The organism is uncultured Aliivibrio sp. (assembly GCF_946479765.1).
Lineage (GTDB): Bacteria > Pseudomonadota > Gammaproteobacteria > Enterobacterales > Vibrionaceae > Aliivibrio.
Map to the genome: position 1 here is coordinate 1 of NZ_CAMLHO010000008.1, position 57,671 is coordinate 57,671.

50 protein-coding genes and 1 other RNA gene (1 of these 51 running past the window's edge) are annotated in these 57,671 nt (G+C 39.3%); 36 read left to right on the forward strand and 15 right to left on the reverse strand.

Features of this window, described 5'->3' with window-relative positions:
* Positions 1-163 precede the first annotated feature (163 nt).
* From Q1K78_RS04985 to gltB, 3 genes are all read right to left on the reverse strand, one after another.
* Entirely contained in the window at positions 164-595 is a 432-nt protein-coding gene (locus Q1K78_RS04985) for a DUF1499 domain-containing protein (protein ID WP_300175193.1), read from the reverse strand.
* Between the two features lie 111 nt (positions 596-706).
* Positions 707-2,179, reverse strand: a complete 1,473-nt coding sequence (locus Q1K78_RS04990; protein WP_300175050.1) for a glutamate synthase subunit beta — start codon at positions 2,177-2,179, stop codon at positions 707-709.
* Positions 2,179-6,726 carry a glutamate synthase large subunit gene (gene gltB / locus Q1K78_RS04995; RefSeq protein WP_300175195.1) on the reverse strand — a complete coding sequence of 1,516 codons (4,548 nt, stop codon included), beginning with the start codon at positions 6,724-6,726 and terminating at the stop codon, positions 2,179-2,181. The genes Q1K78_RS04990 and gltB overlap by 1 nt, the downstream gene beginning before the upstream one ends.
* 567 nt (positions 6,727-7,293) lie before the next feature.
* On the opposite strand from gltB, the gene Q1K78_RS05000 reads away from it, so the two are divergent.
* From Q1K78_RS05000 to Q1K78_RS05010, 3 genes are read left to right on the forward strand one after another with little or no spacing between them, the layout of a single operon-like run.
* The gene (locus Q1K78_RS05000) at positions 7,294-8,235 is read left to right on the forward strand and encodes a TIGR01212 family radical SAM protein (protein ID WP_300175052.1); all 942 of its coding nucleotides are present in this window, start codon (positions 7,294-7,296) and stop codon (positions 8,233-8,235) included.
* A 54-nt stretch (positions 8,236-8,289) separates the two neighbouring features.
* Positions 8,290-10,659, forward strand: coding sequence for an aerobic respiration two-component sensor histidine kinase ArcB (gene arcB / locus Q1K78_RS05005; RefSeq protein WP_300175054.1), 2,370 nt, complete (start codon positions 8,290-8,292; stop codon positions 10,657-10,659).
* Between the two features lie 8 nt (positions 10,660-10,667).
* A complete protein-coding gene (locus Q1K78_RS05010) occupies positions 10,668-11,114 on the forward strand; it encodes a hypothetical protein (protein WP_300175056.1) in 447 nt (148 codons plus the stop codon).
* A 98-nt stretch (positions 11,115-11,212) separates the two neighbouring features.
* On the opposite strand, the gene arcA is transcribed toward Q1K78_RS05010, so the two are convergent.
* A complete protein-coding gene (gene arcA, locus Q1K78_RS05015) occupies positions 11,213-11,932 on the reverse strand; it encodes a two-component system response regulator ArcA (protein ID WP_300175058.1) in 720 nt (239 codons plus the stop codon).
* A 447-nt stretch (positions 11,933-12,379) separates the two neighbouring features.
* On the opposite strand from arcA, the gene Q1K78_RS05020 reads away from it, so the two are divergent.
* The 4 genes from Q1K78_RS05020 to thrC all read left to right on the forward strand — a co-directional run bounded on the left by Q1K78_RS05020 (position 12,380) and on the right by thrC (position 17,958).
* Positions 12,380-12,856 carry a putative 4-hydroxy-4-methyl-2-oxoglutarate aldolase gene (locus Q1K78_RS05020; RefSeq protein ID WP_300175060.1) on the forward strand — a complete coding sequence of 159 codons (477 nt, stop codon included), beginning with the start codon at positions 12,380-12,382 and terminating at the stop codon, positions 12,854-12,856.
* A 403-nt stretch (positions 12,857-13,259) separates the two neighbouring features.
* Positions 13,260-15,719, forward strand: coding sequence for a bifunctional aspartate kinase/homoserine dehydrogenase I (gene thrA, locus Q1K78_RS05025; RefSeq protein ID WP_300175062.1), 2,460 nt, complete (start codon positions 13,260-13,262; stop codon positions 15,717-15,719).
* 2 nt (positions 15,720-15,721) lie between these two features.
* Positions 15,722-16,678, forward strand: coding sequence for a homoserine kinase (gene thrB / locus Q1K78_RS05030; RefSeq protein WP_300175064.1), 957 nt, complete (start codon positions 15,722-15,724; stop codon positions 16,676-16,678).
* Positions 16,675-17,958 carry a threonine synthase gene (gene thrC / locus Q1K78_RS05035; protein WP_300175066.1) on the forward strand — a complete coding sequence of 428 codons (1,284 nt, stop codon included), beginning with the start codon at positions 16,675-16,677 and terminating at the stop codon, positions 17,956-17,958. The genes thrB and thrC overlap by 4 nt, the downstream gene beginning before the upstream one ends.
* A gap of 138 nt (positions 17,959-18,096) precedes the next feature.
* Here the strand turns inward: thrC and grcA are convergent, their stop codons facing one another.
* Positions 18,097-18,474 carry an autonomous glycyl radical cofactor GrcA gene (gene grcA / locus Q1K78_RS05040; protein ID WP_300175068.1) on the reverse strand — a complete coding sequence of 126 codons (378 nt, stop codon included), beginning with the start codon at positions 18,472-18,474 and terminating at the stop codon, positions 18,097-18,099.
* 362 nt (positions 18,475-18,836) lie between these two features.
* On the opposite strand from grcA, the gene nfo reads away from it, so the two are divergent.
* From nfo to Q1K78_RS05055, 3 genes are all read left to right on the forward strand, one after another.
* Complete coding sequence (gene nfo, locus Q1K78_RS05045) at positions 18,837-19,685, forward strand: deoxyribonuclease IV (RefSeq protein ID WP_300175070.1); 849 nt, start codon at positions 18,837-18,839, stop codon at positions 19,683-19,685.
* The gene (gene ung / locus Q1K78_RS05050) at positions 19,685-20,353 is read left to right on the forward strand and encodes a uracil-DNA glycosylase (RefSeq protein WP_300175072.1); all 669 of its coding nucleotides are present in this window, start codon (positions 19,685-19,687) and stop codon (positions 20,351-20,353) included. The genes nfo and ung overlap by 1 nt, the downstream gene beginning before the upstream one ends.
* 107 nt (positions 20,354-20,460) lie before the next feature.
* Positions 20,461-20,988 (forward strand): hemerythrin domain-containing protein, encoded by a 528-nt coding sequence (locus Q1K78_RS05055; protein WP_300175074.1) that lies wholly within the window; start codon positions 20,461-20,463, stop codon positions 20,986-20,988.
* A 76-nt stretch (positions 20,989-21,064) separates the two neighbouring features.
* On the opposite strand, the gene Q1K78_RS05060 is transcribed toward Q1K78_RS05055, so the two are convergent.
* Positions 21,065-21,241, reverse strand: coding sequence for a DUF3545 family protein (locus tag Q1K78_RS05060; RefSeq protein WP_300175075.1), 177 nt, complete (start codon positions 21,239-21,241; stop codon positions 21,065-21,067).
* A 738-nt stretch (positions 21,242-21,979) separates the two neighbouring features.
* Between Q1K78_RS05060 and Q1K78_RS05065 the strand changes: the two genes are divergently transcribed.
* From Q1K78_RS05065 to Q1K78_RS05080, 4 genes are all read left to right on the forward strand, one after another.
* Positions 21,980-23,422, forward strand: coding sequence for a sodium:alanine symporter family protein (locus tag Q1K78_RS05065; protein WP_300175077.1), 1,443 nt, complete (start codon positions 21,980-21,982; stop codon positions 23,420-23,422).
* A 117-nt stretch (positions 23,423-23,539) separates the two neighbouring features.
* Positions 23,540-24,319 (forward strand): peroxide stress protein YaaA, encoded by a 780-nt coding sequence (yaaA, locus tag Q1K78_RS05070; RefSeq protein WP_300175079.1) that lies wholly within the window; start codon positions 23,540-23,542, stop codon positions 24,317-24,319.
* A gap of 256 nt (positions 24,320-24,575) precedes the next feature.
* Positions 24,576-25,436: a small-conductance mechanosensitive channel MscS gene (mscS, locus tag Q1K78_RS05075; protein ID WP_300175081.1), complete on the forward strand. Its 861-nt coding sequence runs from the start codon at positions 24,576-24,578 to the stop codon at positions 25,434-25,436.
* Between the two features lie 142 nt (positions 25,437-25,578).
* Positions 25,579-26,274, forward strand: coding sequence for an oxidative stress defense protein (locus Q1K78_RS05080; RefSeq protein ID WP_300175082.1), 696 nt, complete (start codon positions 25,579-25,581; stop codon positions 26,272-26,274).
* A gap of 90 nt (positions 26,275-26,364) precedes the next feature.
* Here Q1K78_RS05080 and serA read toward each other — a convergent pair whose 3' ends face one another.
* The 5 genes from serA to zapA form a co-directional block, all read right to left on the reverse strand.
* On the reverse strand, positions 26,365-27,594 hold the full coding sequence (gene serA, locus Q1K78_RS05085; protein ID WP_300175084.1) for a phosphoglycerate dehydrogenase: 1,230 nt from the start codon (positions 27,592-27,594) through the stop codon (positions 26,365-26,367).
* A gap of 201 nt (positions 27,595-27,795) precedes the next feature.
* Positions 27,796-28,452, reverse strand: coding sequence for a ribose-5-phosphate isomerase RpiA (gene rpiA / locus Q1K78_RS05090; RefSeq protein WP_300175086.1), 657 nt, complete (start codon positions 28,450-28,452; stop codon positions 27,796-27,798).
* 175 nt (positions 28,453-28,627) lie between these two features.
* Positions 28,628-29,209 (reverse strand): 5-formyltetrahydrofolate cyclo-ligase, encoded by a 582-nt coding sequence (locus Q1K78_RS05095; protein ID WP_300175088.1) that lies wholly within the window; start codon positions 29,207-29,209, stop codon positions 28,628-28,630.
* Between the two features lies 1 nt (position 29,210).
* Positions 29,211-29,391: non-coding RNA, 6S RNA (gene ssrS, locus Q1K78_RS05100), on the reverse strand.
* A 32-nt stretch (positions 29,392-29,423) separates the two neighbouring features.
* Entirely contained in the window at positions 29,424-29,750 is a 327-nt protein-coding gene (gene zapA / locus Q1K78_RS05105) for a cell division protein ZapA (RefSeq protein ID WP_300175090.1), read from the reverse strand.
* 251 nt (positions 29,751-30,001) lie between these two features.
* Here zapA and Q1K78_RS05110 point away from each other — a divergent pair, with 251 nt between their 5' ends.
* Genes Q1K78_RS05110 through Q1K78_RS05120 form a run of 3 tightly spaced genes read left to right on the forward strand, consistent with a single transcriptional unit; the run spans position 30,002 to position 32,991 of the window.
* A complete protein-coding gene (locus Q1K78_RS05110) occupies positions 30,002-30,571 on the forward strand; it encodes a YecA family protein (RefSeq protein ID WP_300175092.1) in 570 nt (189 codons plus the stop codon).
* A gap of 12 nt (positions 30,572-30,583) precedes the next feature.
* Entirely contained in the window at positions 30,584-31,771 is a 1,188-nt protein-coding gene (ubiH, locus tag Q1K78_RS05115) for a 2-octaprenyl-6-methoxyphenyl hydroxylase (protein ID WP_300175094.1), read from the forward strand.
* A 2-nt stretch (positions 31,772-31,773) separates the two neighbouring features.
* Positions 31,774-32,991: an FAD-dependent 2-octaprenylphenol hydroxylase gene (locus Q1K78_RS05120; RefSeq protein ID WP_300175096.1), complete on the forward strand. Its 1,218-nt coding sequence runs from the start codon at positions 31,774-31,776 to the stop codon at positions 32,989-32,991.
* 66 nt (positions 32,992-33,057) lie between these two features.
* Here the strand turns inward: Q1K78_RS05120 and Q1K78_RS05125 are convergent, their stop codons facing one another.
* Positions 33,058-33,261, reverse strand: a complete 204-nt coding sequence (locus tag Q1K78_RS05125) for a DUF1107 domain-containing protein (RefSeq protein WP_300175098.1) — start codon at positions 33,259-33,261, stop codon at positions 33,058-33,060.
* Positions 33,262-33,809: 548 nt separating this feature from the next.
* Positions 33,810-34,766 carry a tRNA-modifying protein YgfZ gene (gene ygfZ / locus Q1K78_RS05130; protein ID WP_300175100.1) on the reverse strand — a complete coding sequence of 319 codons (957 nt, stop codon included), beginning with the start codon at positions 34,764-34,766 and terminating at the stop codon, positions 33,810-33,812.
* 179 nt (positions 34,767-34,945) lie between these two features.
* Between ygfZ and Q1K78_RS05135 the strand changes: the two genes are divergently transcribed.
* Together Q1K78_RS05135 and Q1K78_RS05140 are read left to right on the forward strand one after the other, a co-directional pair.
* Positions 34,946-35,206 (forward strand): succinate dehydrogenase assembly factor 2, encoded by a 261-nt coding sequence (locus Q1K78_RS05135; RefSeq protein ID WP_300175102.1) that lies wholly within the window; start codon positions 34,946-34,948, stop codon positions 35,204-35,206.
* Positions 35,178-35,567 carry a protein YgfX gene (locus Q1K78_RS05140; protein ID WP_366899515.1) on the forward strand — a complete coding sequence of 130 codons (390 nt, stop codon included), beginning with the start codon at positions 35,178-35,180 and terminating at the stop codon, positions 35,565-35,567. The genes Q1K78_RS05135 and Q1K78_RS05140 overlap by 29 nt, the downstream gene beginning before the upstream one ends.
* 10 nt (positions 35,568-35,577) lie before the next feature.
* Here the strand turns inward: Q1K78_RS05140 and nadB are convergent, their stop codons facing one another.
* Positions 35,578-37,197, reverse strand: coding sequence for an L-aspartate oxidase (gene nadB, locus Q1K78_RS05145; RefSeq protein ID WP_300175105.1), 1,620 nt, complete (start codon positions 37,195-37,197; stop codon positions 35,578-35,580).
* 318 nt (positions 37,198-37,515) lie between these two features.
* Here nadB and rpoE point away from each other — a divergent pair, with 318 nt between their 5' ends.
* The 11 genes from rpoE to acpS all read left to right on the forward strand — a co-directional run bounded on the left by rpoE (position 37,516) and on the right by acpS (position 46,762).
* Positions 37,516-38,094 (forward strand): RNA polymerase sigma factor RpoE, encoded by a 579-nt coding sequence (gene rpoE, locus Q1K78_RS05150; protein ID WP_300175108.1) that lies wholly within the window; start codon positions 37,516-37,518, stop codon positions 38,092-38,094.
* 30 nt (positions 38,095-38,124) lie between these two features.
* Positions 38,125-38,742, forward strand: a complete 618-nt coding sequence (locus tag Q1K78_RS05155) for an RseA family anti-sigma factor (protein WP_300175110.1) — start codon at positions 38,125-38,127, stop codon at positions 38,740-38,742.
* Entirely contained in the window at positions 38,742-39,719 is a 978-nt protein-coding gene (rseB, locus tag Q1K78_RS05160; protein WP_300175112.1) for a sigma-E factor regulatory protein RseB, read from the forward strand. The genes Q1K78_RS05155 and rseB overlap by 1 nt, the downstream gene beginning before the upstream one ends.
* A 5-nt stretch (positions 39,720-39,724) precedes the next feature.
* The gene (locus tag Q1K78_RS05165) at positions 39,725-40,210 is read left to right on the forward strand and encodes a SoxR reducing system RseC family protein (RefSeq protein WP_300175114.1); all 486 of its coding nucleotides are present in this window, start codon (positions 39,725-39,727) and stop codon (positions 40,208-40,210) included.
* 89 nt (positions 40,211-40,299) lie between these two features.
* Entirely contained in the window at positions 40,300-42,093 is a 1,794-nt protein-coding gene (gene lepA / locus Q1K78_RS05170; RefSeq protein ID WP_300175116.1) for a translation elongation factor 4, read from the forward strand.
* Between the two features lie 120 nt (positions 42,094-42,213).
* On the forward strand, positions 42,214-43,116 hold the full coding sequence (lepB, locus tag Q1K78_RS05175; protein WP_300175118.1) for a signal peptidase I: 903 nt from the start codon (positions 42,214-42,216) through the stop codon (positions 43,114-43,116).
* A gap of 10 nt (positions 43,117-43,126) precedes the next feature.
* Complete coding sequence (rnc, locus tag Q1K78_RS05180) at positions 43,127-43,798, forward strand: ribonuclease III (RefSeq protein WP_300175120.1); 672 nt, start codon at positions 43,127-43,129, stop codon at positions 43,796-43,798.
* On the forward strand, positions 43,798-44,763 hold the full coding sequence (era, locus tag Q1K78_RS05185; RefSeq protein WP_300175122.1) for a GTPase Era: 966 nt from the start codon (positions 43,798-43,800) through the stop codon (positions 44,761-44,763). Before rnc ends, era begins: the two co-directional genes overlap by 1 nt.
* Positions 44,764-44,937: 174 nt before the next feature.
* Complete coding sequence (gene recO, locus Q1K78_RS05190; RefSeq protein WP_300175124.1) at positions 44,938-45,654, forward strand: DNA repair protein RecO; 717 nt, start codon at positions 44,938-44,940, stop codon at positions 45,652-45,654.
* Entirely contained in the window at positions 45,651-46,382 is a 732-nt protein-coding gene (pdxJ, locus tag Q1K78_RS05195; protein WP_300175126.1) for a pyridoxine 5'-phosphate synthase, read from the forward strand. Before recO ends, pdxJ begins: the two co-directional genes overlap by 4 nt.
* Positions 46,382-46,762: a holo-ACP synthase gene (gene acpS / locus Q1K78_RS05200; RefSeq protein WP_300175128.1), complete on the forward strand. Its 381-nt coding sequence runs from the start codon at positions 46,382-46,384 to the stop codon at positions 46,760-46,762. The genes pdxJ and acpS overlap by 1 nt, the downstream gene beginning before the upstream one ends.
* Before the next feature lie 44 nt (positions 46,763-46,806).
* Here acpS and barA read toward each other — a convergent pair whose 3' ends face one another.
* Positions 46,807-49,599, reverse strand: a complete 2,793-nt coding sequence (gene barA, locus Q1K78_RS05205) for a two-component sensor histidine kinase BarA (protein WP_300175130.1) — start codon at positions 49,597-49,599, stop codon at positions 46,807-46,809.
* Positions 49,600-49,773: 174 nt separating this feature from the next.
* On the opposite strand from barA, the gene rlmD reads away from it, so the two are divergent.
* The 6 genes from rlmD to eno form a co-directional block, all read left to right on the forward strand.
* Complete coding sequence (rlmD, locus tag Q1K78_RS05210) at positions 49,774-51,090, forward strand: 23S rRNA (uracil(1939)-C(5))-methyltransferase RlmD (protein WP_300175132.1); 1,317 nt, start codon at positions 49,774-49,776, stop codon at positions 51,088-51,090.
* Between the two features lie 65 nt (positions 51,091-51,155).
* On the forward strand, positions 51,156-53,393 hold the full coding sequence (relA, locus tag Q1K78_RS05215) for a GTP diphosphokinase (RefSeq protein WP_300175134.1): 2,238 nt from the start codon (positions 51,156-51,158) through the stop codon (positions 53,391-53,393).
* A 203-nt stretch (positions 53,394-53,596) separates the two neighbouring features.
* Positions 53,597-54,730 carry a flagellin gene (locus Q1K78_RS05220; protein ID WP_300175136.1) on the forward strand — a complete coding sequence of 378 codons (1,134 nt, stop codon included), beginning with the start codon at positions 53,597-53,599 and terminating at the stop codon, positions 54,728-54,730.
* A 97-nt stretch (positions 54,731-54,827) separates the two neighbouring features.
* On the forward strand, positions 54,828-55,649 hold the full coding sequence (mazG, locus tag Q1K78_RS05225; protein WP_300175138.1) for a nucleoside triphosphate pyrophosphohydrolase: 822 nt from the start codon (positions 54,828-54,830) through the stop codon (positions 55,647-55,649).
* Between the two features lie 130 nt (positions 55,650-55,779).
* Positions 55,780-57,420: a CTP synthase gene (locus Q1K78_RS05230; RefSeq protein WP_300175140.1), complete on the forward strand. Its 1,641-nt coding sequence runs from the start codon at positions 55,780-55,782 to the stop codon at positions 57,418-57,420.
* A gap of 76 nt (positions 57,421-57,496) precedes the next feature.
* On the forward strand, positions 57,497-57,671 hold the 5' portion of the coding sequence (gene eno / locus Q1K78_RS05235; RefSeq protein ID WP_300175142.1) for a phosphopyruvate hydratase. The gene runs 1,124 nt beyond the window's last position; 175 of the gene's 1,299 nt are visible here — the first part of the coding sequence; its start codon is at positions 57,497-57,499; its stop codon lies off the right edge, out of view.

The window sequence follows — 57,671 nt, forward strand, 5'->3', positions numbered from 1 at the left end:
GTCGCTTTCAAGGTTGATAGAAAGTCCCGTTAACGTAGCCACTATTTTAAAAAGCTCTAATCGAAAGATTAGGGCTTTTTTACATCTGTAGAAAATGAATGATGCAGAATAGACACTGCGAAGTAGCAGTTCAGTTGGTTAGACTTCTATTGAAGATCTTTTTCTACTGAGAAATTAAGCCCTGTTCTAATAGCATTGCTCTTAATTGTTCTACACGTTTTTTATTTACGCCAAAATCAGAGTGTCCTGTTCGGGACTCAGAACGAACAATTAGATTGTTTCCCTCTATTCTAAGTTCTAAGTCATCAACAAAGCGAAATACAGTACTTGTTGATTCAATTCTGGCGTAGTTTCCGCTAATAACCGCTATTTTGGCACCTTTAAGCTGCTCTGCTATTTGAGCGATAGACTCTATTTTTGTATTAGAACTGTTAAGAGTGAAAGGAGCTGCTTTGAAATCAGTTCTGGTTTCTAATGTAGATATACAATTAGGTTTATCTGCACACATCATTTTTGATTTATCAGACATCTTATCGATTCCTTTACTGCAGGCGGTAAGTGTTAGTAATACTGAAAGTATGGATATTATTTTTATCATAAGTAAGTACATTTTTTGAATAGGCGTTATCAGTATAGAATAAAAAAGGCCAACATCGAAATGTTGGCCAAAGGTTTGGAAGGAAATCTGAATTAATTTATTTTAAAACTATGATGCAGATAACATCAATGAATCCGCTTTTGCTTCTAGATTCGAATTACCCATAAGGTAAGCATCAACTTCTCGAGAGCATTCACGACCTTCATTAATACAACGTACAATTAATGATTGGCCAGTACGCATATCACCGGCGGCAAAAACACCTTTTTGGTTGGTTGCATAGCCATCAGTCGCTACGTTACCACGGTCATCAAGTTTAATGTCTAATTGTGCTAATACACCGCTTGGTTCTGGATGTAAGAAGCCCATTGCTAAGAATGCTTGGTCACATGGGATAATACGTTCACTGCCAGCTACTTCATCAAAACCTGGGCGTTCACCAGGTTTAGCATCTTGCCAAACGATATCAGCAATGCGAAGGCCTTTCACATTACCTTCGTCATCAGAGATAAACTCTTTGGTTAAGATATTCCAATGACGCTCACAGCCTTCTTCGTGAGAAGTCGTTGTTTTCATGATCATTGGATACTGAGGCCAAGGCATATTTACAGGGCGTTTTTCTGGTGGGATCGGCATTATCTCAACTTGAGTTATGCTTGCTGCACCATGACGATTTGATGTACCTACACAGTCAGAACCTGTATCTCCACCGCCGATAACTACAATGTGTTTGTCTTTAGCGTGGATCTCTTTGGTTTTAAGATCCATATCATTGGCACGGCGGTTATTTTGACCTAAAAACTCCATCGCAAAGTGAACTCCGTTCAGCTCACGACCAGGAATTGGTAGATCTCTTGGAATAGTAGAACCACCTGTTAGTAAAACAACATCAAAGTCTTGGCGTAATTGCTGTGCATTAATATCGATACCAATATGCGCGTTAACTTCAAACTTAATTCCCGCATCGGCCATTAAGTTGATTTTGCGGTCAATGATATCCATCCCTAATTTGAAATCAGGGATACCAAAGCGCAGTAGGCCTCCGACTTTCTCATCTCGTTCATAAACAGTAACAGAGTGACCTGCACTATTTAATTGCTCAGCCGCAGCTAAACCAGCAGGACCTGAGCCAATGATAGCGACAGTTTTACCTGTGCGAGAACGAGGTTTTTTAGGTTGGGCGTACCCTTCACGGTACGCGGTTTCTACAATAGTTTTTTCGATATTACAGATAGTGATTGGGTCTTGGTTAATACCAAGAACACAGGCACTTTCACATGGCGCAGGACAAACACGACCAGTGAATTCTGGGAAGTTGTTGGTCGAGCTTAAGATCTTCCATGCCTCTTCCCAGCTATCTCGATATACCGCATCATTAAACTCAGGAATGATGTTACCAATTGGGCAGCCGTTATGACAAAACGGGACACCACAATCCATACAACGAGAAGCTTGTGTGCCAATCTTGTCGGCAAACTCATTATTCAATACAAATTCTTTATTATCTTGAATTCGAACTGTTGGGTCGAGTTTCTTCGGTAGCTCACGACCATGCTCTAAAAATCCAGTAGGCTTACCCATTATACTGCCTCCACTTCTTCCGTTTGAACTTGTTGTGCTTCAGTCTTACGCTTTTGAAGTACTGCTTTGTAATCACGTGGCATTACTTTAGCCAGAGAGGCTAAGTTTACTTCAAAATTATCTAAGAAAGACTGAGCAACTTCACTTCCTGTGAACTCAACATGTTTTGTTAGCATATCTAATAGAAGATCTTTATCTTCTTGCTCGATAGGATCTAGGTCAACCAACTCAGGGTTTAGCTTAGTTTCAAAATCCCCCGCTTTATCCCAAACGTATGCAACACCGCCGCTCATGCCTGCGGCAAAGTTACGACCTGTAGAACCAAGAATTAGTGCAACACCACCAGTCATGTATTCACAACCGTGGTCACCAACGCCTTCAACGACAACTCGTGCGCCTGAGTTACGCACACAGAAACGCTCACCAGCCATACCACGAATATAAGATTCACCTGATGTAGCACCGTAGAAGCATACGTTACCAACAATAATGTTATCTTCTGCAATGATGGTTGATTTTGCATTTGGATAAAGTACTAGCGTACCGCCAGATAAGCCTTTACCCCAGTAATCATTGGCATCGCCTTCGACTTCAAATTTTACGCCTTTCGCTAAGAAAGCACCTAAACTTTGTCCTGCTGAACCATTGAATTTAACATTCATTGGTTGTGGCAAGCCTTGGTCTTTATAAACTTTAGATATCTCATTTGACAGCATTGTACCCACACTTCGGTCAGTATTAATTATGTCAAACTCAGCACTAACAGCATCACCGTTCTCAAGTGCAGGGATAGCAACTTGGATTAGTTTTCTATCTAAAACATCTTCAAGATTGTGCTGTTGTTGTTTCTGATTGTAGATACCATCTTCCGTGCGAGGTTGCTCAACGTGCAGTACTGGTGATAAATCTAAGTTTTTGTATTTCCAGTGGCCGATATCGTCACGTACTTTCAGTTTATGAGATTGACCTACCATCTCATTGATAGTTCGGAAACCAAGTTCAGCCATCACTTCACGTAAACCTTCAGCCATATATTGGAAGAAAGTCACTACATCTTCTACACGACCATCGAAACGCTCACGTAGTGTTTTGTTTTGTGTTGCGATACCAACAGGGCAGGTGTTTTTATGACACTTACGCATCATGATACAACCTTCAACAACGAGTGCTGCTGTTGCTACTCCCCATTCTTCTGCACCAAGAAGTGTTGCTACTGCAAGATCTCGAGGTGTTTTCATTTGGCCATCAGACTGAACAACGATACGGTTACGCAACCCATTTTTCAGTAGTGTTTGGTGTGTCTCAGCCAAACCTAACTCCCACGGAAGACCTGTGTGGCGAATAGAAGACATTGGAGATGCACCAGTACCGCCATCGAAGCCTGCGATAAGAACCACATCTGCTTTTGCTTTTGCAACACCAGAGGCGATAGTACCAACACCAGCTTCAGATACTAACTTAACGTTAACACGGCCTTTACGGTTGGCATTTTTCAGATCGTAAATAAGTTGAGCTAAATCTTCGATTGAATAAATATCGTGATGTGGCGGTGGTGAAATTAGGCCAACTCCTGGAGTTGAGTGACGTGTTGCACCAATCCAGTCATCAACCTTGTCTCCTGGTAGTTGACCACCTTCACCAGGTTTCGCGCCTTGAGCCATCTTAATTTGCAGTTCATCAGCGTTAGTTAGGTAGTAAGAGGTAACTCCAAATCGACCAGAAGCCACTTGTTTAATTGCTGAACGTTCCCAGTCACCATTATCTTTTTTCTCAAAACGAATCGGGTCTTCACCACCTTCACCTGAGTTAGATTTAGCACCGATACGGTTCATTGCAACAGCAAGTGTTGAGTGAGCTTCGTGCGAGATTGAACCAAACGACATTGCACCAGTGGCAAAACGTTTTAAGATTTTCTCAATAGGTTCTACTTCATCTAAAGGAATAGATCCTGCCGGATTTTTAATGAAGTCTAATTGGCTACGCAGTGTTGCTGCATTATCACCTTGATCATCAACGGCTTTTGTATATTTCTTAAACTGAACGTAATCTTTATTACGTGTTGATTCTTGAAGCAGCGAAATTGTTTCAGGGTTAAATAGGTGTTTTTCACCACGTTGTTTCCACTGATACACACCGCCTACATCAAGAACCTGCATTGGGATCTCGCGAGTTGGGTAGCCAACTCGGTGACGGATTAGAACTTCTTTTGCGATATCATCAATCGTTAGACCTTGGATACGAGAAACGGTACCGGTGAAGTATTTATCAACCACTGATTTACTGATACCAAGCGCTTCAAAGATTTGAGCACCATGGTATGACTGCAGTGTTGAAATGCCCATCTTAGAGAAAATCTTAAGTAGGCCGCCATTAACCCCTTTACGGTAGTTATCAAACAATTCTTTTGGGTGAACTGTTGGGTCTAGCTTTTTAACTCGTTGCAGTTCAACAATTGTTTCAATTACTAGGTATGGGTTAACCGCATTTGCGCCGTAACCAACCAGTGTAGCAAAATGATGCGTTTCACGAGCATCACCCGTCTCTATAACGATGTCACACTTAGCACGTAACCCTTTACGAATTAAGTGATGATGAACGGCGCCAACTGCCAACATTGCAGGAATTGCAGCGTGGTTAGAGTTAACTGCTCGGTCAGTCAGTAGAATGATTGAGTAGCCATCATTCACCGCATCTTCTGCGTACTGACAGATACGTTTAAGTGCGCGTTCAAGCTTGCCTGAATCTTCACTTGCTTGGAAAACGATATCTAGAGTTTTAGCTTGTAGGTGTTCGTTATCAATCGCACGCAGTTTTTCTAACTCTGAGTTAGATAATACAGGCGACTCAAGTTCTACCTTTTGGCAATGCTCAGGGGTTTCAGTAAGTAAGTTTTGGTCTTTACCTAAATAAGTATTAAGCGACATAACCATACGCTCACGGATCGGGTCGATCGGTGGGTTAGTTACTTGTGCAAACAGTTGCTTAAAGTAATTAGATAAATGCTGAGATTGATGTGAAAGAATCGCTAGTGGCCAATCGGCACCCATTGCTGTCAATGGTTCATAAGCTGTTTTAGCTAATGGCAGGATAATTTCATTCACTTCTTCCGAGGTAACACCAAAGGCTTGCTGGCGATTCAGTAGGCGCTCAGGAGAAGGTTGACTGAATTGGTTTGTCGCTTCAGGCAGTTTGTTTAAATTTAATAGATTCTCTTCAACCCATTTTTCGTAAGGTTGTGAGTTAGCAATACCGTCTTTTACTTCTTCATCAGAAATAATACGACCTTGCTCTAGATCAGCAACAAAGATACGGCCTGGTTGCAGGCGACCACGGAATTCAACATTTTCAGGAGCAATGTCAACCACTCCAGATTCCGACGCCATGACAAGGAAGTCATCTTTTGTCACGGTATAACGAGATGGACGAAGACCATTACGGTCAAGGGTTGCTCCTACTTGAACACCATCAGTGAAACAAATAGAGGCAGGTCCATCCCAAGGTTCCATTACGTTGGCATGGTATTGATAGAATGCACGACGCGTAGGATCCATGTTCTTATTTTCTTGCCACGCTTCAGGGATCATCATCATTAATGCGTGAGGCAAACTACGGCCAGAAAGAACAAGCAGCTCTAACGCCATATCAAAGTTTGATGAATCTGAGCTGCCTTCCTGACAAATAGGAAGTAGCATATCCATTTCTTGCTGGCTAAATAGATCGGATTCGATGATCGCTTCACGAGCTTTCATCCAATTCAAGTTACCACGAACGGTATTGATCTCACCATTGTGTGCAATGTAACGGAATGGTTGAGCAAGACGCCAGCGTGGGAAGGTATTTGTTGAGAAGCGAGAGTGAACTAGCGCTAATGCAGTGACCATGGTTGGGTTCTGCAAATCTAAGAAGTACTGAGGAACTTGTTCTGTTGTTAACTGGCCTTTGTACACTAAGGTTTTATACGATAATGAGTTAATGTAAAAGTCATCACCAATATTAGAAATACTTTCTAAACAAACACGCACCGTATAATTACGTAGAACATAAAGCTTACGTTCAAGCTCTTCTGGGGTCATTGATGGGCCACCAGAAATGAAGATATGCTCAAACTGAGGCTCAGTGCTTAGAGGATCATCTCCCAGCATTGAATTATCAACAGGGAGTAAACGATAACCAAGAATTTCTAAATCAAGGCGTTGAGCATTACGCTCTAAAATATCGCGACATTGTTGACGTTTATGTTCGTCTTTAGGGAACAGTACAACACCTACACCGTATTTTTCAAAAGAAGGCAGTTTAATACCAAGATTAACAGCTTCTTCTAATAAAAATTCATGAGGTTTTTGTAAAAGAATACCTGCGCCGTCACCACTGCATGGATCACAGCCTTGACCACCACGGTGTTCCATACGCGCAAGCATATCGAGTGCTTGAGTTACCACATCATGAGATTTACGGTTCTTGAGGTGAGCGACAAAACCGATACCACATGCATCATGCTCCAGTTCCGGAGTATACATGCCCTGTGCATTCTGCTCTCTATCTACCATAGATACATCCTTCCAGTATTTTGCAGACACAACTTCTCTACGTAAGTTTCTGTCTAGTCCTTTGCTAATTTTCAAATCGAACTTGCTGTGAGTTAGTCTCAAGAGGTAGCAAGTTTGAATCCATTCTGGTGTTTGCTAGCATCACTTATTATGACGTGCAAACGAACCCATCCATTGTGATATCAATCAAATACAGTGTAATCCGTTGTATTTGTGGTTTGAGGATAGATATCACTATCGAAACGCCTCAACATTCGTGTTGATGGCAAATTAATCTATTTAACGATGTAACTATCCTACATTTTTGTCATATTAAATACCAACTAAAGTTGCACGTAATCTTCACTTTTTTTACTCAAAATGAATAAGTATTTATAATAAATGGGCTTTATTGCTATTAAATTGCCACTTTATGCGCCTTTTATTGATATAAATTAGAGTTAATACTGGTTTATTTAGATATTATTTACGGTCTTTTTTTACAAACGAGTTAGCAACTTTCATAAATAGAAGTGAGACTTCTTTTTGTTTATGAACTAAGTCTTTGATTTATTATTGGTTACCGCAATGCAACTTCATGAACTAGCAAATACATTTGGCCAAGATTTACAACGCAGATATGGAGAGAAAGTACATAAACTGACACTTCATGGTGGTTTTAGCTGCCCTAATAGAGATGGGACGATTGGTAAAGGAGGGTGTACATTTTGTAATGTAGCTTCTTTTTCTGATGAGACTGAACAATTCAAATCAATTCATGATCAATTAACCGATAGAGCAGGTGAAGTTCAGCGAGCTAAAAAATATCTTGCTTATTTTCAGGCATACACCAATACCTTTGCTGAAGTGCAAGTGCTAAAAAACATGTATGAAGAAGCGCTTAAATCCGCAAACATCGTTGGGTTGTGTGTTGGTACTCGCCCTGATTGTGTTCCTGATGCAGTATTAGACTTATTGAAAGGCTATGTTGATAATGGTTATGAAGTTTGGTTAGAGCTTGGATTACAAACGGCAAATGATAAAACTTTAAAGCGTATAAATAGAGGCCATGATTATGCTTGTTATGATGGTATTACTCGCAAAGCGAGAGCGCTTGGTATTAAGGTGTGTACGCATTTAATTATTGGTTTACCTGGCGATACCAGAGACGATAACCGAATGACGTTAGCTAAAGTATTAGAGACAGGGACGGATGGGCTTAAATTGCATCCATTGCATATTGTCGAAGGCAGTACCATGGCCAAAGCGTGGCGAGCAGGGAAAATTGAAGCGCCAGAGATGAATGAGTATATTGAGGTTGCCTGTGAGCTCATTCGTTTAACACCGCCAGAGGTGGTTTATCATCGAGTTTCTGCTACAGCAAGAAGACCAACTCTGCTATCACCGTTATGGTGCGAGCCACGTTGGTTAGGGTTAACGAATGTCGGAATGGCATTGAATGAGACTGGAGCTCAAGGCTCGTTGATTAACAAACCTTTCAAATATACCCAACCAGTATTGAAAAAATAACTCAAATCGACTTAACCCTGATATTATTTATCCGAATACTATCAGGGTGTGTTTATGAAGCAGTTAAAAATTCTCGCGCAATTTTATGTCGATCTCATGATGAGACTTGGCATCGTTCGTTTTAGCCTATTACTTGCTATTGCCTTAGTGGCCTTGGCCGTTATCGTCCAAGTTGGCGTCACACTTGTTTTAAGCGGTGAGGTGAATGATTTAGATATCGTCCGTTCCGTTTTCTTTGGTTTATTGATCACGCCTTGGGCTGTTTTTTTCTTATCTGTTGTGGTCGAACACTTAGAAGATTCTCGTCAGAGACTGTCAAAGCTAGTCAGTAAGATGGAAGAAATGCGCGCGCGTGACTTAGATTTAAATAAAAAATTACAAGGTAATGTAAAAAATCTTAATCAAGAAATTGAAGAGCGTGAAAAAGCCGAAGATGCTCGACAAGAAGCGATGGAAGATCTTGAAAACGAAGTATTCCAGCGTGAAAAAGCACAATTAGAATTAGCAGAACAAACCGCACTTCTCCGTTCTTACCTAGATACCTCACCAGATATTATTTATTACCGTAATGACTTAGGCCTTTTTTCTGGCTGTAATAAGGCAATGGAAGAACTGACCGGTAAAAAAGAAAAAGAGTTGATCGGCTTATCACCTAAGGATGTGTATAACGCAGAAGTTGCGGCGAAAGTTATTGATACCGATAGACAGGTATTGAGAGAAGATCAGGCCTTAACTTATGAGCAATGGCTTGACTATCCTGATGGGCGAAAAGCGTGTTTTGAATTGAGTAAGATCCCATTTTACAGTAAGTCGGGTCGTCATCTCGGGTTGGTTGGTTTTGGACGAAATATTACCGAGCGTAAAGAGTATGAAGAGGCGTTACAAAAAGCCAGTCGTGATAAAACCACTTTTATTTCAACCATTAGTCATGAATTAAGAACCCCGTTAAATGGTATTGTTGGTTTAAGTCGGATGTTGCTCGATACCCGCCTTGATGATGAGCAGCATAATTACATGAGAACCATCAATGTCAGTGCGATCACTCTTGGTAATATATTTAACGATATTATCGATATGGATAAGTTTGATCGACGTAAACTAGAGCTTCTCCCAAAACCACTTGATTTTATTAGTTTTGTTACTGAGATGGAAAATATTTCAGGTCTCATGGCTGAGCAAAAAGGGCTGCGTTTCGATCTTGAAAGATTAACTGATTTACCAGCAAACATTGTTGTTGATAGTACTCGATTACGACAAGTACTTTGGAATCTCATTGGCAATGCGACTAAATTTACCAAAGAAGGCGGTGTTGTTATGTCAGTAAGTGCTGATATTTTTCAAGACAATGCTGAAATTACTTTTGAGGTTGAAGATACAGGTATTGGTATCCCAGAGTCCGAATTAGAAAATGTATTTGCGATGTATTATCAAGTCAAACAGGGCAAGGATAACCTGCATGCAGTAGGTACAGGGATTGGACTTGCTGTATCGAAAGAGTTGATTAATTTGATGGATGGAGACATCACAGTAACCAGTGACCTTGGATTTGGAAGTACCTTTATCGTAACTATTAATGTGCCTTTAATAGATCATGCTGAAGAAGAAGAAGCGATGCCTGACGCGAAAAGTGCGAAATCATTGCGTATATTCATGCTTGAAGATATAGAGTTGAATGTTACTGTCGCTCGTTCATTGCTTGAAAGCCTTGGTCATACCGTAGATGTTGCTATGTGTGGTGAGGATGCTATTAAGCAATTTGATCCAACTAAATACGATTTAGCCTTACTGGATATTCAGTTACCAGACATGACGGGCTTTGATGTTGCACAAACTTTGAGAGAAAAATTTGATGAGTTACCACCATTAGTGGCGTTGACGGCAAATTTATTAAAAGAGAAAGATGAATATTTTGAAAAAGGCATGGATGAAGCGATCAGTAAACCACTCAGTGTGAAAGCCTTGACTGAAGTACTTGATCTTTTCTCAATGTCAGATAAGAAAATCGCACAGAAAAAATTAATACCAATAGCGATAACAAAGACGACAGAGCAACTAGAGAATGAACAGTTGATGGATCGTTTGTTAGATATAGAAATGCTAGAGTCTTACATTGATATTGTCGGAACCAAACCGATTTATAGCAGTATTGAAATGTTTGAAAATAGCATGAAAGAATACATCCAAATTTTAGATACCAATATGACAGCAAGAGATCAAGACGGTATCGTGTTTGAAACGCACAAAATGAAAGGGGCTGCTGGCTCTATTGGTTTAAAACATATTCAGCAAGTAGCTCAAAAAGCACAATCTCCGGACTTACCTGCGTGGTGGGAAAATATAGATGATTGGGTTGAAGAAATTAAAAATGAATATGAAAATGATATATTGATATTAAAAAGCTGGTTAGAACAACAAGCTAAATAAGGGATACTATGAAAAGGGCACTATTTGCATCAGTAATGATGATCGCATTATCAGGCTGTCAAATGACATCTCAATCTCAAGCAGATTGGAGTCAGGATAACCAAATAGAAATGATGAATGCTAAAATCCAACTTAACTCAGCCGTTTGGGTAGACCAAATGCCTACCATTGGCGATGAAAAGGACGAGAGTAAAGTTAATTTCGCACTGACATTAACGTCGAAGCAAGTTATTGCACCTGAGTTAATAATTAATACCGTAGTTCTTCGCCAAGGAGAACAATCATGGGAAGTTGCGGAAGATGAATTTGAAGTGCGTGTGCATGATAACCATACATGGGAAGTGGCGGGGCAGTCTTTTTATAATATAGATCCCAGCCAGCCAGTAGATATTGCGATTGAAACGAATAATGAATGGGTCATCGAGATCGATGTTCAGATCGATACCGTTTATTAATACGATATTTAGGTTGTTATAGCAGTTAATCGTTAAGCATAAAAAATGCCCAGCTAGTGATAGCTGGGCATTTTTATTGATGAGTTAAAGAAGAAGTCTTATAGCTCTTCTAAATCACCACAGAAGCGGTAACCTTCACCGTGAATCGTAGCAATGATCTCAGGAGTATCAGTTACTGATTCAAAATGCTTGCGGATACGACGAATCGTCACATCAACAGTACGGTCATGTGGTTTAAGCTCACGACCTGTCATTTTCTTAAGAAGATCAGCACGAGTCTGGATCTTGCCTGGGTTTTCACAGAAGTGAAGTAAAGCACGGAACTCTGAGCGAGGAAGCTTGTAGCTTTCACCGCTTGGACTAACAAGAGAACGGCTATTAATTTCAACTGTCCAACCATTGAATGCATAACGCTCAACTGTTTTTTTATCTTCAACAGTTGTGCTTTGATTCATTGAGCGAGTTAATAAGTTACGTGCACGAATAGTAAGTTCGCGAGGATTAAATGGTTTAGTGATGTAATCATCAGCACCTATCTCTAAGCCTAAAATCTTATCAACTTCGTTGTCTCTACCTGTTAGGAACATAAGAGCCATATCACCACGTTCGCGAAGTTCACGAGCAAGGAGAAGGCCATTTTTACCTGGAAGGTTGATATCCATAATCACAAGATTAAGTTGCTGCTCAGAAAGTACTGAGTGCATTTCTTCGCCGTCACTCGCTTCAAAAACATTGTAGCCTTCTGCTTCAAAAATGCTTTTAAGTGTATTACGAGTTACGTGTTCATCTTCAACGATTAGGATCTGAGGGTTTTGCATGGGCGGTACCTAACTAACTGATTAAAGTCAAAAGTAGAATTAAGAATGTTAATTCTATAATAAAAAATTTACAAATAGGAAATAGATTCTTCAATAGTAGACTAAAATGTCAATTGAAGAATAGATACCTAAACGGTACGCCATCCTTGGTGGTTGTTATTAAATATATACTTAATAACATTACAAAGCTCTAATTTTGTGAGCGACTAGCTAAAACTCCATTAGAAGGGGGGATTTTAATTCATTAACACCATTCTAACAATAAGCGATTTTTATTTCCATACATTTTATTGATTTAGGTCAATAGCAATCGATATCAATACAGTGTAGTTATAAACAGAGGAACATGGTTATGTTAAATTTGTAATCATCTGCGTGTAATATCGATACTCACCTTAACAAATGTTGTTATTGTTTAATCAGTTTTACAAACAAGGAGAAAATAAAATGGATTTATTACCGGATATATGTGACCAGTTTGAAGATAAAGTGCAGCTCATTGATGTTGAGTTTAAAAATTATGGTGGAAAAGCGTGCTTTTATGGTGAAATTGTAACGGTACGTTGTTATCAAGATAATTCTTTAGTAAGAGACGTTCTACAAAATAACGGTAAAGGTAAAGTGCTATTTATCGATGGAAATGGTTCTTGTCAAAAAGCGTTGCTTGGTGATCAAGTTGCGACACTCGCTGTTGAAAACCAATGGGAAGGTGTAGTGGTTTACGGGGCAGTGAGAGATGTGGGTGCTATAAAAACAATGCCACTTGGATTAAAGGCATTGGGTGCATCTCCATTTAAAACCGAAAAAAGAGGCGCAGGGGAGCAACAGGTATCCGTAACTATCAACACTCAGATTATTTCGCCTGGGGATTATATCTATGCTGATCTTAATGGTGTGTTAATGAGTAAAGAGTTATTGATTTAACTTTAATCAATTTAAATATTACAAATACTCATTTAATAGAGATTATTCAATAGGTTGTTACGACATTACCTTCATTTGTTAAGTAAATGAATGATTTTTTCATTGACTTACAAGAGCGAAGTAAGGTAGTTATGGTATATCAAAATCGTTTATTTTAGAGTTTTATTATATGTTCACTATTAGCTCAATGATTATTACCACAATAATTACCCGCACCATGGTTGCTAGGGTGGGCTAATACGCATAAGTATTTTAAAGAAGCCCGGACTGATTATCAGAGCGGGCTTTTTTTTGCAATTTTGTTACTAGTTCTAACTGTATTCTTTCATTATTTACCGAAAAGGTTATTATGCTAGAAGCAGTAAGGATACTGCAGTAACACTCGTTTTTAGGGAGGATAGCAATGCGAGTATTAAAGTTTGGTGGTTCATCATTAGCAGATTCAGAGCGTTTTTTACGTGCCGCCGATATCATAGCCAATAATGCACAGCAGCAAGAAGTTTCTGTGGTTTTATCGGCGCCTGGAAAAGTCACTAATAAATTGGTTTCCGTTGTTGATAATGTATTGACTAATGGAGAGGCTGAGTTACAGATTGCAGAGCTTGAATCTGTTTTTGTTCAGTTATTTAGTGGTATTTCTACATCACTTCCACAAGTTGATCTTAAAACGCTTGAAAATAAGCTAAAAGATTCACTTTCTCAACTTCGCCAATATGTGCACGGTATTAGTTTACTGGGTATGTGTCCTGATAATGTTTACGCAAAAATTATCAGTAAAGGTGAACGTATATCTGTTATGACAATGAAAGCGGTACTTGAGGCGAAAGGCCAACCTGCTAACCTCATTGATCCGGTTCAATATTTATTTGCTCGTGGTGACTTCTTGGAGGGCGCTGTTGATGTTGATATATCTACGCTTAATTTTAGAAACGAACCGCTACCTACAGGTCATGTAAATATCATGCCAGGCTTTACTGCCGGTAATGAGAAAGGCGAGTTGGTTACTTTAGGTCGTAATGGTTCTGATTATTCAGCAGCAGTATTAGCGGCGTGTCTTCGTGCTGAGTGTTGTGAGATCTGGACTGATGTTGATGGTGTTTACAATTGTGATCCACGTTTAGTTGATGATGCTCGTTTATTAAAATCGTTAAGTTATCAAGAAGCAATGGAGCTTTCTTATTTTGGCGCTTCTGTTCTCCATCCTAAGACTATTGCTCCAATCGCACAATTTCATATTCCTTGCCTAATTAAAAATAGTTTCAATCCACAAGGTCCAGGTACCTTAATTGGACAAGATACCGGTGAAGATAACCTTGCGATCAAAGGGATTACGACACTAAATAACCTGACTATGGTTAATGTAAGTGGCCCTGGAATGAAAGGCATGGTCGGGATGGCAAGTCGCGTATTTGGTGCGATGTCGACTTCGGGAATTTCTATTGTATTAATTACTCAATCCTCGTCAGAGTACAGTATTAGTTTCTGTATTGAAGCGGATGATAAATCACAAGCAGAGCAAGTTTTAAGAGAAGCATTTGAGCTTGAATTGAAAGATGGGTTATTAGAACCCGTTGAATTTACCGATGATGTGGCGATTGTTACGTTAGTGGGCGATGGCATGCGTACATCGAAAGGGGTGGCCTCTCAATTTTTTACCTCTTTAGCTGAAGTAAATGTGAATATTATTGCTATCGCACAAGGGTCTTCAGAACGCGCAATTTCAGCAGTTATACCTGAAGAAAAAATATCTGAATCAATCAAAGCGTGTCATGAAAATCTATTTAATAGTAAGCACTTCCTAGATGTGTTTGTTATTGGTGTTGGTGGTGTTGGTGGCGAGTTAGTTGATCAAATTCAACGTCAACAGCCGAAATTAGCTGCAAAAGGCATTGAGATCCGTGTTTGTGGTTTAGCAAACAGTCGTGGATTATTGCTAGATAGCAAAGGAATTCCATTAGAGCACTGGCGTGATCATATGAATAATACGAGTGAAGAATTTAGTCTTGCTCGCCTTATTGCGTTAGTACAGCGTAATCACATTATTAACCCTGTGATTATTGATTGTACTTCAGATCACGGTATTGCTGCTCAATACGTTGATTTCTTATCTGCGGGCTTTCATGTCATTACCCCGAATAAGAAAGCCAATACTGACTCAATGGCGTATTACCACCAGTTACGTAATGCGGCACGTGGTACTCGTCGTAAGTTTATGTATGAAACAACCGTAGGTGCAGGTTTACCTGTTATTGAAAACTTACAAAACCTGATCGCTGCGGGTGATGAACTAGAGAGATTTAACGGTATTTTATCAGGTTCACTTTCTTATATTTTTGGTAAGTTAGATGAAGGTATGTCATTAAGTGAAGCAACAAATGTAGCTAAACAAAATGGTTTTACAGAACCAGATCCTAGAGATGATCTTTCAGGTATGGATGTTGCGCGTAAATTGCTGATCCTTGCTCGTGAATCGGGTCTTGAAATTGAACTGGACGATGTAGAAGTAGAACAAGCATTACCTCCGGGTTTTGATGCTTCTGGTACGATTGAGGAGTTCATGGCTCGTCTTCCTGAAGCTGATGCCTATTTTGCACAAGAGTCAGCAAAAGCGGCAGAGGAAGGTAAAGTACTACGTTATGTTGGTGAGATCCTAGAAGGTAAATGTAAGGTTCGTATTGTAGCGGTTGATGGCGATGACCCTATGTTTAAGATTAAAGATGGTGAAAATGCTTTAGCATTCTATAGCCGATACTACCAACCAATACCATTAGTATTACGTGGTTACGGTGCTGGTGCTGAAGTTACAGCCGCTGGAGTGTTTTCTGATTTAATGCGTACCCTCGGCTGGAAATTAGGAGTATAAAAATGAGTGTTGTTGTTTATGCTCCAGCATCAATTGGTAATGTAAGTGTTGGCTTTGATGTTTTAGGCGCGGCAGTTTCTCCGATTGATGGCACATTATTGGGTGATCGTGTTTTAGTTGAATCAGGTTCAGAAGCATTCACTTTAATTACTGTAGGGAGTTTTGTAGATAAGCTGCCGGAAAACCCAGAAGACAATATCGTTTACGATTGTTGGCGAGTTTTTGCAAGGGAGCTTGCAAGAAAGGGTATTGAGCTAAAAAACATCCATATGGTGTTAGAAAAAAATATGCCGATAGGATCTGGATTAGGCTCTAGTGCATGCTCAATTGTTGCTGCTTTAGATGCATTAAATCTGTTTCATGATAAGCCACTTAACGAAATGGAAGTCTTAGCCTTAATGGGTGAGATGGAAGGTCAGATCTCTGGTGGTATTCATTATGATAATGTCGCTCCTTGTTATCTTGGTGGCTTACAGTTAATGGTCGAAGAATTGGGTATTATTAGCCAAGAAGTTCCTTGTTTTGATGAGTGGTATTGGGTCATGGCATACCCCGGCATCAAGGTATCAACCGCTGAAGCTCGTGAGATTTTACCGTCTCAATACCGTCGACAAGATGTTATCGCGCACGGTCGTAACTTGGCTGGCTTTATCCATGCTTGTTATTCAAAACAACCTGAACTTGCGGCTAAAATGATCAAAGACGTGGTGGCTGAACCCTATCGCGAACGTCTGTTACCTAATTTTGCTCAAGCGCGTGAATATGCAGCTTCAGCTGGTGCACTAACAACGGGTATTTCAGGTTCAGGCCCAACGTTGTTTAGCATCTGTAAAGATAAAGACGTAGCAGAAAGAGTGTCTCGCTGGCTACAAGAAAACTATGTTCAAAATGATGAAGGATTTGTCCATGTTTGTCGCTTAGATAAACAAGGATCACAAGTAACAGGAAGTAAACTATGAAGTTGTATAACATAAAAGAAAATGATGAGCAGGTCTCTTTTGGTCAAGCCGTGCGCCAAGGGTTAGGTCGTAATCAAGGATTATTTTTCCCATCAGAATTACCAAAGTTTGATGATGTTGATGCGCTTTTAGCCGACGATTTTATTACACGTAGTACGAAAATATTATCTGCATTTATTGGTGATGAACTACCAGCAGACACCGTAAGAAGCATGGTTGAAAATGCATTTCAATTCCCAGCGCCTATTCATGCAGTAAAAGATGGCGTGTATGCATTAGAGTTGTTTCATGGACCAACACTGGCATTTAAGGATTTTGGTGGCCGTTTTATGGCGCAATCTTTAGCAGCGGTAACCGAAGGTAATGAGCAAATTACTATTTTAACAGCAACATCAGGTGATACTGGTGCGGCAGTGGCTCATGCATTCTATGGTATGGCTAATATTAAAGTCGTTATTCTTTATCCAAAAGGAAAGATCAGCCCACTTCAAGAAAAGCTATTTTGTACATTGGGTCAGAATATCCACACCGTTGCTGTCGATGGTGACTTTGATGACTGTCAGGCGCTAGTTAAGCAATCTTTTGATGATGCTGAACTACGCAAAGACGTCGGCTTAAATTCTGCAAATTCAATAAATATCAGCCGGTTAATGGCGCAAATCTGTTACTACTTTGAAGCGGTATCTCAGCTACCAAAAGAAAAACGTAATGATGTTGTTATCTCAGTACCAAGCGGTAATTTTGGTAACTTAACTGCAGGTTTACTAGCTAAATCGCTTGGCTTGCCTGTGAAACGCTTTATTGCAGCAACTAATGTGAATGATACGGTTCCGCGTTACCTTGAAACGGGTAAGTGGGAGCCTAAAACGACGATTCCAACTATCTCAAATGCAATGGATGTGAGCCAACCAAATAACTGGCCACGTATTGAGGAATTGTGTCAGCGTTTAGGTTGGGGTTTAGAGACTCTAGGTAAGGGGGCTGTAACTGATGAGCAAAGTGCAGAAACCCTAAAAGCAATGAATGCTGAAGGCTATTTGTGTGAACCACATGGTGCGATTGCTTACCGTATTCTTGAAGAGCAGTTAAATGAAGGTGAAACAGGGCTTTTCTTATGTACCGCTCATCCTGCTAAATTTAAAGAAGTGGTTGATGAAATTTTAGGTAGTGATCTTGAGCTTCCTGCGCCATTAGCAAAACATAATGCAATGGAACTATTATCTGAAGATCTTGCGAATGATTTTGATGCATTAAGAGCAGTATTACGCAAGGTTCAATAATCGTACTTAAATTATAGAATAGTAAGCCCCCTGATTTAATGTTAAGTCAGGGGGCTTTTTCATGCAGGGTATAGACATAAAAAAACGGCACTCATGAGCAATGAGTGCCGTTCTTTTTGAATTAAATTAACTCTAAAATTACATAGTTTCAGTGAAAGTACGTGCGATAACGTCTTTTTGTTGTTCAGTTGTTAGAGAGTTAAAACGCACAGCATAACCAGAAACACGGATAGTTAGTTGTGGGTAGTTCTCTGGGTGCTTAACCGCATCTTCTAAAGTATCACGTTGTAAAACGTTAACATTTAGATGTTGGCCACCTTCAATTTTTGGTGCTTTTTCAATAGCAACGTCACGGCTTTCGTATTCGCCTAACTCGTTTGCAGCAATTACTTGGTCAGCTTCAAAGCCTGAAGTTGCAACAACACAACGCGCTTCATTTTTCTCGCTATCTAGTAGCCAGATTGAGTTAAGAAGATCGTCATTTGCAGTTTTAGTAATTTGGATTCCTGTGATCATTTTACTTTCTCCTAGTCCACTTTGTGGTTATTTTGTAAAAAACTTATGGGTCATATTATATACATGATACCCTTACTTTGTATATTGATATAAGTCAAAAAACAACAAAAAGTGACAATTAATTCACCTGGAAAAGATTGTTCTAAATCAACAAAGCACCATATAGCTAGCTTGTAGCACGAAAAATACAGCCTACCACTTTATTGTTACGCTTATATTTTGTAGTAATATTACTACAAAATAACATTTTTATGTGTTTTGGGAAAAATGATATTTATACTTAAGAAATAAGAGAACTACTGACAAATAAAGCATTTACCGCAATAATAGCACCATGTTAATTTTGAAAGGAAAGTACAGAGATGAAATATATCGGAGCACATGTTTCAGCTGCTGGTGGTGTTGATCAAGCACCTAAACGAGCGTATCAAATAGGTGCCAACGCATTTGCATTATTTACCAAAAACCAGCGTCAATGGGCAGCAAAACCGTTAACAACAAAAGTCATCTCTGATTTTAAAGCAAACTGTAAACGCTTTGGCTTTTCTAGTGATCAAATTTTACCTCATGATTCTTACTTAATTAATTTAGGTGCACCAGAAGCTGAGAAGTTAGAAAAATCTCGCGCAGCCTTTATTGATGAAATGGAACGTTGTAATCAGCTTGGTTTAACCTTATTAAATTTCCACCCTGGAAGTCATTTAAAAAAGATCTCAGAAGATGAATGTTTGGCGCTGATTGCTGAGTCGATTAACTTAGCACATCAAGCTGTTCCTAACGTAGTTGCTGTTATTGAGAATACAGCGGGACAAGGAACAAATTTGGGGTGGAAGTTTGAGCACCTTGCTCAGATTATTGATCAAGTTGAAGATAAGAATCGTGTTGGTATTTGTATTGATACGTGTCACACCTTTGCCGCTGGCTATGATTTAAGATCAAAAGAAGCATGTGAACATACCTTTGCAGAGTTTGAACGTATTGTTGGTTTCCAATATTTACGCGGTATGCATATTAATGATGCAAAAATTGAGTTGGGTAGCAGGGTCGATCGCCATCAATCACTAGGAGAGGGAACGATTGGCTGGGATTGCTTTGAGTTCATTATGCAAGACGACAGATTTAATCGTATTCCTCTCGTCTTAGAGACGATTGATCCTGAGATTTGGAAAGATGAAATAGCTCAGTTAAGAACATTAAGCGAGAAGCAGTAATGACAGTGACCTGGAATTCGATATTATCGGCTGAAAAAGAGAAAGCTTACTATCAATCGATGATTACTCATATTGAGAATGAAAGATCGTTAGGCAAGGCTATTTTTCCTAAAGAAAAGGATATTTTTACCGCGTTTGATTTAACTGCATTCGATGATGTGAAAGTCGTGATTCTGGGTCAAGATCCTTACCACGGAGCAGGGCAAGCGCATGGTCTGTCTTTTTCTGTGTTACCGGGAGTAAAAATCCCCCCTTCTTTACGTAATATGTATAAAGAACTCGCTGATGATATAGATAGCTTTATTATGCCTGAACATGGTTATCTAGATAGTTGGGCTAAGCAAGGGGTTCTACTGTTAAATACGGTTCTGACTGTGGAGGAAGGAAAAGCACACTCTCACGCTAAGTTTGGTTGGGAGCTTTTCACTGATGCAATTATTCAACATATTAATGATCATAATGATGGCGCTATTTTCTTATTGTGGGGGGCTCATGCTCAAAAGAAAGGGGCTAACATTAATGAAGGTCGCCATTCTATTTTGAAAGCGCCGCACCCTTCACCGCTTTCTGCTCATCGTGGTTTTTTTGGTTGTAAGCACTTTTCTCAAGTAAACGAGCTACTTAAATTAAAAAATGTATCAGAGATCAATTGGAATCCAGTTGCATAAATTTGTTGTGTGAAATTTGAACTAAATCCTGTGTTCTCATCTCAGTGATATACACTTAACTAAGTCATCTTAACTATTTACTTACTAGGTACTGAAGGGAGGAAAGGATGCTGATAGAAAGTATATATAAAGAACATGGTTATATTAATCGTGTTATTCAACTATTGGATAGTAAGCTTTCTCGATTGGAAGATGAAAAAACAGTCAACTATAATGTGATCCGAGAAAGTGTGAATTATTTATCTTCTGTAGCAGAAAAAGTCCATCACCCTAAAGAAGATATGATTTATCAATATTATATTGAACATTATGGGAAGCATGAAGGGCTAACTAATTTACTGCAAGAGCATCACACATTATCTGATGATACAGAGAAGTTTTCTGTTACCATTGAGATGATTTTGAATGATGCTATTGTTCCAAAAGATATATTTAAATCTTATTTGAAGGCCTTTACTCATCGAATTCGGATGCATCTTGAATTAGAAGAAAAGGAGATTTTACCTTTTTTAAAAGCTCATTTGACCGTTGATGATTGGAAAGAACTTGAACGATACTGGAGTGAAGAAGAAGACCCTGTGTTTGGAGTGCAAGTGGACAAGCGTTATCTCGAGTTAGCTGAAAAAGTAAGATAATTAATCTATATATTGTTATCACATAAAAGGAGAGCATAGAGCTCTCCTTTTTATATCTAGCGTAAATTGGAAGGTTCTATTTAAAGAAAGAGGAATCGATGTCTCCTTTGAATGATGGATCCAGTTCTTTTAATTCATGTAATAGCTGTCGACGATCTTGAATCTCTTCAATTTCACGCCATAAGCGCTTTGCTTGTTTTTTCTTTGTTGTCGTTTTTGTAGCCAATAAATCATTTAGTGTGTACCCATCCATAAGCACCTCGTTTTATAAATTAGTTAATTATTACAAAGAGTAAAAGTATTTATTTAGCATGTTATTAATTAGCATAGAGTGAAAGATATGACCTTGAACTGTTTCTCATTTGTTTGTTTTTTATGAGTTACGTGTGAGGCAGTGATCACTAAAATGAAGTTAATCTATAATAAATTTACTTAGTTGATGTGTGTTTATAATTTATAACAAAATAAGCGTCACTTTGTTTGTTTGTTTTTTGTTAATGGTAAGTTTTGCTTTTATCGCAATTTATTTTTGCGATGGTATGTTTTTATTGCATTAATAGCGTTTAACTAAAGAAAAACAAATCAAGAAAATAGAGCAGATATCTTACTGTTTTCTATCATTTTGGTGGTGTTTTTTAGCGGCATAAATAAAGTAAATTAATATTTTTATATTGACTCAATTGTCAGTAGGATGTTTTTTTATGTTGTTTAAATGACGTTTAAGTTTCGGCGGGTAGAGGCAATGTCATTATCTCTACATTTGTTTTTTATTGATTTTTTAGTAAATACTGAGCATCATTCAGCTCGATAATCTTCAAGGTGAGTAAGTATTTACATTTACTGCTAATAAATGAATAGAGTTGCACTATAAAGGGTTAACTCTTCATTACGCCTAAATAATTGAAAATAAAAATAAAAAATAAAGATTAGTAGGAACACTTAATTTATAGGTGTATGCAATCATTACTATTGATGTAATTGAGAGGGAAATGTGACAAGTCTAATTAACTTATTGAATGATCTATTATGGGGTTCAGTACTCGTATATCTATTAGTCGCTATTGGTATCTATTTTACTGTTCGATTAGGGTTTATTCAATTCCGCCATTTTGGCCATATGTTTTCTGTATTGAAGAACAGTAGAAAATCAGATCCGTCAGGGATCTCATCATTTCAAGCATTATGTACAAGTCTCGCAGCCCGTGTCGGTACTGGTAATATGGCGGGTGTAGCCGTTGCTTTAACCGCTGGTGGGCCAGGGGCTATTTTTTGGATGTGGTTAATCGCCATGTTAGGGATGGCAACGTCGTTTGCTGAAAGTACATTAGCCCAATTATATAAAACCAGAGATGATGAAGGTAATTATCGTGGTGGTCCTGCCTATTATATGGAGAAGGGGTTGGGCATGCGCTGGATGGGCGTATTGTTCTCTGTCTTTTTGATCATCGCTTTTGGTTTGGTATTTAACGCCGTCCAAGCGAATTCTATTGTTGGTGCAATGCAAACCGCTTTTGGGTGGGAGCCTCTTTATGTAGGTACTGCTATTGTGATTATTTCAGCGATAGTTATTTTTGGTGGATTTAGAACCATCGCACGTACCGCTGAAATCATAGTACCAGTGATGGCATTAGCTTATTTAGCGATTGCATTATTCATCATGGTAACTAATATTGAAAAATTACCGGGCGTGATTACACTGATTTTTAAAAGTGCATTTGGCCTTCAAGAGGCCGCTGCGGGTGGTTTAGGTTACGCAATTGCACAAGCGATGATGAATGGTATTAAGCGTGGTTTATTCTCTAATGAAGCAGGTATGGGGTCAGCTCCTAATGCTGCGGCATCAGCAACGCCATATCCGCCACATCCAGCATCACAAGGTTATGTACAAATGCTTGGTGTTTTTATGGATACCATTGTCATTTGTTCGGCAACGGTTGCCATCATTTTGATGTCTGGTGAGTACGTACCTCATGGTGAAGTCACAGGCATTGAATTAACCCAACTGGCGTTAACAAGCCAAGTGGGTGATTGGGGGGGTATTTTTGTTGCCGTCGCTATTTTCTTCTTTGCTTTTACGTCTATTATTGCAAATTATTCTTATGCAGAAACAAACCTTATCTTCTTAGAGCATAATCATAAAGCGGGTATTGGCATTTTCCGTATTGTTGTATTAGGTATGGTAATGTTTGGTGCATTATCTTCGTTACCAACGGTATGGGCTCTTGCTGATGTATCTATGGGGTTAATGGCGATAGTTAATTTAATTGCGATTACTTTATTATCAGGAACCGTTGTTAAGCTTGCGAAAGACTACAATAAGCAACTTAGTGAGGGGAAAGTACCTACATTTGATAGTAAAGATTATCCAGAGTTGCATTCTCAACTTGAAGAAGGTATTTGGGATAACAATAACAATAACAATAAAAATAATTAGTAACCATTGTTTTTATCCATTAAATAAATAGATAGGGCCACGCATGCTAGCGTGGCTTTTTTTTATCCAAATAGTTACTATCTTGGTATATAAAAAATATACAGGAATATCTTGCTCATGCTTATTGTTGTTTCTCCAGCTAAAACTCTTGATTATGAAACGCCAGTACCAACAGAAGTGTTTACTCAATCTGATTTTATTTCAGATTCCGCAGAATTAATTGAGGTATGCAAAACCCTAACACCTCTTGATATTTCTAAATTAATGAAAGTCAGTGATAAGATCGCCAGTTTAAATGCAGTGCGCTTTGAAGAGTGGTCAACGACGTTTACTCATGAAAATGCACGTCAGGCTCTTTATGCCTTTAAAGGGGATGTTTACACCGGTTTAGATGCAAATAGTTTAACTGACAGTGATATCGATTATGCACAAACTCATTTGCGTATGTTGTCAGGTTTATATGGTCTCTTAAAACCATTAGATCTAATGCAGCCTTATCGTTTGGAAATGGGAACAAAACTAGCGAATAAGCGCGGGACAAATTTATATCAGTTTTGGGGAAGTACAATTACGCAAAAATTGAATCAGGTTATTGCCGAGCAAGGCGACGATGTGTTGATTAATCTTGCGTCTAATGAGTATTTTAAAGCGGTGAAACCAAAAGAACTTGCAGCTAACATTATTACGCCAGTTTTCAAAGATTGTAAAAATGGACAGTACAAAATTATTAGCTTCTATGCAAAAAAAGCTCGCGGCTTAATGGCTCGCTATATTATTGAAAACCGTATTTCAAGCGTAGCGGCGTTAAAGGAATTTTCTGTAGGCGGTTATTACTTCGTTGCAGCGGAGTCATCAAATGATGAACTTGTGTTTAAAAGGGAAGATCAGACAAAATAACGGGTGATAAGAATACGCAATGTTAGCTAAATGATAGTAAAATGTATAAAAGATAACTAAATCCAGTTATATTATGTAGGTTATTGTAATTAAGGTTATTTTTTCTTTCTTATTGAAGAGAAAACAAATAAATAAGCGTGTTTTAAAAAGGATTTTACATCAAACTGACGCTCATAGTGTTAGAATTGGTATAAGTCGTCAAAATAATGGCAATCATCTCAATTTATACTGAGAATAACTATAAAGGACAAATCAAATGGCAGAACAAGGCGCTGTAACTGATTTCGCTACTAGTGGAGTAGCAAATTTAGAACATTGGTTAACGGATAATTCAGAGCTATTTATCACTTATGGTGTAAATATTATTTCAGCATTAGCAATCCTTTTTATCGGTAACATTATCGTTAAGAAAATCGCTGGTGGTGTAGGTAAAGCTCTTGAGAAAAAGAAAATGGATAAAGCGGTTGTCGACTTTGTTCATACTCTAGTTCGTTACCTTCTATTTATTATCGTATTAATTGCAGCTTTAGGTAAAGTAGGTGTTCAAACCGCTTCTGTTGTTGCTGTTATCGGTGCCGCTGGTTTAGCGGTAGGTCTTGCTCTTCAAGGTTCTCTATCAAACTTTGCTGCGGGTGTGTTGATTGTTGCATTCCGTCCATTCAAATCTGGCGATTACGTTGAGATTGGTGGTGTTGCGGGTTCTGTCGAGTCAATTCAAATTTTCCAAACTATTTTAACAACACCAGATAATAAAATGGTTGTAGTACCAAATGGTGGTGTTATTGGTAGCCCAATCACAAACTATTCTCGCCATGCAACTCGTCGCGTCGACCATGTAATTGGTGTTTCTTACAGTGCTGATCTGAAGAAAACAAAAGAAGTGATTACAAAAGTTCTTGAATCTGATGAGCGTGTTTTAAAGACACCAGCACCAACGGTTGGCGTTGTTGCTCTTGCTGATTCATCAGTTAACTTTGTTGTTCGCCCTTGGTGTAAAACAGAGCAATACTGGGATGTTTATTTTGATACGCTTCAAGCGATTAAAGAAGGTTTAGATAAGGAAGGTATCGAAATCCCATTCCCACAAATGGATGTACATTTAAATAAAGCAGATTAGCTTTTATTTAAATCAAAATATGAAATGCTACCTTCGGGTGGCATTTTTTTTACCTGGCTTTTTCTTGGCAAAGATCTAGGTAAAAGGAATTATTTAGGATTACTATAGTCATAACGATATGATGTTATTTGAGATGTTTAAAATGAAAAAAATTATAACTGCACTGTGTTTATCTGCTAGCTTTTCTCCTGCGGCTTTTGCATCATCACCTGACTTTCCTCATATTGAAGTATCAGGGAAAGGTGAGATTCTTGTTGTTCCTGATATGGCTCAGTTTTCTGTCGATGTTGTTGAAAATAAAGCAACGGCAGCAAAAGCAAAGCAAGCGGCAGATAAGGCGGTTACAGGTTTTCTTGCTCGTTTAGAAGTTCAAGGTGTTAAGCGTGAAAATATTAACAGTGGCAATATTCGTTTAACGCCTGAGTACCGTTATCCTAAAGGAAAGAAACCAGAACTGGTTGGCTACAAAGCGATCCGAAATATTACCGTAACAGTGATGGATTTAAATAAACTAAACGGTTATTTAGATAAAGCGTTGGGTGATGGGATTAATCGTATTAATCAAATTGAACTGAAAACAAGTAAAGAAAAAGAATACATTGAAGCGGCGCGCTTAGAAGCGATTAAAGATGCCAATGAGAAAGCAAACTCATTAGCAAAAGGGTTTGGTACCGCGGTTAAAGGGGTTTGGAAAGTCTCTTATCACAATAACTATAGTCAACCTGTATTAATGAAGAGCATGAGAATGGATGCCGCATCTGGTGCGTCAGAAAGCTACCAAGATACTCAAATGGTTATTAGTGATTCAGTTTCTGTTGTGTACCGTCTTAAAAATTAATCTATTTAATGGATAGAATATAAAAATGGGTTACCTAAAAAGGTAACTCATTTTTTATTGTTTAAACTATCTAGTTAAAGCGTATTTATGTTAATGAAGGATACGAGCTCGGATTGTTCCTTCAATTGCTTTAAGTTGAGTTAACGCTTCTTCTGATCTAGCTGTTTCAACATCAATTACCACATAGCCCATTTCTGCTGATGTTTGCAGGTATTGAGCGGCAATGTTAATGCCTTCATCAGCAAAAATACTGTTAATTTTAGTTAGGATACCAGGACGATTTTCATGAATATGCAGGAGACGAGAAGTATCAGTATGTAATGGAAGAGAGACTTCTGGGAAGTTAACTGATGATAATGTTGACCCATTATCTGAGTATTTAGTTAACTTGCCTGCAACTTCAACACCAATATTTTCTTGGGCTTCTTGAGTTGAACCACCCACATGTGGTGTCAGAATTACATTATCAAATTTTTGTAATGGAGACTCGAATGGTTCCGCATTTGTTTTTGGTTCGGTAGGGAATACATCGATAGCTGCGCCACCTAGATGCCCTGATTCAAGTGCATCACATAAGTCTGGAATTTTAACGACAGTGCCACGAGCAGCATTAATAAAGATGGCACCAGGCTTCATTCGAGAAAACTCTTCAGCGCCCATCATATCTTTTGTACCCGCTGTTTCTGGAACATGAAGAGAAATAACATCACATTTATTCAGTAATTCACTCATGGTTTGAATTTGAGTGGCGTTACCTAATGAAAGCTTATTTTCGATATCATAGTAGTAAACACGCATGCCTAGGTTTTCAGCTAAGATCCCTAGTTGTGTTCCGATATGTCCGTAACCTACGATACCCAAACGTTTGCCTCTGGCCTCAAAAGAAGCGTCTGCACTTTTTTTCCAGATACCGCGATGAGCTTGAGCATTTTTCTCTGGGATGCCGCGAAGCAACAATAGAATTTGCCCTAACACCAATTCAGCTACACTACGGGTATTAGAAAATGGTGCGTTAAATACTGGAATGCCGCGTTTTGCTGCTGCAGTTAAATTAACTTGGTTAGTTCCAATACAGAAACAGCCCACAGCAACTAGCTTATTTGCAGCGTCGAACACTTCTTTGGTAAGTTGAGTTCGCGATCGCAAGCCAATAAAGTGAACATCTTTCACTGCTTCAAGTAACTCCTCTTCCGACAATGAACCTTTGTGATATTCAATGTTGGTGTAACCGTCAGCTTGAAATACTTCAACGCAAGATGGGTGCAATCCTTCTAAAAGAAGAATTTTAATTTTTTCTTTTTCCAGAGATATTTTTGCCATGTCGTTCTTATCCTTAAAAACAAAATCAATAATGATTAGGGTAGTGATTATTTATTGATGATTATAAAGTATCAAAAAATAACCAGTTTGGGTAAGAAAATTACGAAATAGTTAATAAAAAACGGTACTAATGAGTACCGTTTGTAATCGAATGACATTTTTATCTCTCAATCTAAGAGATAAGAAAGAAAATTTGTTGTATTAATCGAATTTTTTTACGCCGTCAGGAGAACCAACTAACAGTACGTCTGCGCCACGATGTGCAAATAAACCGACAGTGACTACGCCAGCAAGGCTATTGATTTTATCTTCTAATTCTTTAGCGTTAGTGATCTGCATATTGTGTACGTCTAAGATCATATTGCCATTATCTGTGACTGTGCCTTCACGGTACGCAGGGTCACCACCAAGTTTAACTAACTCACGAGCAACGTAAGAGCGAGCCATTGGGATAACTTCTACAGGCAGAGGGAATTGACCTAGCACGTCGACTTGTTTCGTATTATCAACAATACAAATGAATTTTTCAGAAATAGCAGCAACGATTTTTTCACGAGTAAGAGCAGCTCCGCCACCTTTAATCATCTCGTTTTTACCGTTGATTTCATCTGCGCCATCAACATAAACATCAAGACTGAAAACATCATTACACTCGAAGACTGGAATGCCTAATTCTTTCAGCTTTTCAGTTGATGCTACAGAGCTTGATACTGCACCTTTAATTTCTTTTTTCATGGTCGCAAGTGCGTCGATGAAATGATTTACTGTTGATCCTGTACCTACACCAACAATGCTGCCAGCTTTTACGTATTCTAACGCTGCCCAACCAGCTGCTTTTTTCATCTCGTCTTGAGTCATGACATTCTCCTAATGAAATAATAGAGTTCAAATAAAACGGCGTAATTATAACGTACAGATATTTCTTCGTCAGAAAAAAGAAGTCAATAAACGAGAATAATCCCAATTAATGCAAACGTTTTCGTTTTTAGGTAATAACGGCGAAGAGTCTATTCATATTGTTGCTAAAAAAACGTTACCAATGCCATATTTTTTTTGGCGTAATTATACGAGGCAGAGGAACATCCCAAGATTCAATTGGAAGTTGGTCAACTTGCTGGCACGAATGAGAAATTCCGATAGGTATTGGGCCCGTTTGAGATTGGTGCCAATTAACCAAGGTGCGGTCGTAATATCCGCCACCCATACCTAATCGATTACCTGTATGATCAAAAGCGACAAGAGGGGTAATAATAATATCAAGTGCATTAACGGGAACCACTTGAGTTTTATCTAACTTGGGTTCAGGGATTTGATATTTATTTAATAGAAGCGTGGTCGTAGGATGGTACTGAAGAAAAAGTAAATGTCCCTTACTAAAAGGATGAATAACAGGTAAAGAGACAGATTTACCTTGTTGCCAAAGCCACTCAATTAGTAATGAAGTATCTATTTCACCATCAACAGAAAGGTAGATTGCGATGGATTGTGCTTTTTGAATATAAGGGTCATTCGCGCACTGTAAGACAAGGTCTTTGGCGGCTTGTGTTTGTTCGTGAGGGGATAACGCGTTGCGATCTAGGCGAATTGATTGTCGAATCTGTCGACGAGATGTCATGGAATACCCCAAAGTGCCGTAGTGGTCGTAGCCCTTGAACCCTCGGTTCAAGGCGGATCAGCAAAATTTACCGTAGGCTTCTCAGTACGAGCCGAGCTTGCTCAATAGTAAATAAATACTAACCCTAATTTGTGCTTATCGGCTCAGGGACATAGATCCGCCTACAAACACTCCAGGGTAAAATTGATTCTTTTGCTATCCTTAGCGACAGTTCCTATTCTGCCGTACTTTCTTCTGTTTGGCTAGGCTTTACGGTAGAAATTGCCGCTTCTAATGCGCTAGCAAGCAGTCCCATTCGATCATAAACAGCAGAAGAGTGATTACTTGCTTCTTTTTTCGCCATGTGTAGTTCGTAGCAGATATTTAACGATGTAATTGTTAATAATTGCTCAGTATTGGTTACCTTAGTTCGTTCAGATAATTCATTTACTCGATTATCTAAATCTTTTGCAGCTTCTTTCAAGGCTGCTTCTTGACCAGCAGGGCAGTTAACCTTGATGGCTCGTCCTAAGATTTGAACTTGCACGGCTTGGCTTGACATCAATACATTACTCATCGTTAAACTAGAAGAATACACCGATAAAAAAACAGATCAGTGATAAGTGAATGAAACTATAAGAAATGCGCTAATAAGATTCAAGTATTTCCCTTCTCTTTGTTGATGGTGGTTAACTATATTCTTAATAAAACAACAATATGATGAAAAGATACTCAATTGAGAGAGATAGTGAGTTTTCTGGTTATCCTCAAAGTGGTAGCATGTCATCATTATCAATAAATATAGAGATCCCCATGATCGTAATTAAAATGCCAACCTTTCTGACGGTAGAGTCAGCCTTAAAAGACAGTAGACTCGCTGTGACGCCATCTGAATTGCATGGTTTACTTGTGGGAATGATAAGTGGCGGATTACCACTAGATAATAAAACGTGGAAACCACTTATGTTTGATTACACCAATGATGGTATGGGGTGGCCAGACAATGCGCTGAAAATAGGCAGTGAGATTTTTCAGTGTACCGTTGAGGAGTTAAGTACGGATAGCTTTGCGCTAGAGGTGCTCATCCCAGATGAAACAGAAACATTAATGAATCGAGCTGATGGATTAAGTGAGTGGGTTAACCACTTTATTTCAGGGCTAGGGTTAGTTGAATTAAAATTAGATCAAGCGTCTGAGTCTTTGAAAGAAGCATTGCTAGATTTAGAAGAAATTGCTCGTTTAGGTATTGATGAAGACGATGAATTAGAAGAGCAAGCAAATTTATTTGAGCAAGTGATTGAACATGTTCGTATTTGTGTACTGACGATTCATGCTGAATTAGGTCAAAAAGTGCATAACGACGCGTCTAAAGCAGTGCATTAATTTAGGTAACATATGACACATTATGATGTAGTGATCGTGGGTGGTGCCATGTCTGGGGCGACCTTAGCACTGGCGCTAGAAGAAATGAATCAAGGCACTTTATCTATTGCTGTAATAGAGGCAATGGAGCCGGATTTGGAGCAGCATCCAGGTTATGATTCTAGAAGTATTGCGCTATCAAATGGGACATCCCAATTATTACAAGACATTGATCTTTGGTCTGATATTGAATCATTTTCAACGTCTATTAATCATATTCATGTGTCAGACCGACATCATATGGGGTTAACTGAATTAACCTCTAAAGAACTCAATGTTGATGCGTTAGGTTATGTCGTTGAGTTGGCTGATGTTGGTCACTTTTATTATAAAAAATTAGTGAACTCTCACCATATTGACCTTCTTTGTCCTGCATCTATTGTTGATATTAAGCGTGAGCTTTCGTTATCAATAGTAACGTTATCGACAGGAAGCGTGATTTCAACGTCTCTTATTGTTGCTGCTGATGGCGCTGAATCAAAGACTTGTAAGTGTATGAATATTGAAAGTGAGAATGATGACTTTCAACAAGTGGCCATTATTGCCAATGTAACCACGGCTATTCATCCCCAAGGTAAAGCGTTTGAACGTTTTACCGATAATGGTCCATTGGCTTTGCTTCCTATGTCAAAAGGGAGAAGTTCCTTGGTATGGTGCGTTAGTCCTGAAGAGTCACAACAGATACTAGCCTATAATGATGAGGCTTTTTTAGATCATCTACAGCACGCTTTTGGTTGGCGTTTAGGTCAATTCATTAAAACAGGGAAACGGGCGCATTATCCATTATGGTTGCGTCGTCAAAAACAGCACATATCACACCGTTTTGTTGCCATTGGTAATGCCGCTCAAACTCTTCACCCGATTGCAGGCCAAGGGTTTAACCTTGGTATTAGAGATGTATTCTCATTAGCTGATGGCATAACCCAAGCAAATCAATTAAATCGTGATATCGGTGAATATTGTGTACTTTCTGATTATCAGAAACGACGCCAGACAGACCAACAAAAAACAATCAAAATGACGGCAGGATTAGTCTCTATTTTTGCAAACAGTGCGTTTCCAATGGTGATTGGACGAAATATAAGTTTGTGTGCTGTTGATACTTTCCGTTCTTTTTTAAAGCCCCTGACATTACGAGCAATGGGCAGAGTGAATAGATAATTATGATGCAAAGTGTAGATATTGCGATTATTGGTGGTGGCATGGTTGGTTTAACTGTTGCTGCAGCATTAGAAAATAGCGGATTAAGAATCGCGGTTATTGAGAACCAACTGCCTGATAGTGAATTGTCTGATTTACCTGATGTGCGAGTGTCAGCCATTAGCCGAGCAAGTGAAAACATCTTAGATCACGTTGGAGCATGGCAAGGGATACTGTCCCGTAGAGCAGCGCCGTATACGTCAATGAAAGTGTGGGAACAAGATAGCTTTGCTCATATTGATTTTGAAGCAGAACAAATAGCACAGCGCAATCTAGGCCATATTGTTGAAAACCGAGTTATTCAGTTATCTCTACTTGATAAAGTATCTAAGCAAGAGAATGTAACGTTATTGGCACCAGAGCGATGCAGTAATATCATGTTTGGTGAAAGTGAAGCATGGCTAAATTTAGAATCAGGAAAAGCAATTACAGCCAAATTGGTTGTTGGTGCTGATGGTGCTAACTCTTGGTTGCGTAATCAATTAGACATTCCATTAACGCATTGGGATTATGGGCATAGCGCATTAGTTGCTAACATTCGAACCGTAGATAATCATAATGAGACGGCTCGTCAAGTCTTTAGGCCTGAAGGTCCCTTAGCGTTTCTTCCTTTAGGGGAAAGTAACTTGAGTTCAATTGTTTGGTCGTTGGATCCTCTTCAAGCTGAAAATTTAGCATCAATGACTGAAGACGAGTTCAATAAGCAGCTAACGGTCGCTTTTGATAATCAACTAGGTTTGTGTCAAGTGGAAGGTAAGCGTCAAGCGTTTCCTTTAAAAATGCGTTATGCCAAAGACTTTGTTAAAGAGCGCGTTGTATTGGTTGGAGATGCGGCTCATACGATTCATCCTCTAGCAGGGCAAGGAGTGAATTTAGGCCTGGCAGATGCTGCAGCATTAGCTGAAACGATTATAGATCTACATCAAGAGGGCAAAGACATTGGCTTAAAAACCAATTTACGCCCTTTTGAGCGCTGGAGAAAAGCAGAAGCGGCTCAAATGATTGCTTCAATGCAGGGCTTTAAAGAGCTATTTTCTGGAACTAACCCGATTAAAAAGCTAGTCAGAGGGATTGGTATGTCTTTGACTAATGAGCTAACACCGATGAAAGACGAGTGCTTAAAACGAGCATTAGGCTTGTCTGGTCGGTTACCAAATATGGCGAAGAAAGAGTCTATCTAGGGTGAATTAAATAGAAAAGGTAGCGAAAGCTACCTTTTTTGTATCGATTTTACATATTACTCAGGTTTAATAGGACAGTCGTAAGCGAGCCACTTCCAAGTTAACCTCTCTTATCATTCTATACTGTTCACGTTCAGCTTGAGAAGGAACCATTAACTTTCCTTCTTCAAATCTAAACTCACCAATACCATGAATATGAATCTTCCCGTTAAACAGTCGACTAATATGTTTAGCAATCATACCAGGGGCATAGTGCTTAAAAAATCGCATCACATTATCCTTTAGTGATTAATACTACAAAAGTGTTTCCTTTATAGTTATCGTGCTGCACTTTGAATCGTAATCAGCACGATAGCTATCTACTTTGATAAGAATTATAAAACATAAAATGTGATAGTAGTGTGACAATAATGGGATAGAGTGATCAATGTGCTATTTTTAGTGTTTTTATCTTCTTCAATTTGATATCTATTTGAAATTTACCTAGTAAAAAAGAATAGATAATGACTGGTATCGAATGCTTTGGGATAAAAAAAAGCCCGAAATAAATTCGGGCAAACAGTCACAGATGCATTTCCAATATATATAGGTACATTGGAATAAATTGTTTGGAGTTAAACAATTTATGCGTTCTTTTGTAACAAAAGAACACAGTAACGATAGCTAAATAACAATTAAATTGCTACTTATTCATAAATATTAAATAACAATTCACGTGTAATTCTTCCATTGTGCGCATAAGGTCAAGATTAAAAATGCAATGATGTAAATTAATCCCATTTTCGACACAATAAAATGAACATCTGTCTATGTATATTTTATTCGTCATCTAGTGAATAAGGCTGTGACATTTTTCCCCAGGTAGAATCTTGAAGTCTAAATTTCGTGTCTTCATCCAGGTCATTAGGGAGAATCGCTAATGCTAAAGTGTGGCCATCTTCATAACGGAAAGAAGAAACAATAACACCACCTTTACGCCAGTTGTCGCCGACACTGCGTTCTATAGCATCACCCGCCGCAGGTACTTGCACTGATTGACCAGATACGAGATACATTGCACGCTTATTTATGCCTCGATATTTCGCTCTTGCTACCGTTTCTTGACCTGTATAACAGCCTTTCTTAAAGCTAATGCCATCAATAGCTTGTAGATTCATTGCTTGAGGAATGTGCTCATTAATTAACGCGTTATCAAGTTGAGGGAAACCGTGTTGAATATTATATAAATCCCACAGTGATTCATCACATAAAGTCACTTGAGTTAAAGAGTTAACCAGAGCGTCTTTATGCTCAGGAGTCGTTACCAGTAACCATTGCGATTGGCTAATTTTTGCAAAGGTACCAAACTCAGAATTTCTGACATTATCTTGAGAATCGGTATTGGTATCGATCCATGTTTGAGCGTCTTCACCAGTAAAACCAAGCAATACGTCATCGCTAATAGCGATTTCAACTTTAGAGAATACAGCGTATTTTTTAATTTCAGTTAATTCGTTTTCTACGGCACTTTTACGTTGGAATAGCGCATAACCTTCATTGTGATTAAATAGTTGGAAAACACTCCATAGCTTGCCTTTTGCGTCACAATGACCACCAAAGGTGATTTCATTTTTAGTTAAAGCGACCACATCACAAGTAACTTGGCCATGTAAGTAGGATTTTTTATCGTTACCTACCATGGTAATTAATGCCCAATTATCCAATTCAGAAATTGCAAAACTTGGTAAGGTATCGTCTTTTTTTAGTGATAATGTAGGAAAAATAGTACTCATCATGACATTCTTATTCAGTTAGATTATTTCTTTATAGTAAATGCCTAGATTTTAAATGTCAGCAAAAAGAAACAAGTAGTTTTATGTCTCATCTTCTTCATCTTGTGACTTTAGATCATGGTTGTCATAGAAATAGACTGATAGACTCCAGTTAGTTATTTCTATTTAAGCTAGAGGACCGTATGTACAGTGTTGAAGAAAAAGCACGAGTAAAGTGGGCTTGCCGTCGTGGGATGCTAGAATTAGATGTGGTCGTAATGCCATTTTTTGACGAATGTTTTGAAGAGCTAACAGAAGCTGAGCAACAGAATTTTGTGTCATTACTAGAATGTGATGATCCAGATTTATTCACGTGGATCATGGGGCATGGGCGTAGTGATAATCTTGGGCATGCCGCTATAATAGATAAGATCGTTGAGCATAACCTCAGTAAACTCCGTTAAGGTAACGCTTCATTTTTCATATATCGCCTATCTTACTCTATATAGTAGTTACTTCTACTTAGGATGGGCGGTAATGATAATGGGCATAGTGCCATTTCCGCTTATTCCTCTTCTTTTTTATTTAATTCATAAACATATTACGTCGATTTATTATCAGCTATTAGAGTTACAAGGTGATTATACCTTTGTCGCGAAAACATCTGATGATCATCGCGATTGGGTTGTTACGCGTGTATTCTGGGTAAGTAAAAGCGTGAGCATCATTTATGCTAATAATGACTATACAGAGCAGTATTTTTATTTATTTAAAGATGCGATGAGTGAAGAGGAACAGCACCAATTAGCGGTGCTGTTCAGATAAGATCAATAAATTAATTAATGTTTTTAGGTACTAGGATCGTTGGTCCTGACTCTTCAAGTGCTTCTGGATAATCAAGCGTATAATGTAAACCACAGCTTTCTTTACGCTCCATTGCACAGCGAACCATGAGTTCAGATACATCGAGTAAGTTACGTAGCTCAATTAAATTGTTCGACACACGGAAATTACTATAGTAATCATGCGTCTCTTGTTTCAATAATTGAATACGACGAAGTGCTCGTTCTAGACGCTTATCAGTACGAACAATCCCCATGTAATCCCACATAAACAGACGTAATTCATGCCAGTTATGCTGGATCACCACTTCCTCATCAGAGCATTCAACTTGGCTTTCATCCCAAGCGGGTAATGACGGTGGAAGCTCTCGATTATTCATATCTTTAATGATGTTTTCAGAAGCCGACCATGCATAAACAACGCACTCTAATAATGAGTTAGAAGCCAAACGGTTTGCCCCATGAAGGCCAGTGTAGCTCACTTCACCAATAGCAAATAAACCATCGATGTCAGTTTGACCTTGTTTATCGACCATTACGCCACCGCAAGTATAGTGAGCCGCAGGAACAATTGGGATTGGCTCTTCGGTCATATCGATACCAAATGACAACAGTTTTTCATTAATGGTTGGGAAATGGTGGAGAATGAAATCTTTAGGTTTGTGACTGATGTCCAAATACATGCAGTCAGCACCTAAACGCTTCATTTCAAAATCGATAGCGCGAGCAACTACATCACGAGGTGCTAATTCACCACGTTGGTCAAAATCAGGCATAAAACGAGTGCCATCAGGTCGGCGTAAATAGGCGCCTTCACCACGAAGAGCTTCGGACATTAAGAAATTACGAGCATCAGGGTGGAATAAACACGTAGGGTGAAATTGGTTGAACTCAAGATTTGCAACCCGACAACCTGCACGCCACGCCATAGCGATACCGTCACCAGAGGAAACATCTGGGTTTGATGTATATTGATACACTTTAGAGGCGCCACCTGTCGCTAATACGACAAATTTTGCACGAACGGTTTCAACGTGCTCCGCATCACGGTTCCAAATATAAGCACCAACTACTTTGTCTGCTTCGCCGCCAATTTTATCTTCGGTGATTAAATCCAACGCATTGTGTCGCTCAAAGATAGATATATTAGGATGGTTTACTACGTTATCTTGTAATGAGTTTTGCACCGCTCTGCCTGTGGCATCTGCCGCGTGCAGAATACGACGATGGCTATGGCCACCCTCACGAGTTAAATGAAATTTTGGATCTGAAACGTCGGTTTCTTTTTCATCATCGTGATCAAAAGGAACACCGCCATCAATTAACCATTGAACGCAATGTTTGGCATTCTCCGCAATAAAAGTAACAACATCTTTATCACAAATATGTGCGCCTGCAACAAGGGTATCGTCGACATGTGACTCTACCGTATCACTTTCATCAAATACGGCGGCAATGCCACCTTGAGCGTAGTAGGTAGAGCCTTCATTACGAGGGCCTTTACTTAAAACGATCACCTTTCCATGTGGTGCGACTCTAAGTGCAAGTGAAAGACCAGCAGCACCACTGCCTATGACTAAAACGTCGCAAGTGTGTTCATTGGTTATGTTCATACTATTCATCATTATCCTGTGATTATCCGAGCATTTTACCAGAATCTATGAGATTGCGTCATATTTTGAGGTGGAATCTTAAATATCAAGAATAAAAAATAGAGCGTGAGAAGTTAACGTTGTGTAAAAAAGATCGTTAAATCAATCATTGAACTATTAAATTGATAAAAAAATGTAATAATAAAGGAACTTTCTAAAGATTAGAAACTCATACATAGTGCTCAAGTTAATCGTGGTATAGCGGATATATTGTCAGCTATTTGCGTAATCTAAACTTTATGCGCATCTAAGAAGAATAACGTGGGAGTACCCGCTCCAATGAGTGAGCAGTTAACAGATCAAGTTTTAATTGAGCGTGTTCAGCGTGGTGACAAGCAAGCCTTTAACCATTTGGTTATTAAGTACCAAAACAAAGTATGTAGTCTTGTTGCTCGTTATGTAAAAAACAGTGGCGATGTGCCAGATGTTGCACAAGAAGCATTTATTAAAGCGTATCGAGCGTTGCCTACTTTTCGTGGGGACAGTGCATTCTATACTTGGTTGTATCGAATAGCGGTCAATACAGCTAAAAATTACCTTGTAGCTCAAGGCCGCCGGCCACCAGCCTCTGATGTTGATGCTGAAGAAGCTGAATATTATGAAGGTGCGAGTGCGCTAAAAGAAATCACTAACCCAGAAAATTTATCATTGACTGAAGAGTTACGACAAATCGTATTTTCGACAATTGATGGTTTACCTGAAGATTTAAAAACAGCAATCACGTTACGAGAGCTAGAAGGCTTAAGTTATGAAGATATTGCTGTTGTAATGGAGTGTCCGGTTGGTACGGTTCGTTCTCGTATTTTCCGAGCTCGTGAAGTTGTTGAGAAAAAGATCCAACCGCTAATGCAGCGTTAATTAATTTCCAACGGTCAAACGGTGAAGACAATGACTTATAAAGAACAAATTTCGGCGTTTACTGATAATGAAGAAATGGACAATGCGTTCATCGAATCGTTATCGCAGCCTGAAAATGCAGAAACCTGGAAAAGTTACCATTTAATTGGTGACATCATGAGAGGTGAAGCACCAGAAACAAAAGAGTGGGACATTGCTGCTAACGTTGCATTCGCGCTTGAAGATGAGCCTGCTCATCAAGTAAATGAGACGGTGACTGAATTTATACGGTCACAGCCAACGGCAAAGGAAGCAAAGAAAACGCTACCAAGTTGGTTGACACAATTTAGCCAAGTGGCGATGGCGGCGTGTTTCTCTTTGGTTGTCATTGTTGGTGTTCAGCAATATAACGGTGCTGATTCAGGTATTATTCCTGCTAGTGGTGACATTCAGGTACTTGATACTATTCCCTTTAGTGGAACGGCAGAGCCTGTGAGCTTAACTCGAGATTCTTTAGTTAAGAAAACCTCAACTGAAGCTGATGTCATGGAGCAACGTAAACGCATTAATGCGATGCTGCAAGATTATGAATTGCAACTTCGGTTAAATGCTCACGATGGTTCTATTGACCGTGGTTTATTAGAGCAAAATACAACATTGGAAGAATAATGAAACGTATCCTGATCAGCTTTATTGTCTTGGTCAGCTTCTTTCCAAGAATAGCCTCAGCAGAAGATACCCCCTCTGCTGAGGCTTTGTTGCATCAAATGGGAGAGGCGAGTCACAAGCTAAACTATGAACTTTCCTATATTTTAGTTAAGAAAAATAGCATTGAACCGTTTATGTATCGTCATTCCCACACGGATAAAATGACGTTATCCCATCTTGTTTATTTAAGTGGTTCGATGCGAGAAGTCATCCGTCGAAATGACGAGATTTCATATTTAGAGCAAGGTAGCAAACCTTTTTCAATCCAATCTGAATCTATTGTTGCTCCGGTGATCCCTCTTTTGCATAAAGACCTTGTTCCTCTGAAAGCCTATTATGATTTTGTTTCTGTGGGCAGAGGAAGAGAGGCGGGTTCACCAGCTCAGGTAGTGCGAATTGTCGCTAAAGATGGAAATCGTTATTCATACATAGTGTGGATTGACGAGCGCAGTAAACTCCCATTACGAACTGATCTCGTTAGTCGAGATGGTGACATAATTGAACAGTATCGAGTAGTTTCTTATACCGTTAGTGAGCAAATTTCAGGGTATATGAGTAAGCGTTTAGGAGAGATCGAGTTACCTAAAGTCTTGCCTTTATCATCGTCTTTACAAGAAAAAGCAACGTGGAGCGTTAACTGGCTTCCTAATGGATTTAAAGATATTAACTTTAATCGTTATCGTTTAGCGATGAACCAACGCGCGGTTGAAAGCCAGATGTATTCTGATGGTTTATTTAATTTTTCAGTTTATATTTCTGAAGCGGATAAATTAAGCCAAAAAGAGCAATCGGTCCGTCAAGGTCAACGCTCTCTCTACAGTTACATACAAGGTGACTATGAGATCAGTGTCGTTGGTGACATTCCACCAATTACGGCAAAACGTATTGCAGATTCTGTTGTTTTTCGCACTTCTGTAGTAAACAGTGAGGGTAAGTAATTCTTATGATGACAGCACTTGCAACAGTACTTGATATTCAAGACGATATTGTTGTCGTTGGTTGCCAACAAAAAAGCAGCTGTAACCATTGCTCGTCTAAAGACTCATGTGGAACCGGTATTGTATCTAAAGTACTTCCTGGAAAAGTTCATCACTGGGCTTTCCATACGGATAAGAAACTAACGGTAGGCCAAATGGTTGAAATAGGGCTACCAGAAAAGAATTTACTGCAATCTGCTGCCATTGTTTATTTGGTTCCTTTGCTTTTTCTTTTGTTTGGTGCATTAATCTCTGACTGGTTAATCTCCCCATTAATTGGCATTGGTGAAGTGACAACCATTACCATTGCTGCGCTTTCTGCATGGGGAGGTTATTTTATTGCGAAACGCCTTTCTCATCGTATTGAACAGAACACAGAACAACAAGTTAGCCTAGTCCGAGTCCTTGGTGAACCGATTTCTGACACTATCTCAGTAAATGCCGCAGGATAAGATAGCGACTTGCTAGGAAATTGGGTAGAATCCCATTACTTGATCTCACGATCCAATCCCATTAACTAATTGAGTTTGTCACGTCATTCATGAAGCATATTCGTAATTTTTCTATTATTGCCCATATCGATCACGGTAAATCAACACTATCTGACCGCCTTATCCAAATTTGTGGTGGCCTGTCAGACCGTGAAATGGCAGCACAAGTTCTTGATTCAATGGATCTAGAACGTGAACGTGGTATCACTATTAAAGCCCAGAGTGTGACTCTAAACTACACGGCGAACGATGGTGAAACTTATCAACTAAATTTCATCGATACACCAGGACATGTTGATTTCTCATACGAAGTATCACGTTCACTTGCTGCTTGTGAAGGCGCATTATTGGTGGTTGATGCGGGTCAGGGTGTAGAAGCTCAAACTCTAGCAAACTGTTATACCGCTCTTGAAATGGATTTAGAAGTGGTTCCAATCTTGAATAAGATTGATTTACCAGCGGCTGATCCAGATCGTGTAGCAGAAGAAATTGAAGACATCGTTGGTATTGAAGCGATGGAGGCGACACGCTGCTCTGCAAAGACTGGTTTAGGTGTTGATGCCGTTCTTGAAACGATTGTAAAATGTATTCCAGCACCAGAAGGCAATCCAGAAGGTCCAACTCAAGCGTTGATCATTGACTCATGGTTTGATAACTATTTAGGTGTTGTTTCTTTGGTTCGAGTTAAGCATGGCTCACTAAAGAAAAATGACAAAATTAAAGTAATGAGCACTGGCCAATCATGGAATGTTGACCGCATTGGTATCTTCACACCAAAACAAGTGGATACTGATGGATTAAACACCGGTGAAGTAGGCTGGGTTGTTTGTGGTATTAAAGATATTTTAGGCGCACCAGTGGGTGATACATTAACTCACGCTAAAGGTGGCTGTGAAGAGCGCTTACCTGGTTTCAAAAAAGTGAAACCACAGGTATATGCTGGTTTATTCCCTATTTCATCGGATGATTATGAAAATTTCCGTGATGCACTGGGTAAATTAAGCTTAAATGATGCGTCTCTTTTCTATGAACCAGAAAGTTCTTCAGCGCTTGGTTTTGGTTTCCGTTGTGGCTTCCTTGGTATGCTACATATGGAAATCATTCAGGAGCGTTTAGAGCGTGAATACGATCTTGATCTGATTACAACAGCACCAACGGTAGTTTACGAAGTTGTGTTGAATAATGGCGATTTACTGTACGTAGATAGCCCTGCAAAATTGCCAGCAGTGAACGATTTAGACGAAATTCGTGAACCAATTGCTCGTTGTAATATCTTAGTGCCTGCGGATTATTTAGGTAATGTAATTAGCCTATGTATTGAAAAACGTGGTACTCAAGTCGATATGATTTATCATGGAAATCAAGTGGCATTAACTTATGACATTCCAATGTCTGAAGTAGTGTTAGATTTCTTTGACCGTTTAAAGTCCACATCTCGTGGTTATGCATCATTAGATTACAACTTCCAACGTTATGAACTTTCTAATATGGTTCGTGTTGACGTATTGATTAATGGTGAAAGAGTTGATGCTCTTGCTATCATTACTCACCATGATAATGCACAAGGTCGTGGTCGCTTACTTGTTGAGAAGATGAAAGAATTCATCCCTCGTCAAATGTTTGATATTGCAATTCAAGCGGCAATTGGTGGGCACATTATTGCGCGTTCAACCGTTAAGCAGTTACGTAAAAACGTAATCGCAAAATGTTACGGTGGCGATATTAGCCGTAAGAAAAAACTGTTGAAGAAGCAAAAAGACGGTAAGAAACGCATGAAGCAGATTGGTAATGTTGAATTACCTCAAGAAGCTTTCCTTGCGATTCTTCATGTAGGTAAAGATTAATTTATAACTTCTGATTTATCAGAACGACGTAAATGACGCTTTATTACAGCTCAAAGAAAGCGATGATCAATGGTCTTCGCTTTCTTTGTTATGCAACACTTAATAACTTAAGGGAATGTAATGGCTAACACTTTTTCACTGATTTTAGTTTTAGTAACACTGTTTACTGGTGTTATTTGGACTATTGATAAATTCGTCTTGGCACCAAAGCGCAAACAAAAAATTGCAGCTGCGCGTGATCAAGTGAATGGACAAGTTGATGAAGCAACACTTGAAAAAGTCGCTCCTCAACCGGCATGGATAGAACAGTCTGTTTCTATTTTTCCAGTGATTGGCCTTGTTTTAGTGTTGCGCTCATTTATTTATGAGCCGTTCCAGATCCCATCCGGTTCGATGATGCCGACGCTTTTAGTCGGTGATTTTATCTTGGTTGAAAAATTCTCTTATGGAATTAAAGACCCTGTTTGGCGCTCACAACTTGTAGACGTAGGTAAACCTGAACGTGGTGATATTGTTGTTTTTAAATACCCACCACAACCAAATATCGACTATATTAAACGTGTAGTTGGTGAACCTGGTGATACCGTTACCTATAGCTCTGCTAAGCAAATTTGTGTTAAACAAAAAGGTGAGAGCAAGTGTAATATCATCCCGTTAACGAACATGAAAGACAGTGAATTTATGCCAGATCGCACTAACTTAGTTCAATATACTGAGCAGTTAGCAAGCGATACTACGCATGATATTTTGGTTAACCCTATGAGGTCTGATCGTGTGTCGATGTATCAACCACGACCAGGCTATAATGAATGGGTTGTTCCAGAAGGTAACTACTTTGTGATGGGCGATAATCGTGACAACAGTGCTGACAGTCGTTATTGGGGTTTTGTTCCAGAAGCGAATCTTGTTGGCAAAGCGGTCGGGATCTGGATCAGCTTTGAATTTGAACGTGGTAGCGATAGTGTGCTGCCTTCCTTTATTCCTACTGGTGTGCGTTTTAACCGCATCGGTGGCATAGACTGATTGAAAGATTATGAATTCTTCATTACAACGCTTAGAAAAGAAAATTGGCTATCAATTTAACGATGAAAACTTTTTAAAATTAGCACTGACTCACCGTAGTGCTAATGGTACTCATAATGAGCGCTTAGAGTTTTTAGGTGATTCAATTTTGAGTTTTGTTGTTGCAGATGAGTTATATCACCGCTTCCCTAAAGTGGATGAAGGTGATATGAGCCGTATGCGAGCAACTCTTGTTCGTGGTCATACATTGGCTGAATTAGGTCGTGAATTCCAACTGGGTGATTACCTATTCTTAGGTCCTGGTGAATTGAAAAGTGGTGGTTTCCGCCGTGATTCAATTTTAGCCGATGCGGTTGAAGCGATTATTGGTGGTATTTATCTTGATAGTGATACCGAAGTGATTCGTCGAATTATTTTAGCATGGTACAAAACACGCTTAGATTCGATTGAACCAGGTATCTCTCAAAAAGATCCAAAAACACGTCTTCAAGAATACCTACAAGGTCGTCGTAAGCCGTTACCAACGTACACTGTGACAAAAATTAAAGGTGAAGCTCACAACCAAGAGTTCACTATTGAATGTATCGTAGCAGGCTTGGATAAGCCTGTTATCGGCAAAGGAAGTAGCCGCCGCAAGGCAGAACAGTCGGCTGCTGACATAGCATTAGGACAAGTAAACTAATGTCAGATGACAAAGAATTCGATCTAGATGCGTACTTCTCATCAGAAGCTAAAACAGAATCTAGCGACAATCAGCACTGTGGCTTTATTGCTATCGTTGGTCGTCCAAACGTAGGTAAATCAACACTTCTAAACCAAATATTGGGGCAGAAGATTTCGATTACATCTCGTAAACCTCAAACGACTCGTCACCGCATTATGGGTGTTGATACGGAAGGGGATTATCAAGCGATTTATATTGATACGCCAGGTCTTCATATTGAAGAAAAGCGTGCGATTAACCGTTTAATGAACCGTGCAGCAAGCTCATCATTAAGTGATGTTAACTTGGTTTTATTCTTGGTAGATGGTACTCACTGGACACCAGACGATGAAATGGTATTGAATAAGCTGAGAAAAGCTGGATTCCCTACGGTTTTATTAGTAAACAAAGTAGATAACGTTAAAGATAAAAATGACGTTATGGCTCATCTTCAAACAATGACTGAAAAAATGGACTTTGTTGATGTTGTGCCAATTTCAGCGAAATCAGGGTCTAATGTTGATATTGTTCAAAAACTAGTTCGTGAACATTTACCAAAAGCGGTGCATCACTTTCCTGAAGAATACGTAACTGACCGTTCGCAACGTTTTATGGCATCAGAAATTATTCGTGAAAAGCTTATGCGCTTTACGGGTGAAGAACTGCCGTATTCAGTAACCGTTGAGATCGAGCGTTTTGATTACAACCCAAAAATGGATGGTTTTCATATTAACGGCCTAATTCTTGTTGAGCGTCTTGGTCAAAAGAAAATGGTTGTTGGTAAGAACGGTGAAAAGATCAAAGTAATTGGTCGTGAAGCACGTATTGATATGGAAGGCTTGTTTGACCGCAAAGTGTATTTAGAGCTTTGGGTTAAAGTTAAATCTGGTTGGGCTGATGATGAGCGAGCACTTCGTTCTCTAGGTTACATCGACGATTTGTAATTTCTAGAAACTAGAAACGATAAAAGCTAGAGCTGGATCCCGAATAACTGAAGTGAATACCTTTAAGTTGTTTGGGATTTTTTTGTTATAGCATAAGGCATCTTTTATAGTCTCTAGAAGCGAAGCTTTATCGTTAGCGAAGTGTATAGTTCATCTTATTTATAGGTAAAAAACGTGGAAGAAGGCTTACAACGCTGTTTTGTCCTGCACCGTAGACCGTATAGTGAAAGCAGTCTAATCTTAGATGTGTTTAGCGAAGAATATGGTCGTTTATCTATTATATCCAAAGGCGCACGAAGTAAGCGATCCAATCTAAAAGGTGTATTGCAAGCGTTTACTCCATTACTAATGAAGTGGTCAGGAAAAGGGTCCATGCGAACACTGCGTCAGGCTGAAAGCATCAGTTTGGCTATCCCGCTCACTGGCATAAACTTATATTCAGCCATGTACATTAACGAATTAGTGGTGCGCGTGATTGAACAAGAAACGCCTTATCCCGCACTCTTTCTCGATTATCTCACCGTATTAACTGAACTTGCTCAGACTAAAAATCCAGAACCTGCCTTGCGTCGTTTTGAATTGGCCTTATTGTCTTCATTAGGTTATGGCGTCGATTTTTTACATTGTTCTGGGAGTGGTGAAGTTGTTTCTCCAGAAATGACCTATCGCTACCGTGAGCAACAAGGTTTTATGGCATCCATTCGTCATGACCCGTTAATGAGCTTCAAAGGTGATGAACTTATCGCTATCAGTGAGCGTCGATTTATAACACCAGAGCAATTAAAAGCGGCAAAACGCTTTACACGTATAGCCTTAAAGCCGTATCTTGGCGGTAAGCCCCTAAAAAGTAGGGAACTGTTTCTTCCAAGAACAAGGAGTATTCTAAAATGAGTTCAATTTTACTTGGTGTCAATATCGATCACGTAGCCACTCTTCGTAATGCAAGAGGGACTAAATACCCAGATCCAGTGCACGCTGCTGAAATTGCAGAGCGTGCAGGCGCTGCCGGTATTACGATTCATCTACGTGAAGACCGTCGTCATATAAAAGATCGTGATGTGCGAATTTTACGTGAAACGCTGCAAACACGAATGAATTTAGAAATGGCAGTGACGGATGAAATGATCGCTATTGCATTAGAAACACAACCTGAGTTTGTTTGTCTTGTGCCAGAAAAGCGTGAAGAGTTAACCACTGAAGGTGGTCTGAATGTTGTTGGTCAACTTGAGAAAGTAAAAACAGCAACTCAAACGCTATCAAAAGCAGGAATTAAAGTGTCTCTGTTTATTGATGCCGATAAAGATCAGATCGATGCTGCTGTTGAGTGCGGAGCTCCATTTATTGAACTTCATACTGGTGCGTATGCGGATGCCGAGACAGAAGAAGCGCAACAAGGCGAATTGAAAAAAATTGCGGCAGGTGCAAGTTATGCTGTATCTAAAGGTTTAATTGTTAATGCTGGTCACGGTTTGACATATCATAACGTTGAAGCGATTGCTGCTCTACCAGAAATCTATGAATTAAACATCGGTCACTCTATTATGGGGCGAGCAGTGTTTGATGGTTTAGAAAAAGCGGTTTCGGATATGCACCGTATTATGCTTGGTGCTCGTAAGTAATGGCAATTATAGGTATTGGGACTGATATCGCTGAAATAGAAAGGGTAGAAAAAGCCCTTTCTCGTTCAGGAGATACGTTCGCTGAGCGCATCTTGAGCGTATCTGAATTTGAAAAATATCAAACCTTAAAGCAAAAAGGACGTTTTTTAGCTAAACGTTTTGCAGCAAAAGAAGCTGCCTCTAAAGCGCTTGGCACCGGCATCGCTCATGGTGTTACCTTCCATGATTTTACTATTTCTAATGATGAAAATGGTAAACCCTTCTTAATACTATCAGGTAAGGCGCTTGAGCTTTCTATGGCCCGTGATATCGTACATACACACCTTACTATCTCTGATGAGCGGCATTATGCGGTAGCCACCGTTATCTTTGAGTCTTAGTTATATGTCGTATCTAAGTTTGTGTTTATTTATACGCTAATTGATTAGTTTATTATTCGTTGTGCCGCTTTGGTCACTTTTTTCATTTCATCTTGAAGTTCAAACAGTTCAGGTTCGATATCCTCTATCGATTGATCTTGTCGTAATGCAGTTTCGAGTAAATTACACAGTTGTTTTAATCGTGGAACACCACAATACGAGCTACTGCCATGCAGTTTATGTATGTGCAGGCAAAGCTCTTCAGTTGAAGAATTACCCTCAAGAGCTTTTTCAATCCAACCATCAACTTCGGGAATAAATTCCACCAACATTTTCAGCATCTCTTTGGCGAGGTCTTCTTTCCCAGCGGATTGTTTTAATGCCGCCCCCCAATCGATACTTCCCGGATCATTACTTGTTGTTTTTTCAATGTGAGGTTCTGGAACTATATTAGGTAAAATGTTTATTTTTTTAGCATCAGTTATTTCTGTTAATGGACTCCAATGAATAATGACTTGTTGAAGAACATGCTCTTCAATCGGTTTTGTTAAATAATCATCCATCCCTTCATTAATCAGTCGTTCTCGCTCACCAGCCATTGCATGAGCAGTTACAGCAACAATAGGAGTTTGTGCATTCAACAGTGTTTTACGGATCTCCTGGCAAGCCATAACGCCATCCATTTTCGGCATTTGGATATCCATTAAAATAATATCAAACTTTTGCTCTGTGGCTTGTTGGACTGCGTCGATACCATTTTCACACGTAACAACCGTTTCAACTTGCTCATACAAAAGCGCAGAAATAAGTTTGAGATTGGCTGGGTTATCATCTACTGCCATCACTTTAATTGGTAATCGTTGAGGGAGAGGAACATGCGACGCCATTAAATTAGGAAGAGCAGGGGTAGCTTCAGATTGAGTCGAAATAAGTAATGCATCCAACAGTTTTTTCTTAGCGAATGGCTTAGATAAACACGTAATTGTTGAGTGCTGATTAAGTTCTTCAGTCAGGGCAAGTTCAGTACTTGGTAAGCCAACAATGACAGTTGGACAGTAAGGAATTAATTTTTCTGATATGGTTTGTAATGATTCAGTGGTCGGTTTTGAGGTCGAACTTAAGCTGATCAGAGCAAAATCATGTGGTTCTATTGTGCCAGGTAATGTAGAGCTATAAGTAACAAACATACCATGATGGATTAATTGTTTTTGTAGAATAGAGGCAGATTGCATGTTTGGTTCGATTAATAATAACCTTTTACTTTCCAGTTGAGAGACATCAATTTCATCAATCATCGGGAGTTCAGTCGAGTTCATTTTAATTGTAAACCAGAAGGTCGAACCTTGGTGTAAACGGCTGTTTAACCCAATGTCACCTCCCATTTGAGCGACCAATTTTTGTGTGATAACCAAGCCTAAACCAGTACCTCCATAACGTCGTGAAATACTGGCATCAGCTTGACTGAAGGCTTGGAAAAGTTGTGCTTGTTGGCGTTCAGAAATCCCAATACCCGTATCTCGTACGACAAATTGAAGTTCGATACTATCATCATGAAGATGTTTTAGCTCAACTGAAATATCGATATTGCCTTTCTCAGTAAATTTAATAGAGTTACCAACCAAGTTATTTAGCACCTGTTGGATACGTAGTGGGTCGCCAATTAATCCAGAGGGAACACGCGGGTCAATTTTAAGAGTGATCTCTAACCCTTTCTCATGAGCACTTGGTGCTAGAAGGCTAACCATCTCATCAAGGCTGTCTTGAAAATTAAACGGTAAATTTTCAAGCAATAACTTACCTGCTTCAAGTTTAGAGAAATCAAGAATGTCATTAATGATAGTTAATAAGTTATTGGCTGAACGTTCAATGGTTTGTAGGTAATCTGTTTGATTATTAGATAGTGACGTTTTTAGCATTTGACGAGTAAAGCCAATCACCCCATTTAATGGTGTTCTTAGTTCGTGCGACATGTTTGCTAAGAACTCTGATTTAACTCGAGCGGCTTCTTGTGCGCGTTTTTTAGCAATATCTAATTCTACGTTTTGGATCTCTAGCTGTTCTAAGGTTTCCCGCAAATCAGAAGTGGCTTGGTCGATACTTTGTTGCATCTCTACATGATATTCAGACAAAGAAATCGCCATGGCATTGATACCATTTTTAAGCGTATCTAGTTCTCCATGTAATGTATTCTCTATACGCACATTCAAGTGGCCGCGGCGAATACGGTCAACCACGCTTACCATGTGTGAAATAGGTTGTGTTACATCTTGCATTAAGCGATAGGCAAAAACACCCGATAAACTTAGACCAAGGAAAAGAACAATTAAGGCTGAGAATATTTCTTGATATTGCTGTAATCGTAAACTGGATAAATCCAATTCAATAGCAATATAGCCCAAGGGTTCATTCATATGAGAGGAATCAAAATTTACAGAAAACTGGCCTTCAGGAAGGATCGGCGTTCGTAATATTAAAGACTCACCTTGAAAGGAGATATTAAGTAATAGAGGGATCGGCTTATCTTTTGGGAACGTAAGGCTTTCAAAATTAGGATGGAAGTTAGAGGTAACAAACAATTCATGATGTTCATCAAATACGGCAATACTGCGAACAATTTTAGAATGTTTTCGATGCGCGTAACTGATCAACCGACGAACCGCTTCTCGGTTTTTACCTGTCATGCCGTACTCACTCGAAATTGCCAATGGCTCGATAATACTCATGCCACTAGAAATAAGTTGATCTTCCAAATCATTATATCGATTCATGGTAAAGAAACCACTAAGCAGTAAACCGATGATTAATGTTGGCGCTAATGTAAGAGTGATGACTCGTGCGCGTAAACCGTATTTTGTCATATTAATTCGTTCTAATTAGCTTCCTTGAGTGCGTAGCTTAATCAAGTTAGGGAATAAGCTCAATTATTCTCTGTCCAAATCGTAAGCTAAAACGTAAATGAATGACTAATCAAGACTGCATCTTAATGCTGTTTCGGTATAATGACGCTAATTTTGGTAAATCAGGCAATAATCATGGCTCAATTCTTCAAAGCAAAAAAGAAAGCTTCAATAAACACTAAGCATCAATCGGTTGATGTGGTTCGATTAGATCATAACGGTGCAGGTATCGCTTTTGTGGATAAGAAGCCAGTGTTTATCGAAGGTGCTTTACCTGAAGAAAAAACAATTATTCAATTTATCGAACAGAAAAAACAATATTCTCGTGCCACTTTAATTAAGTTGACGCAAAAGAGCAGTAAACGCCAAGATCCAATTTGTCAGCATTATCATGAATGTGGTGGTTGTAACTTACAGCACCTACAGCATGACGAACAAGTACTGGCTAAAAATAACAAGCTACAAGAGTTAATGCAAAAACAGGGTGTTGAGTGCTGTGAAATGGTTACCCCTATTGTGGCTGGTGAGCAGAGCTATCGTCGTCGAGCACGCATTAGCTTAATGGTAAACAAACAAACTCATCAACTTGATTTCGGTTTCCGCAAAAAACAAAGTAAAGCCATTGTGAATGTTCGTCATTGTCCAGTACTGGTTAATGAACTGGATCAACATTTAGAATCGCTATATACCCTACTTAATCAGATGAAAGGTAAGAAACACCTAGGGCATGTAGAGTTAGTGCAAGCAGATAATGGCAGCGTATTACTGATACGCCACATGGCTGACTTTACTGAAAAAGATCGTCAAGCATTATTTAGCTATTGTGAAGCGCGTGATTTGATCCTATACCTAATGCCAGAATCCGATGTATTGAATCATGTACATGGAGAAGAACCGTATTATGTGATTGATGGCGTGAAAATTTATTTTACACCGAAAGACTTCATTCAGGTGAACGCATCAATTAACGAAAGCATGGTACATCAGACGCTAAATTGGTTAGGTCTTAAGGCTGATGACCGTGTACTTGACCTATTCTGTGGCTTGGGTAACTTCAGTTTACCTCTGGCGAAAAAAGTACAAACGGTTGTTGGTATTGAAGGCGTGGATGAAATGGTTCAACGTGCTCAATCGAATGCAAAAAGAAATGAGTTAGATAATGTCACCTTCCATCAAGCGAATTTAGAAGAGCATATTGATACGCAAATGTGGGCTAGCACAAAGTTTACAAAGATTTTACTTGATCCCGCTAGAGCGGGGGCTGCAGGAGTGATGCAAACTGTGGCAAAATTGAAGCCTCAAACCGTGGTTTATGTATCGTGCAACCCAGCAACACTTGCACGCGATAGCCAATTACTTATTCAACACGGTTACAAGCTTACTAGGCTAGGTATGCTTGATATGTTCCCACACACAGGACATTTAGAATCTATGGCATTGTTTGAGCGATAACTGAATACCAGTGCGCTCAATGGAGTCAAAAGAATCATTATAAAATTGGATTATAGGAAACGGACATGGTCGCAGTTCGCGGAGCACATCTTAAGGAAAATGAAGAGTTCGAGTTAGGTGAATGGATCACCAGCCTTGAACAAGATAAAAACACCTCAAAAAAACTGACAGAGGTGTATAAGCAATGTGAAGAGCTAGTTGCTTCTCATAAAGAAGGACAGCTCTTGCTATGGCGTGGACGTGAGATGATCGAAATTTTGATCACCTTAAGTATGGACAAGCCAACACTTATTGCTGCTCAGTTATTCCCTTTGGTTTCATCTGGTGTTCTAGACAGAGAAGCGTTAACTGAGAATTACAATAAAGAAATTGAAAAATTGATCGATGGCGTTGAAGAGATGGACGCGATTGGTCAACTAAATGCCTCTGTTGATGCAGAATCAACCTCTTCTCAAGTGGATAACATTCGTCGAATGCTACTTGCTATGGTGGATGACTTCCGCTGTGTGATTATTAAATTAGCGGAGCGTATTTGTAATCTACGTGAAGTGAAAAATGAATCAGACGAAATCCGTCGAGCGGCAGCTAAAGAGTGTAATAACTTATACGCACCATTGGCGAACCGTTTAGGTATTGGACAGTTAAAATGGGAAATAGAAGATTACTCTTTCCGTTATCAGCATCCAGATACCTATAAAAAAATCGCTAAGCAATTGTCAGAGAGACGCATTGTTCGTGAGCAATACATCGACGATTTTGTCACTGGTTTAAGTGATGAAATGGCAGGATACAACATCAATGCAGAAGTGAGTGGGCGTCCAAAACACATCTACAGCATTTGGCGTAAAATGCAGAAAAAAAGCTTGGCATTTGATGAGCTATTTGATGTGCGTGCCGTTCGTATTATTGCTGACAAACTGCAAGATTGTTATGCCGCTCTTGGGGTTGTGCACACTAAATTTAAGCACTTACCAAGTGAGTTTGATGATTACGTCGCAAACCCAAAACCTAATGGTTACCAATCGATACATACTGTCGTATTGGGCCCTGAAGGGAAAACTATTGAGATCCAGATCCGAACCAAGGATATGCACGAAGACTCCGAGTTAGGGGTTGCTGCACACTGGAAGTACAAGGAGGGCGCATCGAGCAACAGCCGCAGTGGTTACGATGAAAAAATCACTTGGTTACGTAAACTGCTTGATTGGCAAGAAGAGATGTCAGACTCTGGTGAAATGCTGGATGAATTGCGAAGCCAAGTATTTGATGACCGAGTTTATGCCTTTACCCCGCGTGGTGATGTGATTGATCTACCTATGGGTGCAACACCATTAGATTTTGCCTACCATATTCACTCAGAAGTAGGTCATCGTTGTATAGGTGCAAAAGTAGCAGGGCGAATCGTTCCATTTACGCATCAGCTAACCATGGGTGATCAGGTAGAGATCATTACCCAGAAAGAACCGAATCCATCGCGAGATTGGTTAAATCCAACATTAGGCTTTGTTAATTCAGGTCGTGCTCGTGCAAAGATCAATGCGTGGTTTAGAAAACAGAGCCGAGAGAAGAACCTTGATGCAGGTAAAGAGATCCTAGAAGTTGAACTAGCAAAAATTGGAGGCACATTAAAAGATGCTGAGCGATATGCGTTGAAGCGTTTTAATGTTAATTCAACCGATGAGTTATTTGCTGGTGTGGGTAGTGGTGATCTTCGGATTAACCAAGTGATTAATCATATTAATGCGTTAATCAATAAACCAACAGCAGAACAAGAAGATCAAAAAGCATTAGCGCAACTGCAAGAGTCGGAAGCCAAAGCACAAGCACAAGCTCAACTTCAAAATAAGAAACGTAATGATGCCGTGGTGGTGGAAGGGGTTGATAATTTAATGACCCATCTTGCCCGTTGTTGTCAGCCGATCCCTGGAGATCCAATTTCAGGTTATATTACTCAAGGGCGTGGTATTTCAGTACACCGCAGCGATTGTGACCAACTTAATGAACTGCGCCATCATGCGTCAGAACGTATAATAGATACGGTATGGGGCAGTGGTTTCGCCGGGTCGTACATCTTAACATTGCGTATTACAGCAATGGACCGTTCAGGTTTATTAAAAGATCTAACTAGTTTGTTTGCCAATGAAAAAGTAAAAGTATCAGGGATGAAAAGTCGTAATGATCATAAAAAACAACTGACGATCATGGATTTTGATCTTGAGGTTTTTAACGCAGATATTCTTGGTCGATTGCTAACACGTGTGGAGCAAGTAAAAGACGTAATAGAAGCGATACGATTATCGTAATAAAATAAACGAATAACTTTTATTTTAAGTTGTTGATTAATAACAAAAATACATTTAAAAACCGAATGTTATTTATAACATTCGGTTTTTTTTTGAAAAAAAATCTCAAGTTTTAAAATGTCAGGCCGTAAATAAATGTATCAACGATGAATTATAGGCTTCTTATCCTATAACAATAAATGAAGCCGACCGGAGCACACATTATGTCAATTTCAGTAAATACAAACATCTCAGCAATGACAGCACAACGTTACATGAATAATGCAACTGCTGCTCAAACTGATTCAATGGAGAAATTGTCTTCAGGTTCAAAAATCAACAGCGCTGCTGATGATGCTTCTGGTCTGCAAATTTCAAATCGTATGACAGCACAAACTCGTGGCTTGGACGTAGCTGTTCGAAATGCCAATGAGGGTATGTCAATGGCACAAACGGCTGAAGGCGCAATGAAAGAAACAACAAACGTACTTCAACGTTTACGTGACTTATCACTACAATCTTCAAACGGCTCAAATACTGATGCTGATCGCCAAGCAATGCAAGAAGAAGCAAGTTCATTAACTGATGAACTGAACCGTATTGCAGAGACTACATCTTTTGGTGGCACTCGCTTAATTAACGGTGAGTTTGGTACAAAATCTTTCCAAATTGGTGCTGATTCAGGTGAAGCAGTGGCAATGACACTAAACAGCATGCGTGCTGATGAATCAACAATGGGTGGCAAATCTTACTTTGCAGAAGAAGGTCGTGATATCAACTGGACTGTGGGTAAAGAAAATACGCAATTCAATGTGACATACAATGATAAGAGTGGTAACCCTCAAGAAATCAACATCTCAGCAAAATCGGGTGATGATATTGAAGAGTTAGCGACTTACATTAATGGCCAGACAAACGAGCTAAGCGCTTCGGTTACTGAAGATGGCGTGCTTCAAGTATTCATGTCAGGTGAAACAATCTCTTCACCATTAGAGTTCAATGGTTCGCTAGCAAATGAATTAAAAATGGGTGGCGAGTCAGACGACACGGTTGCTTCAATGAGTTTGACTACTGTTGGTGGCGCACAGCGTTCAATTGATGTTATTGATGCTGCACTAGAATACGTTGATGGTAATCGTGCTTCATTAGGTGCTTTCCAAAACCGTTTTGAAAGCGCGGTTAAAAACCTAACAAACATTAACGAAAATATCACTGATTCTAATAGCCAAATTAAAGACACAGATTTTGCGAAAGAAACAACAAACTTAACTAAGACGCAAATTTTAAGTCAATCAAGCTCGTCAATTCTTGCACAAGCAAAACAAGCACCAAACATGGCAATGAGCTTATTAGGCTAAGATAATAGAAAGCCTTCTTATTTAAGGTGAATGATTTTTTAAAAAGCGATGACTATAATGGTCATCGCTTTTTTTGTTTTTAATCGCAGGTAAATCTATGACAAGCTCAAATAATCTTGAACAGTTACTTTCCATTATGGCGCAATTACGTGACAAAGAATCAGGTTGCCCATGGGATAAAAAACAGACGTTTGACTCTATTATTCCTCATACAATAGAAGAGACCTATGAAGTGGTGGATGCGATCCATAAAAAGGATTGGAGTAATTTAAAAGAAGAGTTAGGCGATTTATTGTTTCAAGTGATTTTCTATTCTCAAATTGCCAAAGAAGAGCAGTTGTTTGATTTTAATGATGTACTTGAGACGTTAAATGAAAAGCTAGTTCGTAGGCACCCTCATGTGTTTGGGGATGACGTGTTCTCATCAGAAGAAGAAATAACCGCCAATTGGGATAAAGTGAAGCAGCAAGAGCATCGAGATAAGGAAGGATTAGAAGAGGGTAAGCCGCAGCAAGAAAGTATCTTAGATTCAATTCCTACAGCGTTACCGGGGTTATTACGAGCAAATAAAATCCAGAAGCAGTGTGCTAAAGTTGGTTTTGATTGGGATGAGCTGCAACCGGTTGCGGATAAAGTGAATGAAGAGGTCGCAGAGGTACTTGAAGAGGCGTTCAAAATCCCAAGGGATGAAAAGAAGCTTGAAGAAGAATTGGGCGATTTACTTTTTGCTACTGTAAATTTTTCTCGTCATTTAGGAAAAAATCCTGAGCAAGCATTGTGTAAAGCAAATGATAAATTTGAGCGCCGTTTTCGTCAAATTGAAGCGAACGTCGCCAAAAAGAATAAAAAAATACAACAATGTGATTTAAATGAACTAGACTCAGAATGGGAAAATGTGAAGCGAAGCGAGCGGAATTGATTTGGAGCAAAAAATAAATCAATTAACTGTGATACTTTTCACGTTGTGGCGATAAAGCGGTTCTGGTATATTCATTTCCCGTCCAGATAATATCCATTTTATTCCTCATTACACCAATTTCAGGTAACGTATGACGACGAATTACATTTTTGTAACTGGCGGGGTTGTATCCTCACTAGGTAAAGGTATTGCAGCAGCATCATTAGCAGCTATTCTTGAAGCTCGTGGCTTAAAAGTCACTATGATGAAGCTTGACCCATACATCAACGTTGATCCGGGCACAATGAGCCCAACTCAACACGGTGAAGTATTCGTCACGGAAGACGGCGCAGAAACTGATCTAGATTTAGGTCACTACGAGCGCTTCATCCGCACCAAAATGACTAAGCGTAATAACTTTACTGCTGGTCGAGTATACGCAGATGTTCTACGTAAAGAACGTCGTGGTGATTACTTAGGTGCAACAATCCAAGTTATCCCTCATATTACGAATGCGATTAAAGAACGTGTTATTTCTGGCGCTGCAGGCCATGACATCGCACTCGTTGAAGTTGGTGGCACTGTTGGTGATATTGAATCTCTACCATTCATGGAAGCGATTCGTCAACTAGCGGTTGAGCTAGGTCGTGAACACACAATGTTTATGCACTTAACACTTGTTCCTTACTTAGTTGCAGCAGGCGAGCTTAAAACTAAGCCGACTCAACACTCAGTAAAAGAGCTACTGTCTATTGGTATCCAACCAGATATCTTAGTTTGTCGTTCTGATCGTGTTATTCCAGCAAACGAACGTAAGAAAATTGCTCTTTTCTGTAACGTACAAGAAAAAGCAGTTATCTCAATGAAAGACGTAGATTCAATCTACAAAATCCCACAATTGATCCGAGCGCAAGGTACTGATGATTTAGTATGTCAACGTTTTGGTATTACAGCTCCTGCAGCTGATCTTTCTGAGTGGGAACAAGTAATTTATGAAGAAGCGAACCCAACCGGTGAAGTTACTATCGGTATGGTTGGTAAATACACTGAATTACCAGATGCTTACAAGTCAGTAAACGAAGCATTAAAACATGCGGGCTTGAAAAATCGCTTGAGCGTCACAATTAAATATATAGATTCGCAAGATGTTGAATCTAAAGGCACTGAAATCCTAGAAGGTCTGGATGCAATTCTAGTTCCTGGTGGTTTTGGTGACCGTGGTATTGAAGGTAAGATCCTTGCTGCTCAATACGCTCGTGAAAATGAAGTACCATATTTAGGGATCTGTCTGGGTATGCAAGTTGCGCTAATTGAATATGCGCGTAACGTTGCTAATATGGAAGGGGCTCACTCTTCTGAATTCTCTAAAGACACGAAATTCCCTGTTGTTGGTCTAATCACTGAGTGGATTGATGGCGATGGTAAAGTAGAAGAACGTACTGAGACATCAGATTTAGGCGGTACAATGCGCCTTGGTTCTCAGCTATGTCACCTTGCTAAAGGCTCTAAAGCTCGTGAGCTTTACGGTAACGCAACAGTTGAAGAGCGTCATCGTCACCGCTATGAGGTAAATAATAATTTACTTCCGCAGCTTGAAAAAGCCGGTCTTAAGATCTCTGGCTTATCTGCTGATAAGAAGCTTGTGGAGATAATTGAAATCCCTAACCACCCATGGTTTGTGGCTGCTCAATTCCACCCTGAATTCACATCAACACCTCGTGATGGACACCCATTATTTGAAGGTTTTGTTAAAGCAGCAGGCGAAAATGCCCGCGGTGAATTCGAAAAGTAATAGGATTTACGGGTAGCTGTCCAATGTTGTGGCAGCTATTTTTAGCTTTTAAATTAAAGAAAATAGAGGAAACACAATGTCTAAGATCGTTAAAGTTCTAGGTCGTGAAATCATCGATTCTCGTGGTAACCCAACAGTTGAAGCTGAAGTTCATCTAGAAAGTGGTTTTGTTGGTATGGCTGCTGCTCCGTCTGGCGCATCAACTGGTTCTCGTGAAGCTCTTGAGCTACGTGACGGCGACAAATCTCGTT

Excerpts from the sequence above, each read along its gene's own strand:
- Q1K78_RS05125 (WP_300175098.1), bottom strand. The coding sequence starts at position 33,261 with ATGCGATTTTTTAAGCACTATGCCCCTGGTATGATTGCTAAACATATT.
- rseB (WP_300175112.1), top strand. The coding sequence starts at position 38,742 with ATGAAACGTATCCTGATCAGCTTTATTGTCTTGGTCAGCTTCTTTCCA.
- mazG (WP_300175138.1), top strand. The coding sequence starts at position 54,828 with ATGACAAGCTCAAATAATCTTGAACAGTTACTTTCCATTATGGCGCAA.
- acpS (WP_300175128.1), top strand. The coding sequence starts at position 46,382 with ATGGCAATTATAGGTATTGGGACTGATATCGCTGAAATAGAAAGGGTA.
- mscS (WP_300175081.1), top strand. The coding sequence starts at position 24,576 with ATGGCAGAACAAGGCGCTGTAACTGATTTCGCTACTAGTGGAGTAGCA.
- Q1K78_RS05000 (WP_300175052.1), top strand. The coding sequence starts at position 7,294 with ATGCAACTTCATGAACTAGCAAATACATTTGGCCAAGATTTACAACGC.
- Q1K78_RS05220 (WP_300175136.1), top strand. The coding sequence starts at position 53,597 with ATGTCAATTTCAGTAAATACAAACATCTCAGCAATGACAGCACAACGT.
- Q1K78_RS05055 (WP_300175074.1), top strand. The coding sequence starts at position 20,461 with ATGCTGATAGAAAGTATATATAAAGAACATGGTTATATTAATCGTGTT.
- gltB (WP_300175195.1), bottom strand. The coding sequence starts at position 6,726 with ATGGTAGATAGAGAGCAGAATGCACAGGGCATGTATACTCCGGAACTG.
- grcA (WP_300175068.1), bottom strand. The coding sequence starts at position 18,474 with ATGATCACAGGAATCCAAATTACTAAAACTGCAAATGACGATCTTCTT.
- thrA (WP_300175062.1), top strand. The coding sequence starts at position 13,260 with ATGCGAGTATTAAAGTTTGGTGGTTCATCATTAGCAGATTCAGAGCGT.
- Q1K78_RS05060 (WP_300175075.1), bottom strand. The coding sequence starts at position 21,241 with ATGGATGGGTACACACTAAATGATTTATTGGCTACAAAAACGACAACA.
- Q1K78_RS05080 (WP_300175082.1), top strand. The coding sequence starts at position 25,579 with ATGAAAAAAATTATAACTGCACTGTGTTTATCTGCTAGCTTTTCTCCT.
- lepA (WP_300175116.1), top strand. The coding sequence starts at position 40,300 with ATGAAGCATATTCGTAATTTTTCTATTATTGCCCATATCGATCACGGT.
- relA (WP_300175134.1), top strand. The coding sequence starts at position 51,156 with ATGGTCGCAGTTCGCGGAGCACATCTTAAGGAAAATGAAGAGTTCGAG.
- thrC (WP_300175066.1), top strand. The coding sequence starts at position 16,675 with ATGAAGTTGTATAACATAAAAGAAAATGATGAGCAGGTCTCTTTTGGT.
- arcB (WP_300175054.1), top strand. The coding sequence starts at position 8,290 with ATGAAGCAGTTAAAAATTCTCGCGCAATTTTATGTCGATCTCATGATG.
- rlmD (WP_300175132.1), top strand. The coding sequence starts at position 49,774 with ATGGCTCAATTCTTCAAAGCAAAAAAGAAAGCTTCAATAAACACTAAG.
- ubiH (WP_300175094.1), top strand. The coding sequence starts at position 30,584 with ATGACACATTATGATGTAGTGATCGTGGGTGGTGCCATGTCTGGGGCG.
- lepB (WP_300175118.1), top strand. The coding sequence starts at position 42,214 with ATGGCTAACACTTTTTCACTGATTTTAGTTTTAGTAACACTGTTTACT.
- yaaA (WP_300175079.1), top strand. The coding sequence starts at position 23,540 with ATGCTTATTGTTGTTTCTCCAGCTAAAACTCTTGATTATGAAACGCCA.
- Q1K78_RS04990 (WP_300175050.1), bottom strand. The coding sequence starts at position 2,179 with ATGGGTAAGCCTACTGGATTTTTAGAGCATGGTCGTGAGCTACCGAAG.
- serA (WP_300175084.1), bottom strand. The coding sequence starts at position 27,594 with ATGGCAAAAATATCTCTGGAAAAAGAAAAAATTAAAATTCTTCTTTTA.
- Q1K78_RS05110 (WP_300175092.1), top strand. The coding sequence starts at position 30,002 with ATGATCGTAATTAAAATGCCAACCTTTCTGACGGTAGAGTCAGCCTTA.
- Q1K78_RS05020 (WP_300175060.1), top strand. The coding sequence starts at position 12,380 with ATGGATTTATTACCGGATATATGTGACCAGTTTGAAGATAAAGTGCAG.
- Q1K78_RS05120 (WP_300175096.1), top strand. The coding sequence starts at position 31,774 with ATGATGCAAAGTGTAGATATTGCGATTATTGGTGGTGGCATGGTTGGT.
- era (WP_300175122.1), top strand. The coding sequence starts at position 43,798 with ATGTCAGATGACAAAGAATTCGATCTAGATGCGTACTTCTCATCAGAA.
- zapA (WP_300175090.1), bottom strand. The coding sequence starts at position 29,750 with ATGTCAAGCCAAGCCGTGCAAGTTCAAATCTTAGGACGAGCCATCAAG.
- Q1K78_RS05010 (WP_300175056.1), top strand. The coding sequence starts at position 10,668 with ATGAAAAGGGCACTATTTGCATCAGTAATGATGATCGCATTATCAGGC.
- rnc (WP_300175120.1), top strand. The coding sequence starts at position 43,127 with ATGAATTCTTCATTACAACGCTTAGAAAAGAAAATTGGCTATCAATTT.
- pdxJ (WP_300175126.1), top strand. The coding sequence starts at position 45,651 with ATGAGTTCAATTTTACTTGGTGTCAATATCGATCACGTAGCCACTCTT.
- barA (WP_300175130.1), bottom strand. The coding sequence starts at position 49,599 with ATGACAAAATACGGTTTACGCGCACGAGTCATCACTCTTACATTAGCG.
- Q1K78_RS05095 (WP_300175088.1), bottom strand. The coding sequence starts at position 29,209 with ATGACATCTCGTCGACAGATTCGACAATCAATTCGCCTAGATCGCAAC.
- rpoE (WP_300175108.1), top strand. The coding sequence starts at position 37,516 with ATGAGTGAGCAGTTAACAGATCAAGTTTTAATTGAGCGTGTTCAGCGT.
- Q1K78_RS05230 (WP_300175140.1), top strand. The coding sequence starts at position 55,780 with ATGACGACGAATTACATTTTTGTAACTGGCGGGGTTGTATCCTCACTA.
- Q1K78_RS05155 (WP_300175110.1), top strand. The coding sequence starts at position 38,125 with ATGACTTATAAAGAACAAATTTCGGCGTTTACTGATAATGAAGAAATG.
- rpiA (WP_300175086.1), bottom strand. The coding sequence starts at position 28,452 with ATGACTCAAGACGAGATGAAAAAAGCAGCTGGTTGGGCAGCGTTAGAA.
- arcA (WP_300175058.1), bottom strand. The coding sequence starts at position 11,932 with ATGCAAAACCCTCAGATCCTAATCGTTGAAGATGAACACGTAACTCGT.
- thrB (WP_300175064.1), top strand. The coding sequence starts at position 15,722 with ATGAGTGTTGTTGTTTATGCTCCAGCATCAATTGGTAATGTAAGTGTT.
- nfo (WP_300175070.1), top strand. The coding sequence starts at position 18,837 with ATGAAATATATCGGAGCACATGTTTCAGCTGCTGGTGGTGTTGATCAA.
- nadB (WP_300175105.1), bottom strand. The coding sequence starts at position 37,197 with ATGAACATAACCAATGAACACACTTGCGACGTTTTAGTCATAGGCAGT.
- Q1K78_RS05135 (WP_300175102.1), top strand. The coding sequence starts at position 34,946 with ATGTACAGTGTTGAAGAAAAAGCACGAGTAAAGTGGGCTTGCCGTCGT.
- Q1K78_RS05165 (WP_300175114.1), top strand. The coding sequence starts at position 39,725 with ATGATGACAGCACTTGCAACAGTACTTGATATTCAAGACGATATTGTT.
- ygfZ (WP_300175100.1), bottom strand. The coding sequence starts at position 34,766 with ATGATGAGTACTATTTTTCCTACATTATCACTAAAAAAAGACGATACC.
- ung (WP_300175072.1), top strand. The coding sequence starts at position 19,685 with ATGACAGTGACCTGGAATTCGATATTATCGGCTGAAAAAGAGAAAGCT.